Genomic DNA, 57,671 nt, shown 5'->3' with positions numbered 1-57,671 from the left:
TTCACGTTCTTGGTAAGCTGAGTGTATGCATATGTGTAGAGAATGTCAATAGATCTTGAAAACTCTTTTTCGGCTTTCAGATACTTAATTAAAGCAGTCCCGGACAGGTTTTCAAATTCCGGACGATAAGTTTCGTTAATTTCTTCCGAACTCTTTTTTAATGCTCCAAGCTTTTCTAAGGCATCTTCTCTGCTGCTGAAAAGATAGGAATTGTTCCATTCCGTGGTAACCTCATCGAGGTTAAGCTCTTTTAACATATGACTCTCACCTCTGTTTCCGGAAGACTTCTTTACTTTTTCTGAATCCCCACGTCCCGAAAATACGGAAAAAATCAATAATACTCCGAGAGAACTGAACCGTTTAATTAACTTTCGTCCCATAAAATTGCTACCCTCCGGTTGCTATTAGCCTGTAACTGAAAACACATACATCTGACTGAGAATATATCAGGACTAACGAATATGAACCTGCTGTTTAAAAAATATTATCATAGAATCTGTTTAAACTCCCATCATAGAATCTGTTTAAACTCTAACAATGCCGATCTGCTGATTACAGGTTAAGAAATTCATTTTCTGAATTTAAATTAAAAAATCATTTAAAAGGGAAAAACTCAGCCAGGTTAATTTATATATATCCGTCCTCTTATTAAGTGTTTTAATAAGATAAGTTCTTAAAAAAGATAAGTTCTTAAAAAAGATAAATTCTTAAAAAAGGTAAGTTTTATGGACTGTAGGAGAACACACGGAGTTCCCGCCCTATTTTCTTTTTTCGTACCCGGTCTGGGCCAGCTTGTAAAGGGACATCTTTTCAAGGCACTCGGAATCTGGATAGCCTTCATTGTTACTGGAGCCATGCATATTGTCGGGACTGGAATTTCAATATGGTTGATTATATGGGTCTGGCAGATTTATGATGCCTATAATGCCTGAGTGAAAAACAGGCAATAGAAAACAGAAAAAGATAGAAAATAGGTGTATAGTAAAGTAAGTTACTTGGCTATACACTAAACTCTTTTTGAAATTGAAGAATCAACATTATTTTTTATTTATCTCTCTGAATCGTTCTTATTGGTTGATGTAGAGCCGTCTATCTTCAATTTTCCTATCAATATCTATCAAAATATATCAAAATATATCAAATTGATAGGAAAAAACAGAAAACTAATTAAAAACACTGTCAATCGGTAGTGTTGATATTGAGGACTATTATTTAGAACTATCAGTATCTATCAAAATGTATCAAATTGATAGAAAGAAATATAGGCAAGAAACTATCAATATCTATCAAAATCAATCAAATTGATAGAAAAAGGTAGAAAATGATAATATGAAACTCCCGGCGGTTCCTGAATATTCAAAAGAAGCCTTTGAAGAAGCTGGAAAATTTCTTCATGAGGATAAAATTGCAGAGTTAGCCCACAGGTACAATGAGAGGTATCTGCACTGGGAGGAGTTAAAACACAGGAAACTTCCCCTTAACCCTGTTATTGTGTGGAACCTGATGAAAGTGTCCAGAGAATTAAAAGCAAAATCTTTGGAATTTGGGGACTGGATTTTCAAGTATAACTTAATAGATGAATTTCAGGAAAAACTCCACATTCTGGATAAATCCGCAGCAGGAAATCTTCTCAGCAGTCTTGATGCCCTGCAGGACAATAGAAGAAAATACATTATCAACTCCTTAATGGAGGAAGCAATAGCTTCAAGCCAGATAGAAGGAGCAGCAACTACAAGGGAAATTGCAAAAAGGATGCTGCAGGAGAACAGGAAGCCTAAAAATAAAGATGAAAAAATGATTGTAAACAATTACGATACAGTGAAGCATATAGTGGATTTAAAAAACGAAGCCATCACCCCTGAAAAAATCCTTGAAATCCACAGGATGATTACAAACGGTACCCTTGAAAAAACCGAATACGAAGGCAATTTCAGGGAAAACAACGAGATTGCAGTTTATTCCCATGACGGGACACTGCTTCATAAACCTGTGGAATATCCCGAAGTTCCAAAATTAATTGATGAATTGTGTGATTTTGCCAACAGCAAGGATGAGAATTTCATTCACCCTATAATAAAGGGAATAATCATCCATTTCCTGGTCGGATACATCCATCCCTTCAACGACGGCAACGGCAGGACTGCAAGAGCTCTTTTCTACTGGTATCTTCTCAAAAACGACTACTGGCTTTTCGAGTACATGGCGGTCTCAAGAGTAATAAATAACTCAAAAAAGCAGTATAGAAATGCCTACCTCTATACCGAATCAGACCGAACCCCGAATGATTCAGGCGACCTTACATATTTCCTCAAATATAACCTCGACTGCATCAAAAAAGCCCTTGATGACATCCTTGAATATCTGGAAAGAAAACAAAAAGAGCAGTTTCAAGCCCTGAAAATCATAACCGAATCAGGAAATCTGACATTAAGGCAGGCAGAAATCCTCAAACAGTTCTTAAAGCAGCCTGAGAAACCCGTCACGATTAAAGAAATAGTGACCACTTACAGTGTTGCATACGCTACAGCCAGAAGTGACCTGTTCCAGCTTGAAAAACTGGGGTATGTTGAGAAAAGGAAGGCTGGAAAAGAGTTTATTTTTATTTTTAAGAAGGTTGATTGAATTCCTCTTTTCCGGATACTTTTTATCATAATCTATCAAAATGAAGCAAATTTATAGAAAGTAAAAATTAAACTTCCCAAGACCAAAAACTATATAATTAGGCAAAGCCTAACTAACTGCACTGATCAAGATATGACTGAGAAAAAAGAGCATTTGTTCATAGTCTTTGAAAACCTGGTCAAAATCAAAAGCGAGTGCTCTTGTGAGACCTTTTCTGAATGCGGGTTATCGGATATTACTGTAAAGCAGATCGGATATCTGAGGGTCATAGATGAACATGGGGAAGTGACATTTAGCAGGCTTGCTAAAATCACCCGAAACTCAAAGCCAACCATCACAGAGATGGTAAACAAATTCTTAAAAATGGACTGCGTGTACAAAGAAAAGTCCTCAGATGACGGGAGAATCTTTTACATTCGCCTGACTGAAAAAGGGCGGAGAATAGCTCGTGCCGAAGAAAATGCTTTGTTGAAAGTCATTGAAAAAATGGCAGATTCTCTGGACGAGAAAGAAATTGACACGCTTATCAACCTCCTGGAAAAGGTGTGGTAATTTTTTTTGTCCGGCGAAAAAGTTAGGTTAATTCAAACTAAGTAACTGAAATACCCAGGACAACTGAAAATACTGAAAATACTGAAAATACTGAAAATACTGAAAATACTGAAAATACTGAAAATAACTGCGATACTTACGATAACTGAGATAATTGCGATAACTGAGATAACAACTTCATAATAATTAGGACTATTGACAATGTACACGAAAAACACTGATGAAAATATAGAAAACATCGTAATGCCTCTCTTTGAAGTAGTGGTTTACCCGAAAAGCCGGGCAAAATTCCTGGCTGACAAAGCCACAGGGGAAATACTATCAACTGAGATGAAAAACGCCGAGCCTGTGTACGCTGTTGGGCTGACAGTAAAGAGCGGCACAATACCTTCAGACCTGTCAGAAGACGATCTGTATAAAACAGGAAATCTGCTTAAGATTGTGTTTGTACAGCCTGCTGATGAAGGATATCTTGTTGTTGCAAAGGCTGTCCAGAGGGTAGAGGTCGTCTCTCTTTACCGGAAGGACGGACTGTTCTATGCCACATATGAGCCTGTCATGGACCTTCAGGACCTTGATGAAGATGTTCAGGCAGAAATGATAGAGAATGTAAAAACGACAGTTAATGAGATAAGCAGCCGTTTTCAGGGTTCTGAGAAGTTTACCCGGCCAATCGAGAAGATGGTTTCCATTGACCAGATAATGGGATATGTCATGCCATTCATGCCGATAAAACTTGAAGAAAAGCAGGCCCTTCTGGAGATCGTTTCTGTTAGAGAACGATATCTTAAGTTTGTTGACATTCTGATGGAGCACAAAGAGAATATCAATTTCCAGATGGAAATAGCAAAAAAAGTTACAGATAAGATCAGCAAATCGCATAGAGAGGCGATGCTTCGGGAGCAGTTGAAGGTAATCCAGGAAGAACTCAATGAAAATGAAGATTCCGTATCAGGGGAAGGAGGATACCGGGAAAGAATTGAGAATTCGAAGATGCCTGACGAGGTCAGAAAGAAAGCGCTCTCAGAGCTAAAGAAACTCGAAACCGGAGGCAGCCATAATCCTGAAAGCCCTGTTATCCGAAACTATCTGGACCTAATGCTCGACCTTCCCTGGGTAACGGAAGAGAAAAAGAACATCGATATTGCCGAAGCCCGCCGTGTGCTTGAGAATAACCATAACGGGCTTGAAAAAGTCAAGGAGAGAATAATCCAGCACCTGGCAGTAATGAAATTGAAAAAGGAGAAACAGGGCTCGATCCTGCTCTTCATAGGCCCGCCGGGCACCGGCAAAACAAGCCTTGGAAAGAGCATTGCAGATGCCCTTGGCAGAGAATATGTCCGTGCCAGCCTCGGAGGCGTCAAAGATGAATCCGAGATCAGGGGGCACCGCCGAACATACGTAGGGGCTCTGCCCGGAAGGATTATACAGGGCATGAAAAAAGCAGGCACTAAAAACCCGGTCTTTATCCTCGACGAAGTCGATAAGCTTTCAACTTCCTATGCAGGAGATCCGTCAAGTGCCCTTCTGGAAGTCCTTGACCCCGAACAGAACAGCAGCTTTTCGGACCACTACCTTGAAGTTCCATATGACCTGTCAGAGGTATTGTTCATTGCCACTGCCAACTCCCTGGCAACGATTCCGGCGCCACTCCTTGACAGGATGGAGCTGATAGAGATTTCGAGCTACACGAAAAACGAGAAGTTTGCAATTGCAAAAGACCACCTGCTCCCCAGCACCCTGGAAGAACACGGTCTTGATGCGGATAAACTCAAAATTGAAGATGAAGCCCTGAAAGTTATCATCGAAAAATACACCCGTGAAGCAGGAGTCAGGCAGCTCCAAAAACAGCTTGCAAAGACTGCGAGGTTTGTTTCTGAGAAGATAGTCTCAGGCAAGGCTGACCTGCCTTACGTGGTAAAACCGGAGATGCTCAAGGAGATCATCGGAAAAGAACTGGTCAGGCAGGAAGAGGCCAGAAAAGAGAACGTTCCCGGCGTGGTCACCGGCCTTGCCTGGACCCCTGTAGGAGGAGAAATCCTCTTCATTGAAGGCACATTCATGCCCGGAAAAGGAAAGCTCACCCTTACAGGCCAGCTCGGGGACGTGATGAAAGAGTCTGCACAGATCTCTTTGAGCCTTGTCAGGTCCAGGCTTGCAAACACTGCGAACAGCTTTAACTTCACTTCAAGCGACATTCATATCCATGTGCCTTCAGGTGCAACTCCAAAGGACGGCCCGTCCGCAGGTGTGACCCTCTTTACTGCCCTTACATCCCTGATAACCGGCAAAGCAGTTGATCCAAAAATTGCCATGACAGGGGAAATCACGTTGAGTGGTGCAGTAATGCCTGTGGGCGGCATAAAGGAGAAAATCCTGGCAGCCCACAGGGCAGGCATAAAAAAGGTAATCCTGCCAAAAGAAAACGAGAGAGACCTTGAGGACGTGCCTGAAGATGTCAGAAACGAACTTAAATTCGTACCGGTAGAGACCATTGAGGAAGTCTTGAAAGAGGCACTTGACATGGATCTTCCAAAGCCGATGCTGTCGTTTCCAGAAAATGGGTTTACGGCTACGCAGAATATTTAAAGATTGATGAGTGAGGGATGGGGCTGTTATGGTTTGGCGGAACTGTGGCATACCCATCCTGAGATTTGTCCCTAAATATTTTAGGAACACTGCGGCTTTTTTTGAGTAATCTATTTTTATTTTTTGCAAGTGAGAAGCTTGGTGAACTTGGTCGAAACAACCGTAATGGAATCTCACGTCGTTTTTGTCCCGAGCGTCAGCGAGGCCTGCCCAAAGCAACTGCCAGAATGAAAAAACGCCAAAAAATGAACACACGGACAGAACAAAATCAATGTGCAGCATGCAGTCACCAGGCCTTTGAGACGATGTGTATTCGAAAACAAAAAATGTAACTGCTGTCTTAATTTCTTTGTATTATTCATTTAATTTAAGGGCAAGCCGGTTGCTTCGCAACTGTGGTGGACATGGGGTTGGGCTACGAAATCACAACCGGTAAGGATCAAAAAACCGAAAATAAAAAAAATCCATCTAAGGCAATATGTTTATATGTAATTCTTACATTTCTTACATGCATAAAGCTTACATTTCTTATATTTCTTACATATAATATTTCACAAAAACCTCTCACACGAGGTGAGCATAAAAATGACACTCTTAGACATTAAAAGTTTAAAAATAACCAGCAAGGGCCAGATCGCAATCCCCAGGGACCTGCGGGATGAGAAGTTTAAGGAAGGCAATAGGGTTGCTTTATTGGCTTATGAAGACAGGATAGAGATCCGGCCCATCTCTTACGTCAGCGAGAAATTGGGGACAGCCTTTGCCTCGGAAAAATCCCTTGCCAAAAATTGGGAAAGCCTGGAGGAAGACGAGGCATGGAAAGATTTGTGAAAGGCGACGTTGTGGTCTTACCATTCCCATTTTCAGACCTTAGCTCTTCGAAAAAACGGCCTGCACTTGTTATAGCGGACCTGCAGGGAGATGACCTAATCCTCTGCCAGATCACAACAGCTACCCGAAAAGACGGATATGCAGTCTTCCTTTCAAAAGATGACTTCAAAGAAGGCAGCCTGCCTGCTCCCAGGAGCCTGATCCGTACAAACAAAATCTTTACTGCCGACACATCCCTTATCCTTTACAAGCGTGGTTCCTTAAAGCCAGATAAGGTCAGGGAAGTTGAGGATAAGCTTACTGAAATATTTATAAAGTAGCTGATTCATCGGAATACTTCTTTTTTCCTTTCATCTCGTCTCTTCATTTTTCATAAAACAAAATGGTTTTCTTTACTTTCCAGGAATCCTCTTTATATCGTGGATTCAGAAGGCCCTATCATATGGGGGAAAATGAGCCATTCGTGCAAACTCCCGCTTCCTTCAAATACCCCTTTTCTGTAAAACAACCCATGCGCCCAGAACGAGAGCCCCACAGCCCAGAGCAATCGATCCGAGCACAGGAATCTTATCTGGCCAGTCCAACGAAATCAGCCACATGCCAGCGGCTCCCAGCGTGAAACATGTGAAAATCAAAAGAGAAGAAGACGCTCCCGCATCCCTATCGACCTGTTCCAGCAAAAGGTTGTTTCTCGGCAGCCGGCTTAGACCCAGATAAAACGTAATCATGAACATAAGCAGGGCAAAACTCCATGTGCAGTCAGGTGCAACCCCAAAGAAAGGACCTTTAGCAGGTGTGGCCCTCTTTACAGCCCTTACATCCCTGATTACCGGCAAAGCAAAAGCAGTTGACCCAAAAATAGCCATGACAGGGGAAATCACGTTGAGTGGTGCAGTAATGCCGGTTGGTGACATGAAGGAGAAAATCCTGGCAGCCCACAGGGCAGGCATAAAAAAGGTAATCCTGCCAAAAGAAAACGAGAGAGACCTTGAGGACGTGCCCGAAGACGTCAGAAACGAACTTAAATTCGTTCCTGTAGAGACCATTGAGGAAGTCTTGAAAGAGGCACTTGACATGGATCTTCCCAAGCCGGTAGTGTTGTCGTTTGAAGAAAATGGATTTTCGGCTACGCAGAATGTTTAAAGATTGAGTGGTACAGGATGGAAGGTGGATGGGGTTTCATGTATGCCAGAACCGTGAAATACCCCATTCATCCATCTTTATCTCCACCTCAACCTGAGTAAAAAAACTCCTAAAATCAAACTCAGGTCTTATCGTGGAGATATCTGTTTAAATACGCTGTAAGCATTTTCCAATGCCTCATTGATGTTTTGAATCCGCTTTCCGGAAGGAACAAATGATACATGGGTTCCGGTAGATTCAATTTTATATTTTTTTTGAATTTTTTGGGCAAGAGTATCAGTTAGAAAAGATGCGTCTCCATCCAGAGAAAAGTCATCGTTGTATGCATTTCTGGATAAAAGTGATTTTGGCTGTAATAAAAATACCGGAGCATTTTGCTTAAAAACTATACATGAGGACTTAAACGTGTTCCCGTGAGATGTCCCTTTTGCAGGCCCTAAATTGCCAATTGAAATATCTATGTCAAAAGTAATTGCTGGTACCCCACAGAATGTGCCTGCAAACACGTTGTAAATCTTCTGTCGGTTTCCAATTCTCGTTTCTTTAAGATGTAAAGATTCAACGAGGTTTTTTGTATCCGGCCTGAATCCGAGTACTTTAGCTTGATCTACTAAACTTTGTGAACGCTTTTTTTCCTGAGAATATGTTACAATAAGGGCCAGTCCAATAACAATAACCACAAAACTTGCAAATCCAATTGTAAAAATTAATCTAAAGTCCATTTTAATCAAAAGTTATTTAGTCCTGAATATATTAAACACTTATGCAATTTTTTTAAATCAACTTATTTTTTCACGGATGCCTTTATCTTAGCCTGTTGTTGAGGATTGATTACAAAAACGAAACCCCGGTAAAAATCAAAAAATCGAAAATGAAAAATCCAGCACATGATAGGAGAGTTACACAAAAAATGCCAGTCAGTAAACTAAAACATCCAGCTCGGAAACTTTCCCAATGCTGATAAAATCCCTATCCCTGGAAACAATCTTTTCCGCCCCACTCACTATAGCTATGCCTGCTATCAGGACATCCGTGCTGTTTACCGGAGTGCAAAGGCTCAACAGCCTGCCCATTATCTCGCTCGCTTCTTCCGCAGCTTTTCGGTCGAAGTCCAGGACTTCGATTTCGGAGAAGAACCTTCTGAAGAACTGCTCTTCTTTCCTGGCTTTTCTGTGTTTGACCCCTGAGAGGATTTCATAGTAACTTATGACAGTGGTTGCCACATCTTTGTCCATGAATTCCCGGGTTTTTTCTACACCCCTGAAAAAGTCGATAAGGGTGCTGGTGTCAAGTACGATCATATCCTGAGCCTCGAAAGTTCCCTTATTTTCCTGGAGTCCTCTTCCAGCCCCTCCAGAAGTTCTTCGTTTTTCAATGCCCCAAAATAAACCGACAGGTCCCCCTTTTCTTTCATCAGCAGGCGGTCAATAACGTCGCTGAAACTTTCCCCATCCCGTTTTGCATTTTTTAACAGGTCGTATGTGTCGTCCCGGATTGAGATCGTCTTTGTACTCATGTATCTGTGTATGCATACACAGCAGTATATTTTCTTCGCATGGGACGGTTTTCAGACCCTTTAAACCCTCTCCACCGCAAAGCTGAGTTCAAAAACCCAAAAAATAGATCTCAGATCTTGTTTTTTGGATCTTTTTTGCGGCATCAGGCTTACTTAAAGCCTGTTTTTCAAAAAAATTACAATCAATTTCTGAAGTTAACGTTACTCATTATCCAATTGTGAAAATTGTTTGAATTTTAAGACCGGATCTTAAGGTTATATAATCATCCTGTCGAAGATTTATAACTAAATGAAACATCAATTAGACTGATCAGTCGGTCCAGATTAACTGATCAATCCGAACGGGAAATATGGAGGTAAAATTATGAAAGTAATAGCAATAAACGGAAGTCCCAGAAAGAAATGGAATACAGCAACCCTGCTGGAAAAAGCTCTTGAAGGTGCAGCTTCGGAGGGTGCAGAAACAGAAATAATCCACCTCTATGACCTCAATTTTAAAGGCTGTACAAGTTGTTTTGCATGTAAATTGAAGGGTGGAAAAAGTTATGGGAAATGCGCAATGCAGGACGAGTTGACACCCGTGCTGGAGAAGCTGAAAGATGCCGATGCAATAATCCTGGGATCGCCCATCTATCTTGGGAACTCTACGGGGGAGATGAGGTCATTTATGGAACGCTATGTATTCCCATACCTCGTTTACTCCAATACCCTGCCCTCGCTCTATCCGAAAAATATCCCTGTTGGTTTTATCTACACAATGGGAGTAACGGAAGAATACTTCGATATGTTTGGGCTCAAGAAAACTATTGAAGTGAATGAATATATGGCGAAGAGAATCTTCGGATACTCCGAATCTCTGTGCTGCACCGATACCTACCAGTTCGATGATTATTCAAAGTATGTTGGTGACATGTTTGATCCCGAGGAAAAGGCAAAAAGGCGAGAAGAAGTGTTCCCTCAGGACTGTAAGAAAGCCTTTGAGATGGGGGCCAGGTTCGTAAAGCGACAAAAAACTGGAAAGACACAGAATTAAAAACAATAAATGATAGATATCACGAAAAGAACCATAAAGCCGTTTCCTCCTGTATTTCCTCCTGTAACTATTAAGCCAATCTTGAGCGTTAGCTCCATAACTCCACAAAAGAAACAAAAATACACTGTAGAAATATATTTTTTGGAAGGTATTCAATTCGGAATTCCCTTCATTACTGAGTACTTAATAGGAGCTTCAAAAGAAAGTTATATATATTATTAAATAGGAAATAGGATTCTGTATTCCTCTAATTTGGAGTAGTATATTGGAATAAGCGTTCGACAAAAAATACTGCAACAACGGAGTCTTGAAGTTGTACTTAAAATGAAAGTCAAGTTGGGCACGCAAAAAATTAAGGCTTTGCCATCTCTGGCAAAGCAAAGAACTTGATTCATTTTTTTTGTCAGGGAGGAACATAATGTTAACTGTTGAAACAAGTGGAATCCAAGGGATTACAAGCTTTACCACATATGATGGCGGCGAACTGAAGGAGTGTAAGCTTAAAGATTACAATTTGATTAGCACAAAATACGGCAATTTTGTTCCGCAGTACGGAAATCCCGGAGTTAGAACAAAGCAATTAAAAGTTTTGTCTTTCCATAAAAGCGGGCAAATTAAAAGCATTTCTTTAGAGCAGAAAACTGAAGTGAGCACATCAATAGGAATATTTCCGGCTGAACTGGTCACTTTTTTTGAAGACGGTTCCATCAATAGTTTGTTCCCTTTAAACGGGCAAATCAGCGGTTTCTGGTCAGAAGAAGAAGAAGGTGCACTGGCACAGAAATATGATTTTACCTTTCCGTTTGGTAACTTCAGTGCAAGGATAATCGGTTTGCGCTTTTATCCGGATGGAAAAGTCAGAAGCCTGATTCTGTGGCCTACCGAAAGAATCACAATTGATACCCCGACAGGAAAAATCCCCATCCGAACAGGATTTAAACTTTTTGAAGATGGCAGCATAGAATCCGTAGAACCAGCAGTCCCGGTCCCTGTTAAAACCCCTATTGGTTCGATAAATGCATACGATACGAATGCATTGGGTATCGATGCGGATAAAAACTCCCTGGGTTTTGACAGAAACGGCAGATTAACTTCTCTTGCTACCTTTGACATCATTATGGCCAGAAAAAGCAATGGTGAAAAGAAAGTTATTTTCCCAAAGCTAAAACCGGGCCTGATGGAGGAATATGAAAAAGTGCCGATAAAATTGCTCTTTGGCGATGATACTGTAACGATTGATGACGGCAGCAGAGCAGCCGACTACAGGATATCTGAATCTATGTTCAAAATCACAGGCGGTGACTATACGGAAGCAACACCCTGTGGCGATTGTTCCAAATGTAAGGGTTGTATGTAACCCGACTAATGTAAAGGTTGTATGTAACCCGACTAATGTAAGGGTTGTATGTAACCCAACTATAACTGCATGTACAACACATAATATCTGTAGAGTTATTGTGGAAAATCCGGGGCGCGGTTCTCAACTCTCCAATAAACTTCGCCGCGCAAACCGAAAACCACAGAGCTTCCTGGAATTTTATTATATCTCCAGCGTATGAAAGCCTGTTCTATTCTGAAATTTAGTCACGGCTGCCAGTAAAAAATTCAAGCAACCCTTCCGATGTCTTTCCTCTGAAAAACAACCCATGCGCTCAGAACGAGAGCTCCGCAGCCGAGAGCAATGGCTCCGAGCACAGGGATCTTATCCGCCCATTCAAGGGAGATAAACCACATGCCAACAGCCCCGAGAGTGAAATAACTGAAGATCAGCAGGGAAGAAGCCGAGCCTACATCGCGGTCAACCTGTTCGAGCACAAGGTTATTGCTCGGAGGACGGCTCAGACCCAGGGAAAATGTGATCAGGAACATCGGGAGCGCAAAACTCCATGGACCATGCTGTCCGGTAAGAAGAAGAAAAACCCCTCCCAGGAAAATTCCTGCAAATCCAACCGTTATCAGATACTTTGAACTTATGCTTCTTATCAACCGGAGGCAAGAGAAGGAACCAATCATCAGGGCCAGGGCGTTGAAGGCAAAGAAGTAGCTGTATTTCTGCTCAGTCATACCAAATCCGTTAATGTAGATATCAGAAGAGCCTGCAATGAAACTGTACAGAGGAAAAAGGCTTGCTGACATGACCAGAACCATGACTATGTAGGAAGGATTGAGCAGCAACCGGCTGTAGGTGTGCATTACCCGGGAAAGCGGAGTATCGGATACCTTGGAGAGCGTTTCCGGAAAGCGGAGAACCCCTATCAGCCCGAGTAATCCCATAACTGCCTGTATGAAAAAGATCCAGGGCCAGGAGAAATCTGTAAGGATCCAGCCACCAACAACCGGAGCAATCATCGGGGCAAGCGCCATTATAACCGCTATATAAGCCAGAATCCTTTCCCGCTCCGGTCCGGAGAAAATGTCTTTGGTCATGGCCATAGAGATGGAGGAACTGGCAGCGGCTCCTGCAGCCTGCAGTATACGAAAACCTATCAGCATGGGAGCACTGGACGCAAAGGCGCAGAGCAGGCTTGCCACTATGTACACCGCAAGCCCGAAAAGAAGGGGACGACGGCGGCCAAATCTGTCGGAAATCGGGCCGTAAAAGAGCAGGAAAAACCCGTAGGTCACAAAGAAACAGACAAGGATCAGGTTAATCACCGACAGAGAAACGTTCCAGGTTTCGGCCAGGGAGGGGATGGCCGGTAAGATCATGTCCGTGGAAAGAGGAGGAAAGGCAGTCAGAAGGGCCAGAAGCGGCACCGTTCCTTTTAGATTTCTTTTTAAATATTCATTGGAATTATCTGTTTTTAGTTGGAAAACCATAGCAAGGTCCTTTGTCTTTTTTGGTCAGTAAATGGTTATTGAGCAAGAAGATGGTTACACATGTAACTAATCAGGATGAGTACCGAAGGAATTAAGTTGTATATAAAATTGACGAAAGTAAAGATGAGAACCAATAAATTTGAAAACCCATTTGTTATTAAATCAAAAAAGCTTAAACCTGATAAACATGGAAAATCTGAGAAAATATGGAAACCTACCTTTTACTGCAGCCCTCATTCATGGGGGTCCCGGCACCCCCGGAGAAATGGCTCCCGTTGCCAGGGAACTCTCCATCATTAGGGGAGTCCTTGAACCTCTCCAGACGAAAGCAACCCTTGAAGGCCAGGTTCGGGAACTGAAAGCAGTGCTGGAAGAACACGCCGACCTGCCGGTCACATTAATCGGCTCTTCCTGGGGTGCAATGCTCAGCTTTATTTTCACAGCCAGACACCCCGAATTCGTAAAAAAACTCATACTTGTCGGAAGCGGCCCCTACGAAGAAAAGTATGCTGTAAACATAATGAAAACCCGGATTAGCCGGCTAAGCAAGGTAGAGATGGAAGAAACTTTTTCCCTGATGCTTGTGTTGAATGACCTCTCCACCGGTGACAAAAATGCATCCCTTGCAAGGTTCGGGCAGTTGATATCTCTTGCTGACTCATACGACCCTCTTCCCCACAATAATGAGTTACTTGAGTGCCGTTACGATATCAATAAAAATGTCTGGGAAGAAGCCAGCGAGTTTAGGAGCAGCGGTAAGCTCCTGGAACTCGGGAAGAATATCCTGTGCCCGGTAGTTGCAATTCACGGGGACTATGACCCCCACCCTTTTGAAGGAGTAAGGGATCCCCTGTTCGGGATTTTGAAGGACTTCAGGTTCATTTTGCTGGAAAAATGCGGGCATATGCCCTGGATTGAGAGAGAGGCAAAGGAAAAATTTTACAACTTATTAAAGAAAGAAATTTAAATAAAATTGCTTGTAGATTAGGTATACTTTTGTAGATTAGGTATACTTTTTACTCCGCGCATATTGGTAAGTTTTTAAAGGAAAAAGTGAGAAAGCTTGATCGAACAATCCCAGTTAATCTATTTCATTGCAGCCTCCGCAGCCCTTACATTTCTTCCGGGTCCCGACATTCTATTCGTGCTCACTCAGAGCATTTCACAGGGCAAAACGGCAGGAATTGCAACAGCAACAGGTTTGTGTACAGGCATACTTGTCCACACCAGTGCAGCTGCCTTCGGGATTTCCGCCCTTGTGTATAAATCTGCCCTTGCCTTTGAAATCGTAAAATATGCCGGGGCAGCTTACCTGCTTTACCTTGCCTGGCATGCCTTAAAAGAGAATGAACAGCTGGTGTCTTCTGCCCCTATCCGGGAAAATAATGCGTTTGCCCTTTACAGGCGCGGGATTTTCATGAATGTCCTGAATCCTAAAGTTGCCCTTTTCTTCCTTGCGTTCCTTCCCCAGTTTGTAAATACCGGAGCAGGCAGTGTCCCCATGCAAATGATTTTTTTGGGAATAGTGTTCCTGATACAGGCCTGGCTGATCTTTTCTGCAATCTCGGTCTTTGCCGGAACTATTGGCGATAAAATTACACAAAAGCCCGGAATCGGGAAGTACATCAAATGGGGAAAAGCAAGCATCTTTACTGCAATAGGGGTAAAACTTGCTCTGTCCCATAAGTAAGAAGAAAGGCTCCCGGTTTTATTTTGAAGTATTTATTTCTTCCTTCTTTTCTTTCTTTTCTTTCTTTTCCTTCTTCTTTTCCTTCTTCTATTTCTTCTTCGTTAAATCATTCATCCAGCCCTTTTCTTCCTACGATATAGTTTGCAACCCTGAGGGCGTCCCTTTCCCCAGTCTCTTTTTCGGGAGAATCGCTTAATTTCACTACCGGAATACCGTTAACACTGTGGAGTTTAATTACCATATTCAGAGGAGGGCTTTCCCGGAAGAACTCATAATTGTTGGTAAGGCTTGTGCCGATTCCGAAACTGCAGTTGATTTTGTCCTGGCAATACTTTTTGAGCCGAATTGCGGCTTCGGCGTCGAGGGCGTCACTGAAAACGATTACCTTTTTCATGGGGTCAATGCCCATTTTCCTGTAATGCTCTATTACCCTATCCACAAAGATGAGGGGGTCTCCACTGTCGTGCCTGAAACCATCGTAGATTTTAGACAGCTTCAGGTCCATATCCTTAAAAAAAGCCTCAGAGCCGAAGGTATCCGTAAGGGCAATTCCAAGGTCCCCTTTGTAGACCTCCACCCAGTTTTCAAAAGCGAAGCGGTTAGCGTACCTGAGCCCTACAAGCGCAGAAGTGCCCATGATCCATTCGTGACCTACCGTACCTATAGGTTTTAAACCATATTTTTTTGCAAAATAGACATTGCTTGTCCCTGTAAGGGTTTTTATCTGCAGGAGGGTTTTCATTACATGGTCGTGGAGTTCAAAGCTTCTCCGTCGTCGAGTCCCGAATTCAGCAAAAAGACAGCCGTTTTCCTCAAGATCCTTTCCGAGTTCCAGGATTTTGTCTCCATAAGCTGCAAGTACGGATTCGGCTGTATCCGGGTCTTTCGTGCTCCTGTTCCATTCCTTCTCTATAGTTGTGAAATAGAGCTCTGAAACCGCAGCCATAATGACAATTTCCCACAGAATCGTGCTGTGCCAGGGCCCTTTTATCCGAATATCCAGTTCTTTTTCTCCGGTGAGGCAGACTTTTACTTCCTCGGGTCTGAAACGAAAATTCTTGAGGTATTCAAGATACATGGGTTTCAGAAAAGAGCAGTGTTCACCAAGCCAGTGATACTCGTCTTCTGTCAGCCTTAATCCGGTTATTTCTTCGTCTATGACCCTTCTCAGTTCGTCTACAAACTCTTCGGAAAAGCGCTGAGATCCCCGGTTGGTAAAACGGTATTCTGCTTCTGCTTTGGGAAATAATTCCAGTACAGCCATTTGCATGGTAAACTTGTAAAGATCGTTATCAAGTATGGATTTTATCACGGAAGGCCTTCCTTTAACGTTTTAGGTTGCTTCTGGCGCAACATCCGTAACTTCTTATTAATATTGTGGCTTTTTGCTTCACATATATCCCTAGTGTGACAGAATCATATATTTTGTAATGTATAAATGGGCTTCATGCTTCGGTTTTCTTTATACAATTCAAATTTATATTTTGTGTTTATTGATATTTGACATTTTTCATTTTACCTAAAGGTAATGTGTCGTTACAACATGTTTTTTGTAATAAAATACTGTATTAATTAGCAGAATATGTCAAATTAGGGATATATAGCCGGTTATGTTTTTAAAATTTCTGATATATCTACATAAAAGCAAGTTTTCTTCAGTCGAATACCTTGCAGCTTGCTGCAAGGATGGGAACCTCATGAGAGCTAAATATGAAAATAGATCTCTTATTACGTTTACCTGCTGAATTTAGGTTATAAATCAAATAAGTAGAGAGATTAAAGGGTCATATAACTATATCCTCATTTGTCATCGGTTAACGATTTTTATGCACAACTTCGAATACCACATATCGCTATTTTCCTATATAATTCTTAGATATTAGTATAAAAATAACACTTTATGGGCGCTTCGTATCCTGACCGAATACAAATGAATATATCTTAGGTTTATAAAGAAACAATTGTCGCATTAAATCAGGTATTTCAGAGTTAATTTGAGATCATTAGAATAAAACTAAATTTTCAGCTAAACTTATTTAACTTTTCAGTTCTCCATATTTCGAAAATGTGTATTTTCTCATTGTATACATTCAGAACTATACCAAATTTATTACCTAACGATGTTGTTTCTGAATATATTAATTTTTCAATACAATTTGCATATACATTTAAAAATAGTTTAAAGTCTAACTCAGTTGGTTTTAAAGGAATTGATGAATTAATATCATCAATGAGAATTTCTCCTAAGTTTTCAACTAATTCTTTTATCCTACTTTGCCTCACCTCTAAATATTGTTTGTAATCTATGTGAAATCTTTGATATAATTTCATTCTTGCTAGTCTAAATATTTGAGATGGTTTATCGAACCTGTCATTCCATGGAATAATCACACTATTATGAACTGTTTTCCCCCGTGTAATCTCACCAACATCAAATCCAGGTCCAACATGTTCAAATATGATACAATCCCCAACATTAAAAATAACAACTATTGCTCCAGATGTCTTGTATCTTGGAATATATTTCTCAGTTAACTCTATGGAGGGATGTCTAAAACCCAAAAGTATCCCTGATTTATGGATTTTTTTCGTTTCAAGTAAAAACGAGTTTATTTTTTCTGGTGGTAAATCTCTACCTCTTGGTAAATAATTCCCTTCGCCTATTAGAGCATCTGGTCTACACATCACTATTTCATAATTATGATCATTCAAAATAGTTTCAATATTTGAAATAGGATTAATGAGCAAGAACCCCTCTTTAGAAACTGGTAATTTGTAGAACAATGCTGATAATAGACCATTTACTTTCCGATGAGATTTAAAAGGTGATAATAATGTTAGAGATTCTGCATCTTCGGTATTAAAAAAAATAATTTCATCCATATAGTCACCATTTTAAATAATGAGGGGTCTTATGTATAAGTATACATTCTCCCAAAATTTATCTAGATTTTCCATATACTTTAATACGTTTGCATTACTTTATCGTTCTTGACGTTTGTGGGTCGTTCTCCAACAATACTCTATTGAGTTCCTATGGAGCAATTGGATGAGAATCTAGTGTTGCAATTCCAAAGTATGCTCATAAAACCTTGGTTTTTGGTTTGTCTATTGATTAACGAATTTTCTACTAAGTAAGGGATTTAGTTTGGAATCGCTGCACTAGTGTCATGACAATTTAATTACTGGGCGTTAATACTTAGACAATACCTCATCCATGGTCCCTTTCTTAATTATGAAGACTCAGAACTAAATTTCCTAGCCACTAGTGTTTGCAGCCATATTTTTATTGTTTGATAAAACTCTTCTGCTTTTTTGATTTTTGCCAGTTTGGTCTAGAATGAAATTTTTGCACCTACATTTTTTCAGTAAGCTTTATCCAATAACTCATCCCAAAAGCCATTTTATTACTTCGGGAGTGCAAAGGGTCACGAATACCCTGTCCTTTACAAGCTGTCCGATAATTACTCTAAGTATTATTAAATTTCCTCCTTTTTCTATTTAGAGGCTTTATACACCTTATTTATTACATGTTTTTGCCCTTAAATTGAATTGTCGGACAGCCTGTTTAGGTTGGGGTGGCCACACGCAGTTTGATTTTTAGTCATTAAAAGTTTTAATGATTACTTTCATGATCTGGAACACCACTATTATTCGGAATAAATATTCAAATGAGCAAAATTTGAGTTTTAGGATAAGCTCTAACAGTAAACCGTTTGAGCTATAAACTAAAAAATCTTCTGCGACTTTAGCTGGGCTCAAACTATTTTTGACCAATAATAAAGCTTAAGTCTCATCTGTTTTTATCATAGGTGTTAATAATTGCTTTAGCAATATTATCCATAGTAACCTATTCAAGCTCATAACTGAATTAATATACTTGTCTCAAGTATAATCATGTTACTTGATATCCATGGGTGACTATATTTGACAAAAGATTTAACTTAGGCTTAATTCAATTAATGTCCACGTCTACCAACCAACCAGTGAGTTTTTTTAAATCGACGGCATATACAGTTCCATCTCGCTTAATTAATATTATACTACCTATTGAAGCTAAAATAATGCCTTCAATGATATTTGTCTCATTCTGAATTGTGTAATCGAGATCTATTATTTTATTATTCTCGGTCTCTTCAAAGAATTGTAATGTCAATTGAGTTGTTTTTGATTTGAGTAAAGGAGCTGCTTTATCGAATATAATTCCAAAGTTATTAAATTCAGGATCGATTAAGAAATTCTTAAATCTGGGACTGATATTGGGTTTAATGTCATCTAGTTTGCTAATTAGTATATCTTTAATCTCTTCACTAGACTTATCAATAATAATATGTTTAATTTTATATTTATTACTTACCTTATCACTTATTCCTAAATTTGCTACACTTGTTTCTATAGCTCTCACTGTTCTGCCGTCAGCAATTGCGATGAAAATTGAGTATAAAGCGCCCTGCTCTAAAAGTCTTTCGAACCTTCGCTCATAAACGGCTGTGCCGACTTTAAGTCTATCACCGGGAAAATAAGCCAAGTAAACAACATGTTTTTTCTTACAAAACTCAATTGCATTCTTACTTTGTGATGAACATTTATCACCTTTACAAAATAGGCATAAATTAAATCCTGTTAGTTCATTACATTCTTTACATACAATGTAATTACTTTCTGTTAAATCAGTCTTTTTTTCACAAGGAAATTCCTGCATCTTTTCTAAATTGAAGTGTCCCTTACAATATTTTTTAGTCATCTTTTTTATTATCATTTTTTCTTTAGCTGGGATAAATTCAAATGTATTTTTTTTGTAATCAAAAAATTCTAAATATGCATCTGCGTTGTCATCCCATTTCACTTTTATAAATTGTTTGATTGTCATGTTATAGTACCCAGCGATACTTTCTATTCATTAAAATGCATATTTTTCAGACATTTCTATTGTTTTCATTATATTTTCTCTTCCGAGATTTGTTTTCCAATCCCATAGTTCTTCTAATCCTAACTGAATTAATGTTTCACGCCGGAAATATTGGGACTTCGCGTTAGAAGCATCACATATGTACATAATGTTGTCATGATGTGTATATAATAGGTAAGGATTTCCATTTTTTACTTGTTCGTGAATTGCCGAAAAATCAATTATTTTTATGGGATTAAAGTCCCTGAATAAACTAGGAGCCAAGTCAACATATTTTGGAACAGGGACTATATGCAAATGAGCATGATCTGAAGTGCTCCCTCCTCTGTTCTTGAAATTAGCCGAACCGTGTTCAAAGTATATTACATATTTGCTGTAATATTTTTTAATCCAATCTTCAACTAGAATACGCAAACAAGTTAGTTCTTCATCTAGTTTACTAGATAATTTTCCAAAAGAAGGTACATGTTCTTTGGGTATTATTTCGAGATAACCTGGAACAAAAGAGCCGGCAGGAGGTATTACTAAAAAATGTTCTGTTTCTTTTAGAATATATCTATAATTTATTTGTTTCCCAAACATTTCGCAATATAAGTTATACTGCTCCTGCTTTTTTATCTCTGCACAAAACGTGCAAATTTTTCTAAGATCATCTTCAGATTCTATTGTATTCATATTATCCATTCCCATTTAGCCAAAATATCCCAAATAAGCTTCGTTATCCAAAGAATTCCTTCCAAACCCTTGAAAAAGAGACCTAAAATTGAATTTCGTATAAACTTCTTGTAGTATTTCTCCCATTTTTTCCATAGACTCTACGGAAACACGAGGATAATTTCCTAAACCTGATTTTGGGTCTGGATGAAAAACATTAATCACGGGATTTATTCCTTTTTGTGCCATAAAGTAAAGTCCATTTTCAAGAGATTGCATCGGTTCCAAACCCCCCAAAAACACTGTATAAACATTACCTTTTCCCAATATATCTACTGCTTTTTCTAAGCCTTTTATTATTTTGTTTCTTCCATAAAATTTATGTTTCCCTGGAGCTATATCTTCAAAGATTTCTGGAGAATACACTTCTATGTTCATTGAAACTTGGACATCCAAGTCGCTTAATTCATCTAACAGACTGAGATCATCGGGTGGCATACCAATTAAATGGATCTCTATATTGTCCTTTAATTCAAGCCCACTCATTTTTTCACGAATCAATTTTACAGTGTTGACTTGTTTTAGAAAGCCATAATCATTGCTTGGATAGTTACCCCCATTTAACATAATCTGTCCGATCAAATTCGAATCTTTTGTAAGTGCAACTTCAACGAGTTCAGCCGCTAGTTCCGGAGTAATATCTTTAACATGGTCACCTAGCTTGTTACGAGTCGGCTCTAAGGAACAAAACTTGCAAGGCAAACCTTGCTTAAAATTATAACATGATCCGGGTGAGAATATCCCAAGTGCTCCTCCCCCATAAAGTGTGCCCACAGATCTGCAATAAGTACCATTTTTTAGTTTTTCATCATAGAATTTTGGGCGCAAAGGAAATGTGACGTCTATAATAAAACTATCATTATAATTCAAACTGTATTTATCCCCTGAAGATGTAAGCACCCATTTAGAATCTTTCCTATAATGGACTGCTACTACGATGTCTTTTAGCTTTATTTCTTGGGGAATTTTACAAGCAAATACTTCCTCGTCACCATTTCCATAAGCCCATCTCTTTTCAATGTATACAGAATTATTGTAATTTTTTAAAAAATTTGAATCGAAACTAATGCCATTAGCTAAAAGTTGTAATTTTATCATTGTTAATTCTTTGTTAGTTATTCTCTCGGACATATTTTCTGCCTCTTCAACCACTTCATAGGCTCATTTTGATAATTAAAAAAGCTGTTTTCATCCATTTATTAGCTTCCAAATTCCCATGTTATTTTTCCAAGTATGCAAAATTGTGTAAAGATCGTTGTTTGAATTATCTGAGACCATCCCAATTTCTAATAAGTGAAACATTTCATCGTTCTGCTTTTTAATTAAATCCTCAAATATGTCCATGCATTTAAGAATCAAAGTCAATCTATTAAGGGACTTATCATGTTTATATTTTAGTCTTATGTTTCTAATGTTATTTATTATGTGAGGATTCTCAAGTGGGACAATTATTGATTCATTCTCATTTTCATCAAAGATATAAATTAGGGCTCTTAGAAGGAATAAACTTATCTTTCTATAAGTTATCATCCAATTCATTAATATTTTTTTTTCACTAGGTGGAGCAACTTTGTGCAAACTTTTGATGCAGTATGCAACTGCAAAATTTCTGTCAATCCATTTCTGTGCAGATACGCTTATATCTTGAATAAATTCATCTAAATATTTGGTTTTGTATCTACACATATTTATATCAGGAACGTCGTTTGAAATTAACATTTTCCTTTTATTTTGTTCAACTTCTCTAATCATTTCCACATAAGGACTGTTTATTAAAACTTCAAGACTGGCTAACATATAAGAAACGCCAGCGTAAATAGGTATACCTGTTTTGTTTGCTTCTACAAAACGTTCATCTTGCAACAAATGAAACAGTTTTTTATAGCCATATTTTTCTACATCAATTTTATTTATGAAGGCATCAGTCCTGCTTAAAAACTCAATATTTTCCTTAAGATCATTAAAACCTTGCATTAGAGGGTCAAAGGTGATAAACCCAAATCTAGGAGATATCCCAAGGGCAGTTAGAATACGAATTGCAATTACTGAGTCACTTTTCTTGATTCCTTTATTGTACCTTTTCAATTGATTATCTGAGCCAGATTCTATTCCGACAAATAGTTTTTCGAGACCCGATTTCTTGCAAAAGTGCCACATTTCCACTCTTTTGATGTGCCATTCATCATCTTTATTAGGATTATATATCTGGTCTACTCGTGTAGAAGCATCATATTTCAGATGGCGTTTACAATTTATGAAAATATTACATATGTTTTGAATTCTTTCAGTTTCTTCATCACTTGTACCTCCAATGAATTCTTCATCAGCGAGAAAGATATGTTTTTCTAAATTGAATTCCTCACACACTTTATGAATAAGATAAAACAACCTTGAAACTTCTTCTGGATTATATGTTTTCCATAGAGAAGACTTATGCTCACGGGGACAGATTGAACAAGAATTCCATTGACACCCTCTACTTAGTTCTAGAGTCAAAGCTCCACGGAGGTCTGAAATACTTTTTATCGTATCCAAAGCTGGTAATGGAATATCCGACATAGAAACTGAGGAGTTTTCCGTTCTTTTCATTATATTTATTTCATTCAAATAAACAAGACCGGGGACTTCTGATAATTTGCATTTTCCTTTAATATAGTCAATTAACTTAAGAAGAGTAATCTCTCCTTCCCCATGAGATATCAATATATTAGGATACAAGTCCAAGAATTCTTGAGGATAGGAAGCTGGAATAATATTTCCTATAACTATTAATGGTTTTTTATTTGAGCATTTATTTTTATACACCTTTTCCAATATAGATATTGCTAAATCCTTTTGTCCAAAGGAGATTGATATCGATATCATATCTGGAGAAAAAAGTTCAACGCATTTTTCAACGTCACTTAGGGTAAAATTCATTTGCATATCGATTATGCGTACCTCGGCCTTTTGATATTTTCGGAGGTAACCTGCTAGAACTCCAATACTCAAACATAATCGTGGGATTGGAAAGTTTTCATTAACACAAGGATTTACGAATAATACTTTTGGCATCTTTAGCCTATTCAGAATCTCATTATCAAGGGAAAATATATATGAATTTATATTTAATGGAATTTTCTCTTTATCATAAATTTCATTCAGTAAGACGTTGTTTTCAATTGGGGAAAAAGGAGAAAAAACAAACACATTATTTTTGTCCAATATATATAGTGAAATGTTTTCAGTCTCTCCAGAAACAATCACTTTTAAGGAATTATTCTTTGTATGTTTCTCGATATCATTTACAATTAGATCGACCATTTCTTCCGGACTTAACCAAAACTTGGAAAGTATGTTTCTGAACCTGTCCATTTGGTTACTTTCCTCCAATTTATCTAAAACTGTATTTTGGTTATTCAATCGTCGAAACAAACATCCTCCCTCTTACTGTTGGATTTTTACTCCAATTTTAAAGATGTATATGCCATCATATATAAATGAACTCTGTTTTTATTTGACAAAATTCCTACTCTAGTGATTTTTCTTAATTATTCAGGTAACCTTTTAAAGACTACATTTTTTTCTTGTTCCTAAGAAAAATCTCAAAATAGAGGTCTATTGACATAGTATCTTTTCAAAGCTTCTCATATGCTTTCAAAATTTGGAAACAAAGGTTACCTGAATATCAAAATAATTATCAATCGGAATGAATTTGGTGAAACTTTTCATCCACAAATAAAGAGTGTAATTTATTAAGTCAGGAGCTAGAAATTTTATATTGAATCTGGATCTGCCTTTTGGTCTTATAAAATAAATAAAGTGATTCAATAATTGATTTTTCTAGAGTCCCTTCTTTATCCAGAGTGAGAACATCAATTTTGAAGGTTAATTCTATAAATCCTTCGATCCACTCTAAAGCTTCGTTTGGTGAATATTTGCTATGATATCGGAACAAAGCATCACAAATGATTTCAGCATAAATCTTAACCCTTAAAATTTTTATTATTCTCAAATGTTCTTCTTCTTCTTTGTTGACGTTTTCAAAATAATTTTTAAATTCATCAAACATTGTATTACAGTTTATTACCTCTTTTTGGGAAGAGTTTTTTGAAGGAAGATATTTCGAACTAGCAACTCCATAGTACATTAAGTGAAAAGAGGTGTCTGTGTTCAGAATTTCGATATTCTTGTGTCCTTCCGCTAATTCTAACGCACTTTCCTCATCACCCAGCTCTGTAAGAGCGTAGAGAGCACAAACGTCAACAAAGCTATCTGTTGTGAGATTTCTGAATGCACGAATCAACTTTTTAGTTCGATCAACATCTTTCATTCGACTCTTTTCTAATTGGCCGAGCAAATAAATACAGTTTGAGGTTATTCTTACACAATCTTCATCAATTTTAAAAATATTGCGGTAAATAATCTTGACTAAATTATCATAAATTTTGTCAAACTTGTCGGATTCCAATGCTCTAAAGCGATACTGGAGCATAATTTGTCGTCCAGCACAATTATTTACAGCCAATAATCTTGAGTTACCTTTTTCATCCGACAAATACCCAACAATTCTTTTTGATAAAAGTACTTCCTTATAGAGATCATGCTTAAATAAGATATCAGCCTTTTCTCCGTAAATGATACTTCCATACGTTTTTTCCAAATAATCTGAAATGTGTTCTAACTCTTTTAATTCCTTTATTAAATACTCATAAGTGGCTTTCTCTCCTTTAGTTATTTTATAGGCAATTAAGTACGCAAGATCCATCCAGGAAGCAAGTAATTGATCTAACTCACTTTTTTCCACAGATCTGCTTTCGTATGTATCACTGAATTTACCTCTGATTTCATGTTGAGCAACGAACTCCAAATAACGATCACAGAAATCTACAATACATAATTCTTTATTTTCAGACTTTTCTCTTTGTTTCAGCATTGCATCTAAAACACATGCGGATATTGTACAATCCATAGTCCCATTTAACAATGTTTCCATAATTTCGTCTTTCAAAGATAAAATCAGAGTATCAAATTGCACCCCATTTCGCTCTTTTAACAGCGCCCCCAATAAGTTTTCAAATAGGTTTTTTCCCGCTTCTATATTAATAGGTAATAGAGTGTATCTCGTAAATTCTTCTAAATATATTAAGTGAGAATTTGAATAATAGAGTTCGTGCCATTCTTTGCGCACTGAAATAATTAATTTCAGATTTCCAGGATACCTTCTGATCTTTTGAAATAGAAGTTCCAATTTGGCAAGATCTTTTTGATTTCCTTGATCGAGACCATCAAGATAAAGAGTAATATTAGTGTTATGTAGGTTAAACAAATCTGTCGGTGCATGTATATCATTCGCAACCATTTCATCCCAGACTAAACTATCAACGTCTAAAACATTGTCCAACGTTGCGATTTTGTTTTTTAAACTAATGAATAAAGGAATATCTCGATTATTTTCTAGACTATTGTTGTCAATACATTTTGCAACATGTTTGCTGAATAAATCGACCATTGTGAACGTTTTTCCGTCACTTCCTGATCCAATTATCAGTACTTTCTTTTCCTCGTAAATTTGATCCTGCTTTACTATCTTTCCTGAATCGTCTTTAAATTCTCTTTCAACTAAAAGCCCGCGACCATCCATAAACTTATAACTTATCTGTGGTCCAACCCTGAGTTCTTCTTGCAATTTCGAAGCTTGTTTTTCGGCAAGTTGCCTCAAGAAAATAGGTGTTAAACCTTTTATTGCATTAATTATTTTTTGTTTAAGTTCTTCTTCACCTTTTTCATCATCTAAATCATCATAAACATATTTTTCCCCTTTCCAATTTTGGTAGAGTTCTTTCTTGTTCATGCCTGTGTCCTTTTTCATGCCGGTGGTGATTTCATTTATGAAAAAGAATAGTTTAGGATCTTGAACATGGTTGCTTTTTTCCCAGTGTTTCTCAATATAATCCATATTCTTTTTGATGGATTCTTTATTTTCCCCATTTTGAGAAACAACTCGAAAATGACGTTCACGAATGTTATATCCATATTCTTTATATGTATTATAATCAATAAATACAATAGTTGGAATACATAGTTCTTTAGCAGTTCTATATTCGGCATGAGTGACTGAAATTTCGAAACACCAGTCATTTTCCGAACTTATTTCCCAACAAACATCGGGTTGAAATTTACCACCATACCGGCGATTTATAAAAAAAATCGCAATGTTGCAGGTAGATAAGGCATATACACACGTTTTATGCGTGTGAGCTTCATCTATCCCAAAGTCAGCTGTTTTAGTAAAACGGAGAATATCTACGTTTCCACCTAGATCTATGGATTTTATGATCTTATCTAAATTTTCTTGATCATCTTTTGTGCCAAAAATACCAATCCTACATTTTCTCTGATATGTAGACATTTACGATTCCACCTGAAAATTTGGATCTATAGACTCTCTATTAGTTACAGCTTAAAGGTTCTATTTTTTTTCCTAAGAAACATTTAGACTCTTGGTGAATCATTTGAAATGAGGAAAAACTAGGTCAAACAGAACTTAACCCTAAAATTTCAATACCTTTATCCATAAAGTTGCAAATGAAATCATAAATTTCAGCGCCCTAGTGTCGTGTCAATCCTCAAGGATTGAACAATTCTAAATAGTTGTAGCCGATTTTATACGAGATTTTACTGTTGACACGACACTAGTGACCACATGATTGAATCGTGCTTAAAGTGAATGACACTAAAATGGATATTCAAATTATACTCATCAAGCTTTAAAATCAAGAATTTTTGCCTCATAATGCAAAGTAATAACCCGACATAATTTTTAAAACCACATCTGGCGAGTATAAATCTTCATTTTTTAGAAGCTTCCTTTCGAAGTCTCAGGAATAAGATTTATGAATATTTTATAGATTCTGATGCCTCTATGATTCAGATTTTCTTTTAATAATCTATTAAACGTTATTTGACCTTCAAAGACCTTGAAGTTCGCGCGAGAAATATTCTCTTGGCCAAATATACATCCCAATGCAATCTAGATGATTTGTCAGATATAGTCGATTTGATCTCCGGCTAGATTAAATTTCATAAGCCACAACTGCGAAGTCAAGTCCTTTCCCCAGACCTAGACAACACATTCCTTCATCGCTTTCCACAAAATTTGAGGCTACAAGAAAACTGATTTTTTCATAGATAAGTGATTTATTGAAGAACTTGTTAACTTCAATGTTCAGAGGTTTGTAATCAGTTCCAAAATAGAGTGATTTTTAATTTTACGTCTATCAATACATTTTGAAACAAAGTCTATTTGGAGGGACAAGAATAAATCCATTGGATTGAATCTATCGGATAGTTTAGAAAACCTTTGCAGTTATCATAATTTTCCAATTAATTTAAGAAACTATTAATTATAGCTATAAAGTTTTCCATTTTATCACAATAGTTAATAACTCAGTTTTACAGTATCCACTAATAGTACTGAATATTTCTCACATTTCTTAACTATAGTTAAGTGCCTAGAAAATTTAACTTAAACCCATCGTCTGCAAGTTTTCAATCCATCTCTTTGAAAAGCTGAGTCTTGAAGATAAACCCCTAAAACTTCTATTTATTGAAGCCCTAATTTGTTTCTTGTCTACTATGAATTTTTTGAAATGACTTTCTTAATAATCAAATGAATTCTGGGATTCTTCGTCCCTTATCTTCAAACAGGTGCATACAATGGATTTTGATATCTCTACACGATTAGATGCATCTTCGACACCTATACGATTATAAGGATATATTATAAAGAGTAATCTCGTTAGGATTTTAGCTTCCTTTTCTGATTTTATATTATTAAATACTCGTGACTCAGTACCAAAATCCAGTGATGAATGTAATATTAAAAATCACTGAATTTTATAATTGATTATAATTCTTGTGATAAGATTTTTGGATCGAAGTCTTTAGATCTCGAATATTGATTTTGATTAAAGATCGGATTCTTCTTGCGAATTCAGAATTTCAATCAAGAAATGCAAAAATCACTAGATTTTGGAACAGAATCGAACTCGTTATATAGGAGATATTTTTTAACAAGGATATTTCTTTGCCGCCCATAAAACTGAACATATATTTTTTAGTTTTATACATACAGTGCTTAACTACAATTACGTGTACCTGCTAAACATAGGCTACATTTTTCCGTTCTTTCCCTCCAAACAAATAATTACCGGAAAGACAGATAATTATTCAGAAAATTAATTTTAACAGGGGTTTATGGAGAAATGGAAAGAGAACTTAAGTTCGCAACTAAATGCGTGCATGCAGGAGAAAAGCCAGACCGGGTCTTCGGGGCGCACACGACTCCTATCTTTCAGACTTCAACCTTTATTTTTGAGAATGTTGAACAGGGGGCTGCCAGATTTGCAGGAGAGGAAGTCGGGTATGTATACGCAAGAATTCCTCCGAACACACCTACACATGCGGTCCTTGCCGAAAAGGTTGCTGTGCTTGAGGGCGGGGAGGCGGGACAGACCTTTGCTTCGGGAATGGCTGCAATAACTGCAGTTGTGCTCACTACCCTTAAACAGGGAGACCACCTGATCTCAACGGATGTAGTGTACGGCTGCACCTACAGCCTTTTTTCAGAGGTTCTGCCCGGGCTCGGGATAGATGTCAGTTTTGTTGATACATCCGATATAGAAAATGTGAGGGCAGCCTTTAAACCGGAAACTAAAATGGTCTTTCTGGAAACACCTGCCAATCCCACAATAACTGTCTGTGACATCAGGGAAATTGCCAGGCTTGCAAGAGCACAGGGAGCCATCTGCGTCGCAGACAATACCTTTGCCACGCCTTATTTCCAGAAGCCTCTTCTACTCGGGGCGGACGTTTCCCTCAGCAGCTGTACAAAATACATAGGCGGGCACGCAGATCTGCTTGGCGGGGTCGTTGTAGGAAGCAGGGATTTTATGAAAAGCCTGGCAAAGGTTGTCGGATATACAGGCGGGATCATGGGCCCGCACGAAGCCTGGCTCTGCATCAGAGGGCTTAAGACCCTGCACATCCGGATGGAAAGGCATGCTGAAAACGCCATGAAGGTTGCGAGCTTCCTCGAGTCCCACCCCGCAGTAGTATGGGTAAGGTATCCCGGGCTTTCAAGCCACCCCCAGCACGAGGTCGTAAAAAAACAGATGAGCGGATACGGGGGAATGCTCTCTTTTGAGATCCGGGGCGGAATTGAAGCCGGGCGCAGGCTTATGAACAGCGTCAGGCTCTGTTCCCTTGCAGTCAGTCTCGGGGCAACTGATACCCTTATCCAGCATCCTGCTTCCATGACCCATGCCTGTATCCCCAGTCAAATAAGAAATAAGGTCGGAATTAAAGACGGACTTGTCAGGCTGTCTGTGGGAATTGAGGACCCTGAGGATATAATTGCAGACCTTGAACAGGCCCTTTCAAAAACTTAATGCTGGACAGGAAGAGGATTTCACCTGTTTTATTTTTGGAACCCGACAAGGTATATTTGCCGCTGGAGTAATCTATTAGCTGCAACATTAAGAGAATTAAACAAGACCAGACAAACCTTAAGCTAAGTCAAAAGACTGAGAACCGCAAGAATAAAACCGTAAATTGAAATCCGGGGGGAATTTCATATGAAAGCACTTGTATTCGGAGCCGATGGTTTTGAAGATACGGAACTTTTCTACCCTTACCACCGTTTGAAAGAAGAAGGAATAACCACACATGTTGCCTCTATGAAGAGGGGACCGATAACAGGAAAGCACGGGTATGAAATCAATGCTGACATCGCCTTTAAGGATGTAAACCCTGCAGATTATGACATCCTTGTGATATCCGGTGGAAAAGGGCCCGAAAAAATGAGGCTCGATAAAGATGCCCTTGAGATCGTAAAACACTTTTTCAAGGAAAACAAACCCGTTGCTGCAATCTGCCACGGTCCCCAGGTTCTTGTTTCGGCAGGCGTTATAAAAGGCAGGAAAGCCACCTGCTGGATAGGGATAAGGGACGACATAATAGCTGCAGGCGCGCTTTACGAAGACAATGAGGTTGTAGTGGACGGAAATTTGGTATCATCAAGAAACCCCGGAGACCTTTTTGCTTTTGGAAGGGAAATGATCAAATTGCTGAAATAATGAAAAATAATATACCTGTAATAAGTTCACTTCGTAACTTAACACCTACGGAACGTGGGGAAGAGCCTGTGGACTTGTGGGGATTGCTCCGGGGAATAAAGCAGGAAGCCCCTTCCTCAAAAATCTGAACCGTCACGCGAAGATTTTAGGGAGGGGGAGTTCACTACTTCAGCAGACATCAAACTATTGAGGTGAACAAATGCCAGCAAGAAAAGTAAAGAATGATAATAAAGAAAAAGAATTAATGGAAAAGCTAGAACCAATAGAAAAGGAAGAAGATACAATAGAGCAAATAGACATCGAAGAGGAACCGACTGAAAGTAAAAAGCGCAGATAAACGGCATGTTCCTGGATCAAGCTTTGAATATGGACAGCTTGCTTATCCACATCTCATTTAACTTTTCTATTTTCTCATCCTTAATGTGCAGCTGGTCCTTTGACAGGCAAGGCCTTCACGCCTGTCATCTTTTTGTCCTGAAATTAAATTGTCGGACAGCTTTTTAGGATGGGTTATTGACTTCCCGCCCTCTCTAAATATAAAATATTTATGCAATTTGTTGTTCCAGGAGATTTTTTAGGATCAATAATGCTTGTTAGATCCCTATAATACTTGTTAAATTTGTAGCTGGTGGATTTTTTCAACTTTGAACCTTCCATCCCCTGGCAGTTAAATTATTTGCATGTGCTATTCCTGTTCTTGACGGTGCAGCATTTCCAGTTAGATCCAGAGACCCATCAGTAGTATCATAAGAATCCAGTGTTTGGAGCACACCATCTACTGCTTCTTGATTTAATAAATTATTACTGGCATTTAAATTAAGTAAACCAGGGTCATTGGAAATATCCAAACTTGTGAGGTTATTATTATAAATATACACAGTACCGTCTCTACCAGCAGGGAAACAACCAGAAAAATTCGCAGAAGTATAATGATTATTGGCTGAGAGAACACTTTTCAAATTTGTAGAAGTCAGGTGCAAAGTACCGCTTTGACTATCGTTCCAGATATAAAAGTCTTTAAGAATTGGAAACTGATTGACAGGGAACGTGCTGGTCATCTGTGGGTTATCTCTAACACATATATGCCACATATGAGCCCCTGTATTACCCCAATTTATTGTATATGTTGAACTTTTCTGAGATGCTCCACGAAGATCAGCCAGAGAAGGAGCTTCTGATAGATCAAGATAAGAAATATTGCAATTTTCGAGGCAAAGCCTGGTCAGAGCTGGAACGTGACTGAGTCTGATGGTAGCCAATGATGTACAATAAAAACACTCAATCGTATGCAGTGCCGTGAAGTTACTGAAATCCAGCACAGTTATTGGATTATAACTCGAAGCCCATACCTGGAGGGATGGTGCAACATTTTCTAAACCAGTAACAGCTATTACATTCTGTCGTTCTAAATATTCTATTGTACTGGGACCTGGAGTTACTCCACCATCTGAACCATCATAACCTATATTGATTTTAGTTACTGCACTCCATGGTGTTACTACCAAAGTGTTTGTTCTTGTCCCCTCTGACCCAAAATTTACAGTCGGAGAAGGAGAATCAGATGTCGAACCATCACCAAATACCCATTGAATTTTAGGATTACCTGTAACTGTGATGATTGGTGAAAATGATGAACCAGTAGTAACAAATGTAATATTTGCTTCAGGTGTTGGAGGTATCACCTTTGTATTTGGACTGGAGCTTAAAATATTCGTATCTGAGTCTAAACTCGTAAATCCCAGAGTATAAACAAATAAAATAATAATGGCTAACAATCCTACAAATTTAATCCCAGAAATGCTGTGGGGGAACCGCATAACAGACACCCAAATATTATTTACGTTGAAATTGTTTTTTCTGAAAATTTACATTATATTTGAATAAAAGCCTATCCGAAAAGTCCCGCTGCTCCGAATGTTATCCATGCGCACGCTAAATTTATCGTATTCCAGTAGACCGGATTTCCACATTTTCTCAAATAAGCCTTTTTTGCCATTCCTGAAATCTGTCATGTACATTACCTGAAGCTCCATAACATCTTGACAATGCTTTCCATTGGCAGCCAACAAAGGAGATAAAAAATACCATTCAGTATTTTTCTATCATCTTTTCTCTATCATCTTTTCTAGATCTTCCAGGCTTCTTTTTTGGCTTAGGGAATAACAGTAATGGTTCGATTTGGTCCCAGAATTCGTCAGAGATCTAGTAATAGTGTAGTGTCCGTTTTTTCGTGTTGCCACTACTAAACATTATCTTGCATCGCAATTCTTCTACTTTTCAGATAGGCTTTAAGTGAGCTTAGGAGACACACAACTTTTACCAAATGTTTAAACCCACTAGCATAAAAATATTTTCATTTTAACCTATTTTTTAAAGTATCTGAATAAAAGATTATTTATCTAACAGCAGAACTTTCAAAGACGGTACAAGACAAAGAAGATCTTATTTCAGGTATATTTACTGACAAATAAATGTTAGGTGCTCCCCGATTAATTAGTTAATATTTTTCCGAAATGACTTCAAATTGCATATTTCGCTCTTTCTTTTCACGCGCCGCGCAAGTCTTGATCCCGTCTGCGTACAGTAGATCAAAACGAAATCAATAGCCGTACTGGAACTTTAATACCAAAACATCAATCATATAGCAGGGGACGACTAAATGTTAAATTATGGAATAAAATTAGCCCTTTTAGAAGTTTCGTATCTTAACTGAATCCAAATAAAAAAGATTAAGGACCTCATTATCTGGGAAAATAAATGTATGAACTGCAGAAAAACTTTTGATAAAAGGGAAACCTGCCTCATCTGTGGCTTTCCTCTTAAAAAAAGAGGAAATTATAAAAGAGTCAATCTTAAGCTGAAAAAAAGATATAATGCTTGATAGTATATACTGTCTTAATTTAGAGACCCCGGAAATACAGCAGGATAAAAATTTCAGGTGGGAATGAAAGCATGAAGGATATAGAAGATTTAATCCAGAAAGCTGTGGAACTGCAGAGTAACGGGCTTATTACCGCCCAGATAGCCGATGAACTCAACGTTTCTAGAGAAACGGTTACCTGGCTTTTAACCCGTTCGAAAAAAGAAGAAATAACCCCTGCTCCAAAAGATATTGCTGTAAACTTGAACAGTATAGGGAAAAGTGCTAAACGTCTCCACAACATCTCGCTTGCACTCTGCGACATGGTGCTTGAGACCCTGGAAAAGACAAACACCGAGGTAGAAGTGGTTGTTGGCATTGCTGGCAATGGTATTCCCCTGGCAAGCATGATGGCATATGAACTGGGTGCAGATTTAGCGATTTATCATCGTAAAGGACAGGATATCGTTCATACAGCCCACAGAGGGACCATAAGCAGAAATTTTGGATCCGTTGCCGGTAAAAACTGCGTTATCGTGGATGATGTTATTACCACCGGTTCAACCAGTATGGAAGTGATTGAACAGCTAGGTGAAATGGATGCAAAACCAAGAGTTGTAGCGGTACTGGTCGACAAAAAGGGTGCAGATACAATCTCTAATGTTCCAATTCAGTCTCTTGTAAAAATTGTACGTTTGGACTGAAAAATACCTGGGGCTCGTTACGAAATAACTTCGGCAACACATATTATTTTGGAACAAAATCAATGAGGTGCTTACGAAAATAGTTAAGCACAGTGTTAAAATGGACATACGTTATTTCGCATCGGATCCTCAGAAAGTCATCCTGTGCCTGAAGAGTTTGTCATCCTATGGGTGAGACTAAGGACTCGTCACAGAATAACCTCTGCATCTTTCCGATTTGACATCTTGATTTTCAAGATCAAGGTCGCCAATCAAAGTTACAATAAATAATAAGTTGCATAGGTAATTTCGTTGCGGGTACTAAGACAAGGTCTTCAAGCCAAATATAAATATCTATCCTTATCCTGAGCGAGAGCTTTAGCCTTTGTACATGGTTTTCAGGTATTGTACATGACTTTCAGGTATATGTGTGTGGTTAAGGATCAGGATAGAATAATTTATATTTATCCTCAAAAAAGAAGTAATTCAATTAGAGTTCTGGTTTTCCGGGTTTGAACATAACACAAGAGTACACTCTGTACCGGTGTAGAAGCTGGCGCAATTGTCCGTCATTTCAAGCACATCAACACGCTGGTAATACATCTTCTCAGATAGTTTATACTTATCTGTCCATAGAGTATTCAAAAGGAACGTATATACCCTGGCAGGATCTTTATGGATGATAAAATAAGCCTGTACTGCATCAAAATATTCTTTTGATTGTATTTTTTGCACAGTTAATCCCTATCTTTCATTAAACTGTTCAAATAAATAACTTTGGGTAAGACAAATAGCTATGGTGAGAGGTCGTTTTTTAATAGTACCATTTTAAAACGGCACAGTTTATCATGTAATTATAACAGTAGGCTTAGTTCTCTTAGTATCCGCTGGATTTTTCTTTATTGCTTTTTTGTTCTCCCGAAAACCCATATTTTTAATCACAACGGCAGACGGACAGGAACATCATTTTGATTTGAAAGGCCTGGATTCGGAGAGAATTTCAAGAGACCTGGTGATCGGGATTAGAAATGCCGAAAAAAAACATTTTGAACACAGAAACTAACTTTTAAAATTCCAGGCATACATTCTGAAAAGTCAAGACAAAAGTCCAGATAATTACTTTTTGTTTTTTTTTAAATAGTTTAATTTTTGATTAATGAGCCCCGCTCATCCATTTCATATATAAGGTTTCCAGAAAACCGAATAGAAGCCTGGATTAATAAAGCTAGTGTAAAATAATTAAACGGTTATTTTTTGAAGTAAAACGTGTCGATAAATCAAAAGAACTATATACAGTGGAGGCATATCATACAGTATCAGATATACTACATTGCGGTGGCATGTAAAAATAAGAGAGTAAACAAAGAGTGGGGACTCATGACAAGAAATCATCTTTCCAGCACCAGAATAACAAATATTAAACGTAATGCATGTTCTCGGTTAAGGCCTGTATCAAGAATATGTTTCCTTTCACGACTGATTCGGAGCAGACCGGTTTCAGAGGAAAAAAATTCGATTTCCACCAAAAATAAGACGCTTGATTCAAAAATCCCTCAAAAAGAACATTACGATACTGTAGTGCGCAAAACTGTAGCTTTTTATTTGCATTCCATGATAAGGATAAAGGCTACAGATAATGAGGGAAACTCTATTGAAGTCACATACTAATTGATTAAAAGCCCTGGAAAGTGCCGTGAAGGATAAAAACAAAATTTAAACATCCTGGTAATTTGTCACGCCCGAGTTTCGCTTCGGCACCCGAATTGCGCCTCGGGAGTACGCGGTCCTTTTCGCTGCGCTCAAGAGGACTGAGTTATAGATTTTAGCAGTGAGTTTAGCTCAAGAGAACTAAATTACGATTTCTTTAACCCGTACAACCTTATTCGCCGTACAGTGTCGTTTTTGTCACGCTCGACGCAGGAGAGCGGCCTTACAAAGAAAAAAATAGAAAAACCCTGATAAAACTCAGAAAGTAAAAACGACTGAGTACATCTGTAATAAACTGGCATATAAAAGTGACCAGGGAAAACGATGACTTTCTTAATTTTCATTCTTTTTCTTCATTCTGTTTCTTTCGACAGACCGCCAGGCAAGCTGGCAAAGCATCCTTTAATGTATGGATTTAATACCGGTTTCTGGGGAGTAAAGGGAAGTATTTCTCGGAAAAGCAAAGGTGTTTTTTTAGTTACTCTACCTGGAATCGCAGAATAAACAAATTACATCACTTGAGGGCTCTCTGTAGAGCTAAAGTAATAAGAAATAGGCACTTTAAAGATTGAAGGGCACTTTAAGATGGTTATGGAGATATAAAGATGACTTTAGTTATTGCTTTTATCGGAAAAAATGGTGCAGTAATGGCCGGAGACATGAGGGAAATTACTTTTGAAGGGGAAAAGTCCAACAGGGAAACACTTGAAAAAGAGCTTTACAACGGTGCAATAGTTACGGACGAGGAGCTGGCAAAAAAGGCAGAGGAGTTGGGGGTAAAAATAACGGTCACGGACTGCAAGAGTAAAGTTTCGGAGAGAAATGGCATTCTGGTAGGGGAAGTATCTTCAGTTGAAGGAGGTGTCGTTAAAAAAAGGAGGCTGTACGCCTCGGCAGGGAACTATGCAATTGTTGAACTCAGGGATGCTGAGATGACACTAACTTCTCAGGGTAAAGGAAGCAATTTCATAGCTTTCGGAAACGAGGTTACAAAGCAGGTAGCCAACAAATGTTTCAAGGATAACTGGACGAAAAAGAGTAAACTTCAGGATGCAGTAAAAATCCTTATGCTCTGTATGGAGACCGCAGCAAAAAAAACGGCTTCCGTGAGCAAGCAGTTCTTTATCGTGCAGACCGCATCGAATTTTGATGTTTTGAAAGTTGTGGAACAGGACAGAAAAGGCTGAAAAGGCTGAAAAGGCTGAAAAGGCTGAAAGGGCTGAAAGGGCTGAAAGGGCTGAATAGGCTGAAAAGGCTGAAAGGGCTGAAAAGGCGGAAAAGGCTGAAAGGGCTGAAAAGGCGGAAAAGGCGGAAAAAGGCGGAAAAAGGCGGAAAAAGGCGGAAAAAGGCGGAAAAAGGCGGAAAAAGGAGAAAAAGCTGGGGGAATCGCCCCACCTTTTTCTGTTCATTCATTTACGAAAAGCTCGACAAATTCGAATTTCGTCACATCAAAGAGGCCCTTATCTCCCAGTTTAAGCTCAGGAATAACCAGAAGCGACATAAATGCAAGAGTCATAAAAGGCGACTTGAGCGATGTTCCCAGTTTTCGGGCTTCTGCATTCAGCAGCAGATACCGGGAAGCCACATATTCCCCATCCCGGGTGCTCATAAGGCCCGCAACCCCAAGTGGAAGATCTAGAAGATTTTCTGCGGTGCCTACAACGATTCCTCCCTTGTTTTCCACCAGGTGGTTGACAGCTTCGACTATATCTTTATCGGTGGCTCCGACTGCAATAATATTGTGGCTGTCGTGGGCAATGCTGCTTGCAATAGCACCTTTTTTCAGGCCTATGTTCTTTATGAAACCGATCTGAGCAGGGTCATCTGCATACCTGCTAAGGACAACCATTTTCAAAATATCCCGTGCCGGGTCTGAAACCAGGTTTCCGTTTTCTATTTTTGGCAGAGCCAGTTCCTGGCCTGTTATAAGTTCTCCGTCCCTGGCAACGATCACCCTGATTTTTCTCCTCGGTTCCCCGGGGTCTCCTGCCGGCACAGCCAGTTTCACGTCGTCAATTGAAATTTTGTTTCTGTTAAAAACATTTTTTGCAGAAATTTGTCCCATTGGAAAAAGAACTTTCCCGTTCTCGTAAACGCATTCTCCATTGATGAAGGTGCTCAGCACATTGAATGATTTAAGATTGTCTACGAGGATGAAATCAGCAGGGTCTCCTTCGCGCAGCAGTCCGACATTGAGCCCGTAATGTTCTACAGGATTGATCACCGCTGCCCTTATCAGGTTATATATGTCAAGTCCTTTTTCCTGTCCGCGCCGGATCAGTTTATCGATATGCCCTTCATGGATCAGAGTATCAGGGTGGGAGTCATCGGTGCAGAGCATAACCGCTTCAGGGTATTCATCTATCAGGGTATACAGGGCTTCAAAATTTCGGGCTGAACTCCCTTCCCGTATCAGGACCTTCATCCCTAGCTTTATTTTCTCAGCTGCTTCTTCATAAGTAAAACACTCGTGGTCTGTGGAAATTCCTGCTCCAATGTATTTCTGCAAGGCGGTTCCTCTTAAGCCGGGTGCGTGCCCGTCAACAACTTTGCCGTACTTTTTAGCTGATTCCAGTTTCGCCATTACCTCGGGAAATTCTGAGATCACGCCCGGGAAATTCATCATCTCGGAAAGATAATACAGGTCCTTTCTTGCCAGTAGTCGGTCCACAGCCGCCGCATCCAGCACCGCTCCTGCTGATTCGAAAGGTGTAGCCGGCACACACGAGGGCACCCCAAAAAAGATTTTAAGGGGGGCTTTTTTTGAATCCTCAAGCATGTAATCAATGCCTTCTTCCCCCATAACGTTTGCAATCTCATGCGGGTCACTGACAACTGCAACCGTGCCTTTTGCAACAGCCATCCGGGCAAAAACCGAAGGCACGGTCATAGAACTTTCTATGTGCACATGAGCATCCACCAGCCCTGGCAGGATGTACTGATCGGTATCGTGTTCCTTTTCTTCAACACGAATGATCTTCCCGTTTTCAACGGTAATCTCACCTTTAAACTGCCGCCTGGAAACGGCGTCAACAATAATCCCCAGGTACTTTTTCATAGAGATTTATTGAAACCACAGATGTATAAATATTTGTATAGTTTTGGAGTCAAGTATTATTTTCAAACTGTATTTTATTCAAACTGTATTGATATCATCCAGATAAACAACATCGTGACATAATTTACTAATTAACTTTTTTTCATGACTTACAACCAGTACTCCGATATTCAGCTCTTTGACTATATCCAGAACGATATTCCAGATTTGAGCCTGGGTAATAGCATCTACCATTGTAGTTATTTCATCAGCGATTAAAAATTTAGTTTCAGGGCTTAAAGCTCTTGCAAGGGCAAACCTTTGAAGTTCCCCTCCGGAAAGCTCATTGGGCCACCGGTTAAACCAGCTCTTTTTTATTCCGAAGGAATCTAAAATATCCTGTGGAACAATATGTCCTTCATTTAAAATGTCTTTCATTTTCCATTTAGGGTTTACAGCTTTTTCCGGGTGTTGAAAGACGAGCTGGACTGGATTATATCCTTTTGAGGGGATTGCTTTTCCGTCGATACTTACATTTCCCTGATAATTATTTTCGTAGCCGGCCAGGATTTTACACAGGGTTGATTTACCGCTTCCACTGTCCCCGATTAGCCCCAGTACCTCTCCACTACCCAGAGATAGATTCACATTATTTAAAATCAAATTGTTTTTTTTATATCCGAAACTTATATTCTCACATTTAAGACACATTATTACACCTCACAACTCCTCCATTGACGCTTTTAAGTTGAGGGATGCCTTTCGAACAAAGCTCATTCTTTTTAGAGCACCTTTCATAAAAAATACATCCGTCAATGACTTCATCCTGCATTGGTTGATGGCCTTTAATTGCCTGGAATTTGTTCTGGGGAAGGGCATTCCAGAGTGCTCTGGTGTATGGGTGCCTTAAATTTTCTCCGTTGTTTTTGAAGTCCTCAACATTGGCTACTTCTAAAACCGTACCTGCATAGAACACTGCAATTTTATCAGAGATTTTTAAGGCAGCTTCGATATCATGAGTTATCAGTATCACTGCACAGCCTCTGTTTGCCATGTCTTTGAAATAACTCAGGGTTTCATTCAAAGTTTTTTCATCCAGGCCCGGAGTTGGTTCATCGGCAATTATGAGCTTTGCAGAGCTCATTACGGCAGTAGAAACCAGAACTCTTCTGGTCATGCCCCCTGATAACTCATGGGGGAACATTCTGTCAACATCTGGTTTTAAATCGTATTTCTGGAAAATGTCTCTCTGGACCTTCTTCATTAAGCCTTCATTTTTCTCTTCAACACATCCTATTACCTGGTTGGAGATCCTCATTAAAGGGTCCAGATAGTTTGTAGATTGAGGAACCAGAGCTATTTCTTTACCCCTGATTTCTTCTTTTTTCTCCGGAGTAAGTTGCTGGCCGTTATATTCCATTTTCCCATCAAGTTTCGCATTTGAAGGTAAAATTCCTAAAATCGCATGAGCCAGAAGACTTTTACCAGACCCGCTCGAGCCAACAACAGCTAAAATTTCGCCGCTGTGAGCTTCTATACTCAAATTGGAGATTACTTTTAACTCAGTTTGTCTAAGTCCGGAAGCATATTGAATGAACGAAAGGGAAATGTTTTCTACTTTTAATAGAGCTTCAGTTTTCTTCTTTTCTTTAGCAGTTGTTTTAGTTTTATTTTCCATATTTCCCATATTTTCCATATTTTCCATATTTCCCATATTTCCCATATTTTCCATATATCCCATAGTCCACACCTTCTAAATCTAATATTTGTACTTACCCTTCAGGCAAAAAATATCTCAACCGATGACCAGTGATATTTACTCGTGTGATATTTACTCGTGAGCATTTTTTGGGTCAATCAGCTTTCCTAAATTTTCTCCGATCATATCAAATGCCAGGACTACAATTAACAGGGATAATCCCGGGAAGAATGCAAGCCACCAGTACCCTGCCGAGAGGTACTTCATAGACTCTGATAAAATTATACCAATTGCCGGTTCGTGAGGTGAAAGTCCAAATCCCAGGAATGTGGCTGAAGCTTCATGCAAAATGGCATGTGGAAACATTAAAATCGTGCCTAAGAATATCTGAGGAATTAAATGGGGAAAGATATGTTTTGTAGCTATCCACCATTTTGATTTCCCAAGATTTCTGGAGATATGGATGTATTCCTGGGTTTTTAACTGCTTTATTTCTGCCCTTACAACTCTTGTTAAGCCTGTCCAATGCGTTAATGCAACTCCAATAATGACTCCTGTTGCTCCCCCTCCGAATCCTATGGAAATAAGGATTATCAAAAGAAGGTGGGGGATTGAAAGGAATAAATCCACTAACCAGGCGATAAAGGAGTCTGCGATCTTTCCTGTACTTGAGAGCAAGCCTAAAATTATAGCCAGTATAGTACTGATTGTAGAAGCAAAAGCTCCAATCATTATGCTTGAACCAAGTCCCTTTAGAGTTCTTATGAACATGTCCCTTCCCATCCAATCTGTCCCAAAGGGATGTTCCGGGGAAGGGTTAAGGTTTTTAGAGCCAAAATTAGTATGTAAGGATTCGTCGCCGAACTCCACGCTAGAAATCACAATTGCAAGCAATAAAAGGGACGTGAAGCCTATAATTAAAAGGGTCTTCTGTCTTAAATTAAATCCTCTGAACACTCCTTTGTTAACTGTTACAACAGCAGTACTCATATTGATGCCTCCTGTTGTTTTATCCTGGGGTCAACAAACTGGTATATAAGATCAGCAATTGCGTTTCCAAAAAAGACAAAGCAAGCACTAACAATAACTATTCCCAAAAGCAGTGGTACGTCAGATCTCAATCCTGCTGCTACTGCAGCCTGTCCAATTCCGGGATAGGAAAATACCTGTTCAACCAGAACTGTTCCTCCAAACAATTCACTGAACCCTAAAAACTGTAGTGTAATAGCTGGAAGTGCAACGTTTCTGATTCCATGCCTTAATACTAGATCCAGTCCTTTTTCCCCTCTTGCCTTTGCAAATAAGACATAATCACTGGATAGAACTTCTATTAATTTTTCCCGGGTAAACAGCGCAATTTGTGCAACTCCTAATAAACTCAAAGTTAGTGCAGGAAGAATTAAACGCAAAAACCAATCCAAAAAGGTCACATTTTCCGCAGTGACCCCTATTGGTACACTTAAACCTATAGGGAACCAGCCTAAATACACAGAAAATACCATTAATAGAATTAGTGCCAGCCAGAAAGTTGGTGTGGCAGCTAAAACATAACAATAAATTTTTATTGTCTTATCTATCCACGTCCCTTTCTTCATTCCCGCTATTATCCCTAAAATGAAACCTAAAATTCCTGAAAACAGCCATGAAGCCGCCATAAGAACAAGGGAAGCTGTGAATCTTTCTTTGATTACATCAGTAACAGGCATTCTATATATCAATGATATTCCAAAGTTTCCTTTAAGCGCATCTCCCGCCCAGTTCAGGAATTTTTCCTGCGGAGGCGTGTTAACTCCCCAATATTCCTCAAGATTGGCTTTGTGCTCTGCACTCACTGGCATTTCTCCAATATATGCTCTAACAGGGTCTATGGGCGAGTATTGAATAAGCATGAAACTTACAAAGCAAACTACAATCAAGAGACTTAGCAACCGAAGTATTTTATTTCCTATGAAGCCCGCTATTTTGTCCTTGTCTAACACACTATCTCCTCATCTCGGAATTATTTTATAATGAATCAATTTTAACTTAGAGACAAATACTACGAATATGTATGAATAATTATGAATAATATGACAAATTTTCATACTATTTTAAGCCGAAATAGGCTGTACCATATTTCTCAGTAATCTTCCCTCAAATTCCAGTCCCGGATAAAAAAGGTAAAAGGAGTAATATTTACAACATCATTTTATTACGATGTTAATATCACTCATTTCAAGTCAAGCTGGTTGCATCTTCAAGTCGAGCTGGTTGCATCTGTCCTTGTCCATTCGTAGATATTTCCTAAAATATCAGACCCAGCGTTTTTTTGTGGAGTTCCTATGTCCAGGGTTTCATCCACAGTATACAGATAATCCATTGTCACCAGCCATAACCACGTTGCATCTCCTGCAGGCCCGTAACCGGTCTTTCCGTCATACGCAGCTAATTGCCAGTATTTTGTAGCCTGGTCCTGGTCCGCAGATCTTAAAGCTGATTCTAAATATCCATCTACAACAGGATTATTGTAAAGTCCCGGATTCTTGTAGGTATCATCTGCTTCTTTACTGTGGTACTGCATGTATAAATTGAAGGTATCTATGCTGCTGTAAGCGTATAAAACGGCTGAACTGTATTGATTGGCATATATTTCATCCCAGTTTGTGCCGACAAGGTCTATTTTTATGCCTAATTTTCTGGCTTGTTCGCTTACAGCTACAGAAAGAGCTTGCCTTGTTTGATCTGCTGAAGAATAGTAGAGTTTAAATTCTGCTTTAGTTCCATCTTTTTCTCGAATCCCATCGCCATCATTGTCTTTCCATCCTGCGTTTTCTAACATTATTTTGGCGTCTTCGAGATTTGAATCGTTTATTTTAGCTTCAGGGTTCCCAAAGTCTCGTTGATCTACTCCTGTGTATTCTACATCCCCCTTTCCATAGATTACTCCGTCAAGTATAGCTTTTCTGTCGATCCCTGTGTTTAAGGCTTTTCGAATTGCCAGATCTGCTGTTACATTATTGCCTATGGGATCTCCCTGCAGACTTAATTCCCCGGTATTATTCTGCATGGGGAATGAAACTCCGAATGCTCTTGAGGAGGGAAGAGACCTTAAATTATATCCATCTACGGTTTGATTTGCATGGTTAATGTCGATTTCAGCCAGGTCTACTTCCCCGGACCTTGCAGCTGCAAATGCCGTTTCTTTATCCAGGAATAACAAAGTTATTTTTTTGAAGAATGGTTTTTTCCCATAGTAATCTTCGTTTAAATTAAATATTGCCTGTTGACCCTTGTCCCACTGTACCAATTTATAAGGTCCCGATCCGATCGGATTGGACCCATAGGTTTCTTCTTTATACGCATGTTCTGGCACAATTCCAACGTATCTGAGTCTCCAGATGAAGCTGGACTGGGGTTCCTTTAATTTGAATTCAACTGCAGTATCATTTATTGCGGCAGCATTTTCAAGATTGCTCATATCCAGCTCTGAATTACTTCCAACTGCGGTATTAAATGTAAATGCTACGTCTTCCGCTGTTAATTTCTCCCCATCCGTGAATTTAACATCATCTCTTATATGTACAGTCCAGGTCTTCCCATCAGGACTAACCGAGTAAGCTGTAGCAAGGTCATCTATTATACTGCCATCATCAGCTGACTTAAAAAGAGTGCTCTGTATCAACGGTTCAAAATTCACATGACCGCATCCCCATCCCAGAAGCGGGTCAAATCCTGCTTTTGGTTCTCCGGTATGCGAATACACATTCACGACTAATTCATCAGAAGCCTGGGGAGCCGAGCTAACCGGCTTACTGGCTGACATGGAAATAAAAATAACTGCTATAAATACAACTACTGCCCCCATCAGGAAATAGGATTGGCTTTTCTTAATTTAAACTCCTCCTCTTTTCTTTATGCTCAGTTTCACACGCTATTCAAAAGAAAAAAATGGGATTTGAAGTCAAAACTCAGCTCCCTGTTTAATTTCCTGTACGTTTCCATTCCAGAATGCTGCCGAAAATATCTGCACCGTGAGGCTGTATTCTGGGAGTTCCTATATCCAGGTCGTCATCCATAATGTAGACATAATTAATGGTTGCCATCCACAGCCATGCAGCATCTCCTTTTTCGGAAAAGCCTGTAGTCCCATCCCAGGCAGCCAGCTGCCAGTTTTCATTAGCAGTGTCCGGATCAAAACTGGTTATAGCCGTTCTCAAGTAGTTGTCCACAGCAGAATTATTGTACATTATTACGTTGTTGTAACTCGAAGGATCGTAGCTCTTGCTGTAGTATCTTAAGTATATGTCAGTCGGGTCCAGCGAACCATAACCGAAGACTACCGGAGTTGAATGAACAAGGGTGTCAATTTCATTCCAGCTTTTACCCTCGACTTTAATGTTTATCCCCAGCTTTCGGGCTTCTTCGGAGATAGAAACAGCTAATGCCTGTCTTTCCTGTGCACTGGAAGAATATAACAAAGTAAATTCGGCTTTTAATCCATTCTTTTCAACAATGCCGTCGCCGTCAGCATCTTCCCAGCCACCTTCAGTTAAGATTTTCTTTGCTGCTTCGAGATTTCCATCCTCAAAAATAGCTTCCTTATTTCCCCAGGGCAATTTATCCACACCTGTAAATTCCTCTTTCCCCTGCCCGTTTAATGCTCCATCGATTAACGCCTGCCTGTCTATCCCGATATTCAGGGCTTTTCTTATTGCAATATCAGAAGTTACATTGTTTCCAATTGCGTAGCCATTTTCAGTTTTCTCACCTGTATTTGCCTGCATCGGGAAGCTTATCCCTCGAGCATCAATAGAGTCAAGAGATACTATTTTCATCCCATCGACTGTTTGTTTGGCAAATGAAGCAGGAATTTCAGCCAGATCAATCTGTCCGGACCGAGCTGCCGCAAAAGCAGCATCAGATGCCATAAAAAGCATGGTTATCTTTTTAAAGTACGGTTCCTGCCCATAATAATCCGGATTTGCTTCAAAGATTACCTGCTGCCCTTTATCCCACTGCACGAACCTGTAAGGGCCCGACCCTATTGGATTTTGACCATAAGATTCATCGTAAGCATGTTCAGGAACAATGCCAATAACTGCGAGTTTATTGATGAAGGTAGCCTGCGGGTCATTTAATTCGAATTCAACGGTATAATCATCGATTGCAGCAGCCTTTTCCAGCATGGATAAATCCACACTCCCACTGGCATCTGCTGCCGTGTTAAAGGTAAATGCCACATCCTTAGCTGTTAAAGGCACTCCGTCATGGAACTTTACGTCGTCCCTTATTGTTACGGTCCACGTTAATCCATCACTGCTAACCGTATAATTTGTAGCTAAATCGTTGATCAGATTTGCACTGCTGTCCTTTTTGAAAAGAGTGCTCTGGACCAGAGGTTCACGGTTATAACCCCAGCCGGTAATCGGGTTAAAGCCAGCTTCCGGTTCTCCACCGTGAGTCCCTACGGCTGTTATCAGTTCATCAGACCCCCGGGAACTTACCGGTTCTTCAGACCCCCTGAATACCATTTCCTCAGAAACCCGGGAAGCCGGATCAGATGATGCAGGATCTGAAGCAGGATCTGAAGCAGGGCTGGACATCGAACTTACAACAACAACAGCCGCCATAATTATGATTATTGAGCCTATGAGCAAATATTGCTGGTTTTTCTTAATCAAAACTCCTCCTCGATTGTTATTAGAGCCAGGAATTCTTTTGACATAAATTCCTGAACCAGTATTGTAATGACTGGAAAGATCCTTTTTGAATAATACGCATATAGCTAAATATACCGCTAATGTGTTACTTTTTAAGTTATAAGTATGATTAGTTGAATAAAACTATTTTACTATAAATACGTTTCTAAAAAAATGTGTTACTAAGATATTTGTTATATACAATTTAGTATTACCAAATATGAGGGTTCATTCTTTTCATGGGTTTTTAATTAGCTGTGGACATCGGATGCTGAAAATAAGTAGAAATTCAGGCAATCAAAAAAAGGATTGGAACTCAAACGCCTGAATATTTTCGCAGTTAATAACAAAAACAAAATTCGCGAGCATATCCACTAAAGCAAGGGTGATACTTAGCAAAATAGGGTTAAATGAAGGCGTATGCAGCCGAAAATATGTATAAAGGAAATGCGTAATGGTATATAATAACGATTATTTGGAGGAACCCAGGATGCCGAAGAACGAAATCGAGGACGAGGAGCACATAGACAGGGACGGCCGGAAATATTACACGGCCAAGCAAAAAGACCCGGACATGAGCGATAAAAGCCGGTTCTGGGTAGGAAGCGAAGGCGCCATATTTACCGATGCCCCTCCGATCACAGAGGAAGACCGGCTGGAAGCGGACCGGCTTTGGAACCTTATAACCCAGCCCGGAACCAGCAAAGGAATCCCGGACCCGAAGCAGGGCCACGAAAAGCACAAAAAACACTAAATTCGCGAGCAAGATCCACTTAAAAAGGTTTGCTAGTCGGCATAAGACCGATAGAGGATTAATTTGAGCCTTCTTCTTTTTTAGCCATAAATAAATCTAAAAATATTTAGTATGAAAAAGAGTTTCAGGATATTATACATATGAGATACCATGAAAAGAGGACAAAAAGCCTGGACATTTTGTTCACAAAATTCTCCAAAACCCAGGGTGCCTGAAAATGTAAAGGAAGAGGTGGAAACGAAAGCTAATGAACTTGTTGAATCGTTTCTAAAGCCTGAACACATCAAGCCTCCACCTGAGGATATGCGTTTCAATTATGTTGTGGACATTTATACGAAGTGGTACCACAGTTCCTTTTACTTTTGTGCGAAGTACGCTTGTCCGGACCCACTGGCTGTGTCCCCATTTTTTGAAATAAAGTTTGCCCGCATGGAATATGTCGGAGATGGTCTTTTCAATCTTTCATATATGAGACACACAAAGAAATGGTTTGAAATTTTTCAAGGCTTATCCGTAGATGAATGTTTAGAGACGATCAGGGATTTTCCCCACTTCCTGCCATGAAGTAAAGGTTCTTCCACTGCTCATCGGTTAAGGAAGTTTCTTGCCTGTGTGTTACCAGTTGATTTACCAGTTGATTTCTGGACAAAAACCCCAAAACCTGAAATAGGGTGATTAAAGTATATTCAGTGGTGAATAATTTATGGAAGACACTTTCAAGAAGGTTTACCAGATAAAGCTTTCAATGAAGGGTATTGTCCCTCAGATCTGGCGGAGAATCCAGGTGCCGGAAAATTATACTTTCCTGGACCTTCATAATGCTATTCAGGCTGTAATGAATTGGGACGACTACCATTTGCACGAATTCGAAATGAAAAATCCAAAGACAGGAGCGCCTGTAAAAATTGGGGCTGAAGATGAAGGTTACGAACATTTCAGTGATACGTTGCTGCTTTTGCCCGAGGAGAAAGTTAAACTCTCTAAATTATTCACACTGGAAAATAAGGCTGCTCTGTACACCTACGATTTCGGAGATGACTGGCAGGTAAAAGTCCGGCTTGAAAAAATCCTCCCGAGAGCAGAAGGGGTGGAGTATCCTGTCTGCACTGCCGGAAAAAGAGCAGGTGTTCCTGAAGACATCGGAGGGATATGGGGCTATGAAGATATACTGGAGATCCTGAAGGACCCGGACCATGAGGAATATGAAGACAACGTGGCATGGCTGGGGGAAGATTTTGATCCCGAATACTTTGATCCAAAGGATGTTTCGTTCTGAAGCTGAGAACTTCGAAGCTTCCAATAAAAATATATAATTCTAAAAAAGGACAAAATGTCGATTCTGAATTACTCCTCATAAAACAAAGGAACTGACCAAAATGTCAAAGAAAATTGGTAGAAATGATCCGTGCCCATGTGGTTCAGGCAAAAAATATAAAAATTGTTGTTTAGGTCGCAAAGTAGCCACTACAAATCAAATCACTTCAAAACCCGAAAAACCAGGTGTTAGTCGGTTAGCAATTATGAAATTTCAACAGAAATTACAAGAGAAGCCTGAAGAATTGGAAAAAATTGGCAAAGAAATTGGAAAATATTCTAATGACAAGGATATATGCTTCAAGGATTTCATTCTAGGAGGCTGGACTCTTAAAAAAGTAAGAAAGATGAGCACTTCGGATATAATTGAAAAATTGGAATCAATGAATATCGATTTCGAAATAGAACGCTTCAAAAAACAGGCTCAAAATTATATCTCCGCAATTCAGTTAGCAGAAGATCATTATTACACACAGAATTTTCAGGCACCGGGCCAGGATGAAGATTTCATCTGGTTAGCAATAATGGAATTATGGAACCGGATTATTCCGGAAAAATTCAATATTGAAATGATTGATGATTTTATTCAAGATGGCTATGAAGACTTTGATAAGCAGGATTCCAGAAGTGGAATAGAAAAGTGGGAAAAAGCGTGGAACATGATAATGAGTATTGTTCCCCCTCATATAAAATCCGTTAAGGATGCTGATAAATTCATTTCCGGCCTATCACAAAGTATTTTTAATTGGTGTAAGTATTTTGGAATGGAGTTAGCTAAAGCAGCGGTGGAAGATGACTCTTTTCATATGAAGAGGATAAAATACTGCCAGGATTTCTGCCGGATTTTCCCTGATTCAGATAAGTCAATTATAAAAAATATGCTCAGCGCAGAAGCTGAATCCTATACTAAGCTTGGAGATCTGGAAACAGCAAAAAAACTATCCCAGGGATAAATTAAGTAGTTTCCGAACAATTTCTGCGATTATTACTCTACTTTCTTTGCTGAAAAGGTAGAACTGTCTCCCCGATGAATTCTAAACTCGCCTTCGAGTTCACCTTTTTCTTTTATTCTGACCCAACCACTGCCAAAGACAGGGTCGCATTCATCATTTCCTTCCCAGGTGAATTCAAATCGTTTGCCATCAGCATAATCAACGATCTTCCCATCTATTTCCCCACAAACAAGACAAAATTGAAAAAACCCGTTGTTGTCTGGCTCTAGCTTTATATGAGCCTGAACTTCCATATTGAAATAGTCCTCATCCCATAGTTCCATCTCATAAATGAGCCAGGTTCCCGTGAAGTCCGTATCTTTGACTTTACTTCCTTGCATGATAAGTATGCTATGCAATATCATTAATTTGAAGTTTTCTGAGATCCAGTGAAACAGGGATTGAAATCTGGCTGTACAATTTCAGTGATTTGCTTTGTGATATTTGCGAGCAGGATTCATTGAAACAAAGATTGAAACTGTATGCTATTGAAACAGGTCACATGCAAACCAATATTGACCACGAAAGCGCCTGAATTAGATATCTACTTTAACAGTTTTAAAAACAAAAGTTTAATAGGAAGAAAAGCATATGTCCAGATGTTTCCAAACCATCAAAAACCCTGATTTTCTTGTATTTATAAAGGGTTTGATAATTTTCCAGCAAGAATTTTAGCCCCGAAAAAGGGCTCATTTTAAGCCTTTTCTGGCCAAACGCCGGAAATTTTTGCCCTATTCGCGAGCAAGATCCACTAAAACAAGGATTGAAACTTATGACTTCGCAAAGACCTGCAAGTGTGGATACTATTCGCGAGCAAGATCCACTAAAACAAGGATTGAAACATACAAAACTTACATTGTACGGGGTATTGAGGGATTTATTCGCGAGCAAGATCCACTAAAACAAGGATTGAAACGCTAAACATGTATCCAGGGCGTTCAAAAACTTTTATTCGCGAGCAAGATCCACTAAAACAAGGATTGAAACCCTCATATAGTTTTAGAAGGTGATTAACCATAGATATCATCCAAACCACATTCGCGAGCAAGATCCACTAAAACAAGGATTGAAACATCAATTTTGGAATAGAATCGACATCGGCTCCCCTAAATTCGCGAGCAAGATCCACTAAAACAAGGATTGAAACTCAAATTCGTCGTCAGTGAATGTTTCGTTTAACGTTTTCATATTCGCGAGCAAGATCCACTAAAACAAGGATTGAAACTTGGATCAAGATGAATGGAAGGAGATTCCCGGTAGAATTCGCGAGCAAGATCCACTAAAACAAGGATTGAAACATGCCCGTACGACTGTGAGAAATGTCCATATGGATATTCGCGAGCAAGATCCACTAAAACAAGGATTGAAACCCCGATTGCTTTTTAGTCTGTTTTGTAATTTGACACATTCGCGAGCAAGATCCACTAAAACAAGGATTGAAACTATTGCTCTCCTATAATACACACTTGTTAAAAAATTCGCGAGCAAGATCCACTAAAACAAGGATTGAAACAATCCTAAAGCTTCAACAAATTCTCTGGTATTATAATTCGCGAGCAAGATCCACTAAAACAAGGATTGAAACTGATGAATTGGCATATAAATCATATCATCAAAAATTCGCGAGCAAGATCCACTAAAACAAGGATTGAAACTTTTGCATATGTTCACCCCTAAAGTGCATTAGCTATATTCGCGAGCAAGATCCACTAAAACAAGGATTGAAACCATACCCTTCATATCAAATTATTACAAATAGTCCTAAATTCGCGAGCAAGATCCACTAAAACAAGGATTGAAACCTGTATACACGTCATACGTAACGCATTACATATAAAATTCGCGAGCAAGATCCACTAAAACAAGGATTGAAACTTTTTTCAATCTGTTCGCTCGCTCCACTTTCCAAAAATTCGCGAGCAAGATCCACTAAAACAAGGATTGAAACTACAATGAGAGGCATTTCTTCGTCGCCGTCGCATCTAATTCGCGAGCAAGATCCACTAAAACAAGGATTGAAACTTCTGTCTCTTGATCGCTTTCCTATCGGGCTTATTTATTCGCGAGCAAGATCCACTAAAACAAGGATTGAAACTGTAGAGCTTCAACGCTTGCATGATAATCCAGATTATTCGCGAGCAAGATCCACTAAAACAAGGATTGAAACAAAAAGCGGTATCTATTATCCTCATCTACAAACGTATTCGCGAGCAAGATCCACTAAAACAAGGATTGAAACGTTGCCACGCAATCATTGACCTGGGCAATGGAAATTCGCGAGCAAGATCCACTAAAACAAGGATTGAAACTTTAAGTTCAGGATTCCTAATTCAGTCTCGTAATCATTCGCGAGCAAGATCCACTAAAACAAGGATTGAAACGTTTGATTGTGAGAATCGGCAGGCAGTCCCTTATGAATTCGCGAGCAAGATCCACTAAAACAAGGATTGAAACTATATTTCGTATTCAAATTCGTGTTGATCTTTAAATATTCGCGAGCAAGATCCACTAAAACAAGGATTGAAACCACCGATACAGCAAAACAGAAAAATAACCAGGAACATTCGCGAGCAAGATCCACTAAAACAAGGATTGAAACTATTTTCAGGAATATAACGAGAAATATAATTCCTATTCGCGAGCAAGATCCACTAAAACAAGGATTGAAACGGAAGTTCAGGACCGCGACTCCTGAAAAAAACCGAGGATTCGCGAGCAAGATCCACTAAAACAAGGATTGAAACTTAAAAGCGCAGGAACGTAGAGTCGAACATCTTTTATTCGCGAGCAAGATCCACTAAAACAAGGATTGAAACCTATTCTAACGCTAAAAAGCTTTTCTGTCTCTAAATATTCGCGAGCAAGATCCACTAAAACAAGGATTGAAACCATAATAAAACCTCGTGGTGGACTTCTAAGACAACTTATTCGCGAGCAAGATCCACTAAAACAAGGATTGAAACTTTTTATTCAATGTATGAGTATTCGTTCAATCAGTAATTCGCGAGCAAGATCCACTAAAACAAGGATTGAAACTAGTGTTCATAATCACACCTTCACGAACACTTCGCATTCGCGAGCAAAATCCACTAAAACAAGGATTGAAACTAACCCATATAAATGCGTAATGTCATTCCATCTGATTCGCGAGCAAGATCCACTAAAACAAGGATTGAAACCAAATTCATCTGATTTTATTATGTTCTCCCCTGGGAATTCGCGAGCAAGATCCACTAAAACAAGGATTGAAACTATAAATCAGAATGTTTTATGTATAAACTAGACTTATTCGCGAGCAAGATCCACTAAAACCAGAATTTAAACTTAACATGAAGTGCAGGCAAGTCAAAGAAATAATGTTGCAAATGATTTTGCTATATACTGGAGCTAAGAACTCCGAAGCCTCCAATAAAAATATATAACTCTAACATAGATTACTAAATCATAGAAAAGAAGGTATTTAATATGGCAAAACCCATCGAGCTCGGGCTTGTTCTTGAAGGAGAAGATGCAAAGGAGTTCTTCAGGAACGAAAAAAATCCTGTAGTTTCAAAGAAACTGGTAGGTATGTTCAAGCGTGCAAAGGAAATAAATGAGAAAAACAGGTTTTAAGCTTGAACTCTATAATTCCGGACTCTGAACTTCATACAATAACCCTTAATAAAAATCACGATCTTTCTCTTTTAGTTGTTTGAGTCAGGAATTGAATGATTTTCTTAAAAACATTAGGACAAAAGGATTCTTGCATTTTTCAAAGTTTTTCTTTGCTGAAATAGGCAGCGTAGATTTTTCCTTCGTCAGTCAGGGTCCAGATTTTTACTCCGCATTTTCCACCGGCAGGTTCTCCCCTCTTTATTGCTCCTCTCCGGCTGGAAAGAAGCCCGGAAAATTCCAGGGTCTTGAGGTTTGGAGTAATGGTCTGAGGTGTTACTCCGAGGTGGTTTGCTATGTTTTTGCTTATGAAGGGCCTTAATTTTTCATCGTCGCATTGTTCGAGGGGTTTGTTCAGCTTCTTTTCTTCCTGCATCAGGTAGGAGAGGATCTTTTTTCCCTGTTTCCCTATTTTTTCGAAATAGCCGGAGTCTGGCATGGGGAGTTCAAGTTTGATGCTCCAGTTTCCTTTTTCCTGGATAACGAAAGCTTTGCACCGGCACATGCCAGCAGCACTCATGGCTGCAAGAGAGAGGATTTTTGTGCCGCCTGTGACGTTTAAAACAACTTCAACATCTTCGGGCTGGGCATAGATCAACTCGATTATCGTTATGAGGCATTCTTTGAAATTAAAAGGGTCTACTTCGCAGGTTTCGACGCTTATACCAAAACCGTCAAGAAGTTTTTCAAGTTCTAAAGCTTTTTCAGGAGGATTTACAATTTCCGTACCTTCTTTGATTTCAGATTCCGGATAAAGCCTGTTTAAGGGCTTTCCGGCAACTAGCAGGACCTTATCTACATTTTCCATCAGCCGGACTCCCAGTTTTACGATGTCTCCCGACCCTCCAAGAGTTGCGATCATTACTGCCATAGTTTTTCTTTCCTCGCTTTTCCTTCTTCTTTCCTGTTACTTTTTCTCATACAGTCCAGGTCATTCAGCAATAAATAAGCATTCTTTTTCTGCGTACGTTTGAATGTTGAAGTTTTTCCCAATTACAAGCCTTTTTTCCAGACAGGTTGTGCAAACCGGTGAAAGGAGAACAGAATCTTCTTCAGTCCCTTCTTCATGGTCCAGAACCTGTTCGATTTCTTCTGCCAGATCACTCATCTTTTCCGGGTCCAGTTCCCCGAAAAATACGCTTTTCTGGAACCTGTAGAGCCCAAAATCCAGGCACTTTTCCGAGACTTTGTTCCGGAGGTTGTTATCGGTTATATCGTAGACGAGCCACAAAAACATATTACCTCCAGTACACAAAAGGAGCATAGTTGCTGCTTTCTCCGGTCAGGTATTTTGCAACCCCTCTCGCCTGCTGCAGGATCAGGCTGGAAAAAGAGTGCCTGAGGTCCCGGTAGTTTACGACTTTTGCCAGCCTTTCCGAGACTGCTTCCAGGGTTTTGTGCCTTCCGGACCGGTTCAGGTAAAAACCGCCTTCAACAGGCTTGAGGTAATTTTCTGTGACAATCTTTTTTGAGACAAGGTTGAGTACAGCCCTGTCCACAACCGGCTGCCGGAATTCTTCTATCAAATCAAGGACCATTGAAGGTTTTCCCGGCATGTCGGTATGAAGAAAGCCCATGTAAGGATTGAGGCCTGAGAGTATGCAGGCTTTTTCCACTTCGGTATAGAGGATTCCGTACCCGTAACTGAGCATTGAGTTGAAAAGGTCTCCAGGGGGCTGTTTTGTGCGTGTTCCTGAGTACACAGCTTCGGGTATAATGTTTGAAAGAGCCTGAAAATAAACCCTTGAAGCCTCTCCCTCAATACCGAAAAGGCTGTTCCTTGCCTCCTCGATATAACCCCATTCTTCAGCCAGCTCCTTTATTCTTTCGGACAGGGACATGATCCTTTCTGCACTTATCATCAAAGGCTCGTTGCTTCTGTTTCTTGCGAAGCTTTTTAAAAAATAAGCCTGGTTCCTCATCTTGGCCCCGATCATAGAACTCATAAGAAAAACCCCCTTTTCGTTATCATATGCCCTTACCTGCCAGCGCTGGATTGAGGCAGAGTTTTCCTGCTCACAGGAGTAAGTTCTCGCAAAAGGCATCCCCATCCTGTTAAGGTAAACTATGTCTATCCCCTTTTTAACCGCAAGCTCTATCGCATCAGCCGTAACCGCGGCTCCCGTGTAAATAAGGATCTGTGAGACCTTATCTGCCGAAAACCCCTTTTTTAGCAGCTTTTCAGTCTTGTCCACGAAGATAAATCGGTTGCTCTTCTTATGTATATAAGTCCCGTATTCATCAACAATCAGGCGAATCCAGAATTACCCCCTTATGTATTGATTTGTTCCATATTCTTTTAAGCCTACGAACCTACAAATAGTATTTCGCGAAGAATTCGGAAAAAATCCGAATTCTGGAAGTTGGTTCTCCCGTTTTCCTCCGGAATCACGCTTTAGCTCAACTTTACAAACTAATTTACAGAAAAACGATATCAATACCAACATTACAAACTACTGTTTTGAATTACTACAAAAGAAACCTCCATTTTTCTGCTCGACCTGATAATCGAAAAACACATTATAGAGGCAGAGTAAAACATTTAAATAAAATTTTAGACTTGCTGCTCACCTCCACTCTCTTAATAATATCTTTCTAATGACCATATGTATTCATTATAAAAAAAATAATATCAATATCGGGCAGGTAAAAATGCAAAAGTTTATAACTTGCTGCTCCTTATATACCCTGTAGCTATATGTCGACCAGCAAATTTTGTTAACCAAAACGAAAACAGGTAAATTTCAAATATTATACAGTTCAAGCAAAAAACAATTTGCATGATGCTGATTCTCATATTCGAAATTGCTTAGAAATTAGCTGGAAATAAGGGAAAACGACCCTGTCGAGAAGTAGCTTCCACTAAAACAAGGATTGAAACTTTCACTCCTGTTATATTTGGAGAGGGCCTTTCTTGTCGAGAAGTAGCTTCCACTAAAACAAGGATTGAAACCATAGATTACTACATCGGCTGCATATCCAGGCCATAAGTCGAGAAGTAGCTTCCACTAAAACAAGGATTGAAACATGATAAGATTCCGAGGAAGCTGGCTCTGGAAACTCTTGTCGAGAAGTAGCTTCCACTAAAACAAGGATTGAAACTAATTATTGTTCTATCATAATCGTTTCTTCTCATTTTGTCGAGAAGTAGCTTCCACTAAAACAAGGATTGAAACAATATTTCTTTTGCCATATAACTTTCTCCCTTTTATAGTCGAGAAGTAGCTTCCACTAAAACAAGGATTGAAACTCCATTGTCTTAACATGCTGTATCAGATTGTCAGGTATGTATCGAGAAGTAGCTTCCACTAAAACAAGGATTGAAACCATATAGTTTTTCAATTCTCCTTATGCCAGCTTATCGAGAAGTAGCTTCCACTAAAACAAGGATTGAAACCTCCATACCCTTGAGTGGCTTCTATGACGATTCGAAGTAATCGAGAAGTAGCTTCCACTAAAACAAGGATTGAAACAATAAACAACGTTTACGATATCTGACAGACTACCGATCGAGAAGTAGCTTCCACTAAAACAAGGATTGAAACACAAACCTTTTTTACAGGACATTGTCATGTATGACACATCGAGAAGTAGCTTCCACTAAAACAAGGATTGAAACCGGTTATCCATGCATTTCCACACCACTGTACTGATTATCGAGAAGTAGCTTCCACTAAAACAAGGATTGAAACGTAATTAATGTTCTCACTTCCTAATTCTTTTTCTTTTATCGAGAAGTAGCTTCCACTAAAACAAGTATCTAGACCCTCAAATTCGGAAAAAAGCCGAATTCTTCGCGGCTAAGTATATCAGGTTCTGTAGATGATTAAAAATTAAGAATCATTTACGGAGGCATCTGATATTCAGAACCAAAATCTAGCCAAGATTCAACTGAAACTGTACAACAAAGCGAAAAGGAACCCTGGTAAACGGTTCAAGAAGCTTAAAAAACTGCTTTTGAAAGACGAGGTCCTGTACACTGCCTGGAAGAACCTCAACAGAAACACAAAGGGTACAGGTGTGGATTCCCTTACTATCCAGCAGGTAGAGGCTTCTGGGGTTGAAAATTTCATCCAGGCAGTAAAGAAAGAGCTTGAAAAAAATCGGTATGCTGCTGACGAAGTCCGAAGAGTCGAAATCCCTAAACGAAACGGGGAGACAAGGCAACTTGGAATCCTGACCGTAAAAGACCGGCTGGTGCAGGGAGCTGTAAAACTTATACTTGAGCCTATTTTTGAAGCTGATTTTGAAGACTGTTCTTATGGGTACCGGGCTTACAGGTCTGCAAAACTTGCCAGCCTTGAAGTTTACAAATGGCTTGAGACCGGAAGCACTCATTATTTGAAAGGAGATGTTGAGAACTGTTTTGACAGCATCCCCCATGATAAGCTCATGAAGGTCCTCAAAACAAGGATTGAAGACAAACTGATACTTTCCCTTATCGAGGACTGGCTTAAAAAAGGATCAGTTGAAAGCGGTTCCGGAAAATCTTCGAAAAAAGGGCTGCTCCAGGGTGGGATAATCTCACCTCTTCTCGTAAACTTCTATCTGGACCAGTTCGACAACCAGTGGGCTGAAATCGGGCTCAAGAATGTTGAAGGGGACTCAGTAGAGCACCTTGTACGTTTTGCAGATGATTGTGCGCCACGAAAGCGCACTCATGCGACAGTTCCTGTCGCATGAACTGTAGCTATGCTGCACAGAAGATGATGGTAGGCCCCTCGGACTCGCTATACAGGTAGAGATTCCAAACCACCAT

At 39.2% G+C, this 57,671-nt stretch carries 49 protein-coding genes, 1 pseudogene and 2 CRISPR repeat arrays (1 of these 52 running past the window's edge); of the genes and pseudogenes, 23 read left to right on the top strand and 27 right to left on the bottom strand.

Annotation, left to right across the window (positions count from 1 at the left end; all coding sequences use genetic code 11):
* Positions 1 to 257: the beginning of a M3 family oligoendopeptidase gene (locus tag PHF18_RS10730; protein ID WP_300102389.1), read on the bottom strand. The gene continues 1,591 nt to the left of window position 1, outside the view; the window shows 257 of its 1,848 coding nt (coding positions 1–257); its start codon is at positions 255 to 257; its stop codon lies beyond the left edge, outside the window.
* A gap of 468 nt (positions 258 to 725) precedes the next feature.
* Here PHF18_RS10730 and PHF18_RS10725 point away from each other — a divergent pair, with 468 nt between their 5' ends.
* The 6 genes from PHF18_RS10725 (at position 726) to PHF18_RS10700 (ending at position 6,914) form a co-directional block, all read left to right on the top strand.
* Positions 726 to 932, top strand: coding sequence for a hypothetical protein (locus tag PHF18_RS10725; RefSeq protein WP_300102387.1), 207 nt, complete (start codon positions 726 to 728; stop codon positions 930 to 932).
* Positions 933 to 1,329: 397 nt separating this feature from the next.
* Positions 1,330 to 2,622, top strand: a complete 1,293-nt coding sequence (locus tag PHF18_RS10720; protein ID WP_300102384.1) for a Fic family protein — start codon at positions 1,330 to 1,332, stop codon at positions 2,620 to 2,622.
* Between the two features lie 132 nt (positions 2,623 to 2,754).
* Positions 2,755 to 3,174: a MarR family winged helix-turn-helix transcriptional regulator gene (locus PHF18_RS10715; protein ID WP_300102381.1), complete on the top strand. Its 420-nt coding sequence runs from the start codon at positions 2,755 to 2,757 to the stop codon at positions 3,172 to 3,174.
* A gap of 201 nt (positions 3,175 to 3,375) precedes the next feature.
* Entirely contained in the window at positions 3,376 to 5,763 is a 2,388-nt protein-coding gene (lon, locus tag PHF18_RS10710) for an endopeptidase La (RefSeq protein ID WP_300102378.1), read from the top strand.
* A 585-nt stretch (positions 5,764 to 6,348) separates the two neighbouring features.
* The gene (locus tag PHF18_RS10705; protein WP_300102375.1) at positions 6,349 to 6,594 is read left to right on the top strand and encodes an AbrB/MazE/SpoVT family DNA-binding domain-containing protein; all 246 of its coding nucleotides are present in this window, start codon (positions 6,349 to 6,351) and stop codon (positions 6,592 to 6,594) included.
* Entirely contained in the window at positions 6,579 to 6,914 is a 336-nt protein-coding gene (locus tag PHF18_RS10700) for a type II toxin-antitoxin system PemK/MazF family toxin (RefSeq protein ID WP_300102372.1), read from the top strand. Before PHF18_RS10705 ends, PHF18_RS10700 begins: the two co-directional genes overlap by 16 nt.
* Before the next feature lie 162 nt (positions 6,915 to 7,076).
* Here the strand turns inward: PHF18_RS10700 and PHF18_RS10695 are convergent, their stop codons facing one another.
* Positions 7,077 to 7,328 (bottom strand): DUF6116 family protein, encoded by a 252-nt coding sequence (locus tag PHF18_RS10695; protein ID WP_300102369.1) that lies wholly within the window; start codon positions 7,326 to 7,328, stop codon positions 7,077 to 7,079.
* Between PHF18_RS10695 and PHF18_RS10690 the strand changes: the two genes are divergently transcribed.
* Positions 7,321 to 7,737 (top strand): S16 family serine protease, encoded by a 417-nt coding sequence (locus PHF18_RS10690; RefSeq protein ID WP_300102366.1) that lies wholly within the window; start codon positions 7,321 to 7,323, stop codon positions 7,735 to 7,737. The two genes, PHF18_RS10695 and PHF18_RS10690, sit on opposite strands and share 8 nt — an antisense overlap.
* Positions 7,738 to 7,865: 128 nt before the next feature.
* Here the strand turns inward: PHF18_RS10690 and PHF18_RS10685 are convergent, their stop codons facing one another.
* The 3 genes from PHF18_RS10685 to PHF18_RS10675 all read right to left on the bottom strand — a co-directional run bounded on the left by PHF18_RS10685 (position 7,866) and on the right by PHF18_RS10675 (position 9,253).
* Complete coding sequence (locus PHF18_RS10685; protein WP_300102363.1) at positions 7,866 to 8,468, bottom strand: hypothetical protein; 603 nt, start codon at positions 8,466 to 8,468, stop codon at positions 7,866 to 7,868.
* 186 nt (positions 8,469 to 8,654) lie between these two features.
* Positions 8,655 to 9,038 (bottom strand): type II toxin-antitoxin system VapC family toxin, encoded by a 384-nt coding sequence (locus PHF18_RS10680; RefSeq protein ID WP_300102361.1) that lies wholly within the window; start codon positions 9,036 to 9,038, stop codon positions 8,655 to 8,657.
* Complete coding sequence (locus PHF18_RS10675; RefSeq protein WP_300102358.1) at positions 9,035 to 9,253, bottom strand: antitoxin VapB family protein; 219 nt, start codon at positions 9,251 to 9,253, stop codon at positions 9,035 to 9,037. The genes PHF18_RS10680 and PHF18_RS10675 overlap by 4 nt, the downstream gene beginning before the upstream one ends.
* Before the next feature lie 364 nt (positions 9,254 to 9,617).
* Between PHF18_RS10675 and PHF18_RS10670 the strand changes: the two genes are divergently transcribed.
* The 3 genes from PHF18_RS10670 to PHF18_RS10660 all read left to right on the top strand — a co-directional run bounded on the left by PHF18_RS10670 (position 9,618) and on the right by PHF18_RS10660 (position 11,643).
* Positions 9,618 to 10,286 carry a flavodoxin family protein gene (locus tag PHF18_RS10670; RefSeq protein ID WP_300102355.1) on the top strand — a complete coding sequence of 223 codons (669 nt, stop codon included), beginning with the start codon at positions 9,618 to 9,620 and terminating at the stop codon, positions 10,284 to 10,286.
* Positions 10,287 to 10,295: 9 nt separating this feature from the next.
* The gene (locus tag PHF18_RS10665; protein WP_300102353.1) at positions 10,296 to 10,508 is read left to right on the top strand and encodes a hypothetical protein; all 213 of its coding nucleotides are present in this window, start codon (positions 10,296 to 10,298) and stop codon (positions 10,506 to 10,508) included.
* A gap of 196 nt (positions 10,509 to 10,704) precedes the next feature.
* The gene (locus tag PHF18_RS10660) at positions 10,705 to 11,643 is read left to right on the top strand and encodes a hypothetical protein (protein WP_300102350.1); all 939 of its coding nucleotides are present in this window, start codon (positions 10,705 to 10,707) and stop codon (positions 11,641 to 11,643) included.
* Positions 11,644 to 11,891: 248 nt separating this feature from the next.
* Here the strand turns inward: PHF18_RS10660 and PHF18_RS10655 are convergent, their stop codons facing one another.
* The gene (locus PHF18_RS10655; protein ID WP_300102347.1) at positions 11,892 to 13,106 is read right to left on the bottom strand and encodes a multidrug effflux MFS transporter; all 1,215 of its coding nucleotides are present in this window, start codon (positions 13,104 to 13,106) and stop codon (positions 11,892 to 11,894) included.
* A 187-nt stretch (positions 13,107 to 13,293) separates the two neighbouring features.
* On the opposite strand from PHF18_RS10655, the gene PHF18_RS10650 reads away from it, so the two are divergent.
* Positions 13,294 to 14,073: an alpha/beta hydrolase gene (locus tag PHF18_RS10650; RefSeq protein ID WP_300102344.1), complete on the top strand. Its 780-nt coding sequence runs from the start codon at positions 13,294 to 13,296 to the stop codon at positions 14,071 to 14,073.
* Positions 14,074 to 14,169: 96 nt separating this feature from the next.
* Positions 14,170 to 14,796, top strand: a complete 627-nt coding sequence (locus PHF18_RS10645) for a LysE family translocator (RefSeq protein ID WP_300102341.1) — start codon at positions 14,170 to 14,172, stop codon at positions 14,794 to 14,796.
* Between the two features lie 106 nt (positions 14,797 to 14,902).
* Here the strand turns inward: PHF18_RS10645 and pncB are convergent, their stop codons facing one another.
* From pncB to PHF18_RS10610, 7 genes are all read right to left on the bottom strand, one after another.
* Complete coding sequence (gene pncB, locus PHF18_RS10640; RefSeq protein ID WP_300102338.1) at positions 14,903 to 16,108, bottom strand: nicotinate phosphoribosyltransferase; 1,206 nt, start codon at positions 16,106 to 16,108, stop codon at positions 14,903 to 14,905.
* 710 nt (positions 16,109 to 16,818) lie between these two features.
* Positions 16,819 to 17,679: a hypothetical protein gene (locus PHF18_RS10635; RefSeq protein ID WP_300102335.1), complete on the bottom strand. Its 861-nt coding sequence runs from the start codon at positions 17,677 to 17,679 to the stop codon at positions 16,819 to 16,821.
* 1,072 nt (positions 17,680 to 18,751) lie between these two features.
* Positions 18,752 to 19,666: a DUF2797 domain-containing protein gene (locus PHF18_RS10630; protein WP_300102332.1), complete on the bottom strand. Its 915-nt coding sequence runs from the start codon at positions 19,664 to 19,666 to the stop codon at positions 18,752 to 18,754.
* Between the two features lie 30 nt (positions 19,667 to 19,696).
* The gene (locus PHF18_RS10625) at positions 19,697 to 20,395 is read right to left on the bottom strand and encodes a hypothetical protein (RefSeq protein ID WP_300102329.1); all 699 of its coding nucleotides are present in this window, start codon (positions 20,393 to 20,395) and stop codon (positions 19,697 to 19,699) included.
* Positions 20,396 to 21,571 (bottom strand): radical SAM protein, encoded by a 1,176-nt coding sequence (locus tag PHF18_RS10620; protein WP_300102326.1) that lies wholly within the window; start codon positions 21,569 to 21,571, stop codon positions 20,396 to 20,398.
* A gap of 36 nt (positions 21,572 to 21,607) precedes the next feature.
* On the bottom strand, positions 21,608 to 23,773 hold the full coding sequence (locus tag PHF18_RS10615) for a cobalamin-dependent protein (RefSeq protein WP_300102323.1): 2,166 nt from the start codon (positions 23,771 to 23,773) through the stop codon (positions 21,608 to 21,610).
* Positions 23,774 to 24,158: 385 nt separating this feature from the next.
* Positions 24,159 to 26,810 carry a hypothetical protein gene (locus PHF18_RS10610; protein ID WP_300102321.1) on the bottom strand — a complete coding sequence of 884 codons (2,652 nt, stop codon included), beginning with the start codon at positions 26,808 to 26,810 and terminating at the stop codon, positions 24,159 to 24,161.
* A gap of 1,855 nt (positions 26,811 to 28,665) precedes the next feature.
* Between PHF18_RS10610 and PHF18_RS10605 the strand changes: the two genes are divergently transcribed.
* The 3 genes from PHF18_RS10605 (at position 28,666) to PHF18_RS10595 (ending at position 30,874) form a co-directional block, all read left to right on the top strand.
* Complete coding sequence (locus PHF18_RS10605; RefSeq protein WP_300102317.1) at positions 28,666 to 29,850, top strand: PLP-dependent aspartate aminotransferase family protein; 1,185 nt, start codon at positions 28,666 to 28,668, stop codon at positions 29,848 to 29,850.
* A gap of 186 nt (positions 29,851 to 30,036) precedes the next feature.
* A complete protein-coding gene (locus PHF18_RS10600; RefSeq protein ID WP_300102314.1) occupies positions 30,037 to 30,537 on the top strand; it encodes a type 1 glutamine amidotransferase domain-containing protein in 501 nt (166 codons plus the stop codon).
* A gap of 199 nt (positions 30,538 to 30,736) precedes the next feature.
* Entirely contained in the window at positions 30,737 to 30,874 is a 138-nt protein-coding gene (locus tag PHF18_RS10595) for a hypothetical protein (RefSeq protein ID WP_300102311.1), read from the top strand.
* Positions 30,875 to 31,175: 301 nt separating this feature from the next.
* On the opposite strand, the gene PHF18_RS10590 is transcribed toward PHF18_RS10595, so the two are convergent.
* Together PHF18_RS10590 and PHF18_RS10585 are read right to left on the bottom strand one after the other, a co-directional pair.
* Positions 31,176 to 32,354, bottom strand: coding sequence for a hypothetical protein (locus PHF18_RS10590; protein WP_300102308.1), 1,179 nt, complete (start codon positions 32,352 to 32,354; stop codon positions 31,176 to 31,178).
* Positions 32,355 to 32,480: 126 nt separating this feature from the next.
* Positions 32,481 to 32,739: pseudogene (locus PHF18_RS10585) on the bottom strand (transposase); the annotation flags it as partial.
* Between the two features lie 750 nt (positions 32,740 to 33,489).
* Between PHF18_RS10585 and PHF18_RS10580 the strand changes: the two are divergent.
* Positions 33,490 to 34,101 (top strand): orotate phosphoribosyltransferase-like protein, encoded by a 612-nt coding sequence (locus tag PHF18_RS10580; protein ID WP_300102305.1) that lies wholly within the window; start codon positions 33,490 to 33,492, stop codon positions 34,099 to 34,101.
* Positions 34,102 to 34,566: 465 nt separating this feature from the next.
* Here the strand turns inward: PHF18_RS10580 and PHF18_RS10575 are convergent, their stop codons facing one another.
* Complete coding sequence (locus PHF18_RS10575; protein WP_300102302.1) at positions 34,567 to 34,815, bottom strand: hypothetical protein; 249 nt, start codon at positions 34,813 to 34,815, stop codon at positions 34,567 to 34,569.
* Between the two features lie 1,577 nt (positions 34,816 to 36,392).
* Between PHF18_RS10575 and PHF18_RS10570 the strand changes: the two genes are divergently transcribed.
* Entirely contained in the window at positions 36,393 to 36,974 is a 582-nt protein-coding gene (locus tag PHF18_RS10570) for a DUF2121 domain-containing protein (protein ID WP_300102299.1), read from the top strand.
* Positions 36,975 to 37,192: 218 nt separating this feature from the next.
* On the opposite strand, the gene ade is transcribed toward PHF18_RS10570, so the two are convergent.
* From ade to PHF18_RS10535, 7 genes are all read right to left on the bottom strand, one after another.
* On the bottom strand, positions 37,193 to 38,845 hold the full coding sequence (ade, locus tag PHF18_RS10565; RefSeq protein WP_300102296.1) for an adenine deaminase: 1,653 nt from the start codon (positions 38,843 to 38,845) through the stop codon (positions 37,193 to 37,195).
* Positions 38,846 to 38,923: 78 nt separating this feature from the next.
* Positions 38,924 to 39,472 carry an ABC transporter ATP-binding protein gene (locus tag PHF18_RS10560; RefSeq protein WP_300102293.1) on the bottom strand — a complete coding sequence of 183 codons (549 nt, stop codon included), beginning with the start codon at positions 39,470 to 39,472 and terminating at the stop codon, positions 38,924 to 38,926.
* Positions 39,473 to 39,524: 52 nt separating this feature from the next.
* Positions 39,525 to 40,565, bottom strand: coding sequence for an ABC transporter ATP-binding protein (locus PHF18_RS10555; RefSeq protein ID WP_300102290.1), 1,041 nt, complete (start codon positions 40,563 to 40,565; stop codon positions 39,525 to 39,527).
* Between the two features lie 90 nt (positions 40,566 to 40,655).
* Positions 40,656 to 41,513 carry an ABC transporter permease gene (locus PHF18_RS10550; protein WP_300102287.1) on the bottom strand — a complete coding sequence of 286 codons (858 nt, stop codon included), beginning with the start codon at positions 41,511 to 41,513 and terminating at the stop codon, positions 40,656 to 40,658.
* Positions 41,510 to 42,502: an ABC transporter permease gene (locus PHF18_RS10545; protein ID WP_300102284.1), complete on the bottom strand. Its 993-nt coding sequence runs from the start codon at positions 42,500 to 42,502 to the stop codon at positions 41,510 to 41,512. The genes PHF18_RS10550 and PHF18_RS10545 overlap by 4 nt, the downstream gene beginning before the upstream one ends.
* A gap of 257 nt (positions 42,503 to 42,759) precedes the next feature.
* The gene (locus PHF18_RS10540; RefSeq protein WP_300102281.1) at positions 42,760 to 44,199 is read right to left on the bottom strand and encodes an ABC transporter substrate-binding protein; all 1,440 of its coding nucleotides are present in this window, start codon (positions 44,197 to 44,199) and stop codon (positions 42,760 to 42,762) included.
* A gap of 283 nt (positions 44,200 to 44,482) precedes the next feature.
* A complete protein-coding gene (locus tag PHF18_RS10535; protein ID WP_300102398.1) occupies positions 44,483 to 46,105 on the bottom strand; it encodes an ABC transporter substrate-binding protein in 1,623 nt (540 codons plus the stop codon).
* Positions 46,106 to 46,691: 586 nt separating this feature from the next.
* Between PHF18_RS10535 and PHF18_RS10530 the strand changes: the two genes are divergently transcribed.
* From PHF18_RS10530 to PHF18_RS10515, 4 genes are all read left to right on the top strand, one after another.
* The gene (locus PHF18_RS10530) at positions 46,692 to 46,955 is read left to right on the top strand and encodes a hypothetical protein (RefSeq protein WP_300102278.1); all 264 of its coding nucleotides are present in this window, start codon (positions 46,692 to 46,694) and stop codon (positions 46,953 to 46,955) included.
* 150 nt (positions 46,956 to 47,105) lie between these two features.
* Positions 47,106 to 47,519, top strand: coding sequence for a hypothetical protein (locus tag PHF18_RS10525; RefSeq protein WP_300102274.1), 414 nt, complete (start codon positions 47,106 to 47,108; stop codon positions 47,517 to 47,519).
* Positions 47,520 to 47,658: 139 nt separating this feature from the next.
* Positions 47,659 to 48,231 (top strand): plasmid pRiA4b ORF-3 family protein, encoded by a 573-nt coding sequence (locus PHF18_RS10520; protein WP_300102271.1) that lies wholly within the window; start codon positions 47,659 to 47,661, stop codon positions 48,229 to 48,231.
* Positions 48,232 to 48,331: 100 nt separating this feature from the next.
* Positions 48,332 to 49,222 (top strand): SEC-C metal-binding domain-containing protein, encoded by an 891-nt coding sequence (locus PHF18_RS10515; protein ID WP_300102267.1) that lies wholly within the window; start codon positions 48,332 to 48,334, stop codon positions 49,220 to 49,222.
* Between the two features lie 32 nt (positions 49,223 to 49,254).
* On the opposite strand, the gene PHF18_RS10510 is transcribed toward PHF18_RS10515, so the two are convergent.
* Positions 49,255 to 49,602, bottom strand: a complete 348-nt coding sequence (locus PHF18_RS10510) for a hypothetical protein (protein WP_300102265.1) — start codon at positions 49,600 to 49,602, stop codon at positions 49,255 to 49,257.
* Positions 49,603 to 49,993: 391 nt separating this feature from the next.
* A CRISPR array of direct repeats spans positions 49,994 to 52,585; the repeat unit is 37 nt; unit sequence ATTCGCGAGCAAGATCCACTAAAACAAGGATTGAAAC.
* Between the two features lie 141 nt (positions 52,586 to 52,726).
* Between PHF18_RS10510 and PHF18_RS10505 the strand changes: the two genes are divergently transcribed.
* Positions 52,727 to 52,873, top strand: coding sequence for a hypothetical protein (locus PHF18_RS10505; RefSeq protein ID WP_300102262.1), 147 nt, complete (start codon positions 52,727 to 52,729; stop codon positions 52,871 to 52,873).
* A 139-nt stretch (positions 52,874 to 53,012) separates the two neighbouring features.
* Here PHF18_RS10505 and PHF18_RS10500 read toward each other — a convergent pair whose 3' ends face one another.
* From PHF18_RS10500 to cas1, 3 genes are read right to left on the bottom strand one after another with little or no spacing between them, the layout of a single operon-like run.
* Positions 53,013 to 53,783: a DUF6293 family protein gene (locus tag PHF18_RS10500; protein WP_300102259.1), complete on the bottom strand. Its 771-nt coding sequence runs from the start codon at positions 53,781 to 53,783 to the stop codon at positions 53,013 to 53,015.
* 60 nt (positions 53,784 to 53,843) lie between these two features.
* Positions 53,844 to 54,149 (bottom strand): CRISPR-associated endonuclease Cas2, encoded by a 306-nt coding sequence (gene cas2, locus PHF18_RS10495; RefSeq protein ID WP_300102256.1) that lies wholly within the window; start codon positions 54,147 to 54,149, stop codon positions 53,844 to 53,846.
* 1 nt (position 54,150) lies between these two features.
* Positions 54,151 to 55,161 (bottom strand): CRISPR-associated endonuclease Cas1, encoded by a 1,011-nt coding sequence (gene cas1 / locus PHF18_RS10490; RefSeq protein WP_300102395.1) that lies wholly within the window; start codon positions 55,159 to 55,161, stop codon positions 54,151 to 54,153.
* A gap of 596 nt (positions 55,162 to 55,757) precedes the next feature.
* Positions 55,758 to 56,678: direct repeats of the CRISPR family, unit length 36 nt; unit sequence TCGAGAAGTAGCTTCCACTAAAACAAGGATTGAAAC.
* Positions 56,679 to 56,869: 191 nt separating this feature from the next.
* Here cas1 and PHF18_RS10485 point away from each other — a divergent pair.
* Complete coding sequence (locus PHF18_RS10485; RefSeq protein WP_300102253.1) at positions 56,870 to 57,595, top strand: reverse transcriptase domain-containing protein; 726 nt, start codon at positions 56,870 to 56,872, stop codon at positions 57,593 to 57,595.
* Positions 57,596 to 57,671: the final 76 nt, after the last annotated feature.

This window comes from Methanosarcina sp. (assembly GCF_028693135.1).
In the GTDB taxonomy this organism is placed as follows: domain Archaea; phylum Halobacteriota; class Methanosarcinia; order Methanosarcinales; family Methanosarcinaceae; genus Methanosarcina.
This window is presented reverse-complemented; position numbering and strand designations above follow the sequence as displayed.

Bases quoted from the DNA above. Each gene is read 5' to 3' on its own strand.
- PHF18_RS10725 (WP_300102387.1), top strand. From the start codon at position 726: ATGGACTGTAGGAGAACACACGGAGTTCCCGCCCTATTTTCTTTTTTC.
- PHF18_RS10720 (WP_300102384.1), top strand. From the start codon at position 1,330: ATGAAACTCCCGGCGGTTCCTGAATATTCAAAAGAAGCCTTTGAAGAA.
- PHF18_RS10715 (WP_300102381.1), top strand. From the start codon at position 2,755: ATGACTGAGAAAAAAGAGCATTTGTTCATAGTCTTTGAAAACCTGGTC.
- lon (WP_300102378.1), top strand. From the start codon at position 3,376: ATGTACACGAAAAACACTGATGAAAATATAGAAAACATCGTAATGCCT.
- PHF18_RS10705 (WP_300102375.1), top strand. From the start codon at position 6,349: ATGACACTCTTAGACATTAAAAGTTTAAAAATAACCAGCAAGGGCCAG.
- PHF18_RS10700 (WP_300102372.1), top strand. From the start codon at position 6,579: ATGGAAAGATTTGTGAAAGGCGACGTTGTGGTCTTACCATTCCCATTT.
- PHF18_RS10690 (WP_300102366.1), top strand. From the start codon at position 7,321: ATGAACATAAGCAGGGCAAAACTCCATGTGCAGTCAGGTGCAACCCCA.
- PHF18_RS10695 (WP_300102369.1), bottom strand. From the start codon at position 7,328: ATGTTCATGATTACGTTTTATCTGGGTCTAAGCCGGCTGCCGAGAAAC.
- PHF18_RS10680 (WP_300102361.1), bottom strand. From the start codon at position 9,038: ATGATCGTACTTGACACCAGCACCCTTATCGACTTTTTCAGGGGTGTA.
- PHF18_RS10675 (WP_300102358.1), bottom strand. From the start codon at position 9,253: ATGAGTACAAAGACGATCTCAATCCGGGACGACACATACGACCTGTTA.
- PHF18_RS10670 (WP_300102355.1), top strand. From the start codon at position 9,618: ATGAAAGTAATAGCAATAAACGGAAGTCCCAGAAAGAAATGGAATACA.
- PHF18_RS10665 (WP_300102353.1), top strand. From the start codon at position 10,296: ATGATAGATATCACGAAAAGAACCATAAAGCCGTTTCCTCCTGTATTT.
- PHF18_RS10660 (WP_300102350.1), top strand. From the start codon at position 10,705: ATGTTAACTGTTGAAACAAGTGGAATCCAAGGGATTACAAGCTTTACC.
- PHF18_RS10655 (WP_300102347.1), bottom strand. From the start codon at position 13,106: ATGGTTTTCCAACTAAAAACAGATAATTCCAATGAATATTTAAAAAGA.
- PHF18_RS10650 (WP_300102344.1), top strand. From the start codon at position 13,294: ATGGAAAATCTGAGAAAATATGGAAACCTACCTTTTACTGCAGCCCTC.
- PHF18_RS10635 (WP_300102335.1), bottom strand. From the start codon at position 17,679: ATGGATGAAATTATTTTTTTTAATACCGAAGATGCAGAATCTCTAACA.
- PHF18_RS10630 (WP_300102332.1), bottom strand. From the start codon at position 19,666: ATGACAATCAAACAATTTATAAAAGTGAAATGGGATGACAACGCAGAT.
- PHF18_RS10625 (WP_300102329.1), bottom strand. From the start codon at position 20,395: ATGGGAATGGATAATATGAATACAATAGAATCTGAAGATGATCTTAGA.
- PHF18_RS10615 (WP_300102323.1), bottom strand. From the start codon at position 23,773: ATGGACAGGTTCAGAAACATACTTTCCAAGTTTTGGTTAAGTCCGGAA.
- PHF18_RS10610 (WP_300102321.1), bottom strand. From the start codon at position 26,810: ATGTCTACATATCAGAGAAAATGTAGGATTGGTATTTTTGGCACAAAA.
- PHF18_RS10605 (WP_300102317.1), top strand. From the start codon at position 28,666: ATGGAAAGAGAACTTAAGTTCGCAACTAAATGCGTGCATGCAGGAGAA.
- PHF18_RS10600 (WP_300102314.1), top strand. From the start codon at position 30,037: ATGAAAGCACTTGTATTCGGAGCCGATGGTTTTGAAGATACGGAACTT.
- PHF18_RS10595 (WP_300102311.1), top strand. From the start codon at position 30,737: ATGCCAGCAAGAAAAGTAAAGAATGATAATAAAGAAAAAGAATTAATG.
- PHF18_RS10590 (WP_300102308.1), bottom strand. From the start codon at position 32,354: ATGCGGTTCCCCCACAGCATTTCTGGGATTAAATTTGTAGGATTGTTA.
- PHF18_RS10580 (WP_300102305.1), top strand. From the start codon at position 33,490: ATGAAGGATATAGAAGATTTAATCCAGAAAGCTGTGGAACTGCAGAGT.
- PHF18_RS10570 (WP_300102299.1), top strand. From the start codon at position 36,393: ATGACTTTAGTTATTGCTTTTATCGGAAAAAATGGTGCAGTAATGGCC.
- ade (WP_300102296.1), bottom strand. From the start codon at position 38,845: ATGAAAAAGTACCTGGGGATTATTGTTGACGCCGTTTCCAGGCGGCAG.
- PHF18_RS10555 (WP_300102290.1), bottom strand. From the start codon at position 40,565: ATGGGATATATGGAAAATATGGGAAATATGGGAAATATGGAAAATATG.
- PHF18_RS10550 (WP_300102287.1), bottom strand. From the start codon at position 41,513: ATGAGTACTGCTGTTGTAACAGTTAACAAAGGAGTGTTCAGAGGATTT.
- PHF18_RS10535 (WP_300102398.1), bottom strand. From the start codon at position 46,105: ATGTCCAGCCCTGCTTCAGATCCTGCTTCAGATCCTGCATCATCTGAT.
- PHF18_RS10530 (WP_300102278.1), top strand. From the start codon at position 46,692: ATGCCGAAGAACGAAATCGAGGACGAGGAGCACATAGACAGGGACGGC.
- PHF18_RS10525 (WP_300102274.1), top strand. From the start codon at position 47,106: ATGAAAAGAGGACAAAAAGCCTGGACATTTTGTTCACAAAATTCTCCA.
- PHF18_RS10520 (WP_300102271.1), top strand. From the start codon at position 47,659: ATGGAAGACACTTTCAAGAAGGTTTACCAGATAAAGCTTTCAATGAAG.
- PHF18_RS10515 (WP_300102267.1), top strand. From the start codon at position 48,332: ATGTCAAAGAAAATTGGTAGAAATGATCCGTGCCCATGTGGTTCAGGC.
- PHF18_RS10510 (WP_300102265.1), bottom strand. From the start codon at position 49,602: ATGCAAGGAAGTAAAGTCAAAGATACGGACTTCACGGGAACCTGGCTC.
- PHF18_RS10505 (WP_300102262.1), top strand. From the start codon at position 52,727: ATGGCAAAACCCATCGAGCTCGGGCTTGTTCTTGAAGGAGAAGATGCA.
- PHF18_RS10500 (WP_300102259.1), bottom strand. From the start codon at position 53,783: ATGGCAGTAATGATCGCAACTCTTGGAGGGTCGGGAGACATCGTAAAA.
- cas2 (WP_300102256.1), bottom strand. From the start codon at position 54,149: ATGTTTTTGTGGCTCGTCTACGATATAACCGATAACAACCTCCGGAAC.